Annotated in this window: 56 protein-coding genes and 1 riboswitch (2 of these 57 only partly in view); of the genes, 22 read left to right on the forward strand and 34 right to left on the reverse strand. The window is 56.4% G+C overall.

The features are described 5' to 3' along the window. From secA to Q0816_RS13300, 3 genes are all read left to right on the forward strand, one after another. On the forward strand, positions 1–1,258 hold the final stretch of the coding sequence (gene secA / locus Q0816_RS13290) for a preprotein translocase subunit SecA (protein ID WP_298851269.1). The gene continues 1,460 nt to the left of window position 1, outside the view; the window shows 1,258 of its 2,718 coding nt (coding positions 1,461–2,718); the start codon falls outside the window, past its left edge; it ends in the stop codon at positions 1,256–1,258. Between the two features lie 100 nt (positions 1,259–1,358). Continuing rightward, positions 1,359–2,276, forward strand: a complete 918-nt coding sequence (locus tag Q0816_RS13295; protein WP_298851271.1) for a hypothetical protein — start codon at positions 1,359–1,361, stop codon at positions 2,274–2,276. Between the two features lie 24 nt (positions 2,277–2,300). Further along, positions 2,301–3,857 (forward strand): phosphate ABC transporter substrate-binding/OmpA family protein, encoded by a 1,557-nt coding sequence (locus Q0816_RS13300; RefSeq protein WP_298851274.1) that lies wholly within the window; start codon positions 2,301–2,303, stop codon positions 3,855–3,857. 3 nt (positions 3,858–3,860) lie between these two features. Here Q0816_RS13300 and radC read toward each other — a convergent pair whose 3' ends face one another. The 13 genes from radC to dnaK all read right to left on the reverse strand — a co-directional run bounded on the left by radC (position 3,861) and on the right by dnaK (position 15,529). Then, positions 3,861–4,616 carry a DNA repair protein RadC gene (radC, locus tag Q0816_RS13305; RefSeq protein ID WP_298851276.1) on the reverse strand — a complete coding sequence of 252 codons (756 nt, stop codon included), beginning with the start codon at positions 4,614–4,616 and terminating at the stop codon, positions 3,861–3,863. Positions 4,617–4,651: 35 nt separating this feature from the next. Next, on the reverse strand, positions 4,652–5,386 hold the full coding sequence (locus Q0816_RS13310; RefSeq protein WP_298851277.1) for an ABC transporter permease: 735 nt from the start codon (positions 5,384–5,386) through the stop codon (positions 4,652–4,654). Continuing rightward, a complete protein-coding gene (locus tag Q0816_RS13315) occupies positions 5,383–6,111 on the reverse strand; it encodes an ABC transporter ATP-binding protein (protein WP_298851279.1) in 729 nt (242 codons plus the stop codon). Before Q0816_RS13315 ends, Q0816_RS13310 begins: the two co-directional genes overlap by 4 nt. Then, the gene (gene tenA, locus Q0816_RS13320) at positions 6,108–6,782 is read right to left on the reverse strand and encodes a thiaminase II (RefSeq protein ID WP_298851281.1); all 675 of its coding nucleotides are present in this window, start codon (positions 6,780–6,782) and stop codon (positions 6,108–6,110) included. Before tenA ends, Q0816_RS13315 begins: the two co-directional genes overlap by 4 nt. Continuing rightward, a complete protein-coding gene (locus tag Q0816_RS13325) occupies positions 6,779–7,714 on the reverse strand; it encodes an ABC transporter substrate-binding protein (RefSeq protein ID WP_298851283.1) in 936 nt (311 codons plus the stop codon). The genes tenA and Q0816_RS13325 overlap by 4 nt, the downstream gene beginning before the upstream one ends. Positions 7,715–7,733: 19 nt before the next feature. Further along, positions 7,734–8,699, reverse strand: a complete 966-nt coding sequence (locus Q0816_RS13330; protein WP_298851285.1) for a HesA/MoeB/ThiF family protein — start codon at positions 8,697–8,699, stop codon at positions 7,734–7,736. Beyond that, positions 8,696–9,292, reverse strand: a complete 597-nt coding sequence (locus Q0816_RS13335) for a thiamine phosphate synthase (protein WP_298851289.1) — start codon at positions 9,290–9,292, stop codon at positions 8,696–8,698. The genes Q0816_RS13330 and Q0816_RS13335 overlap by 4 nt, the downstream gene beginning before the upstream one ends. Continuing rightward, positions 9,289–10,053, reverse strand: a complete 765-nt coding sequence (locus Q0816_RS13340) for a thiazole synthase (RefSeq protein WP_298851290.1) — start codon at positions 10,051–10,053, stop codon at positions 9,289–9,291. The genes Q0816_RS13335 and Q0816_RS13340 overlap by 4 nt, the downstream gene beginning before the upstream one ends. Before the next feature lie 2 nt (positions 10,054–10,055). Continuing rightward, on the reverse strand, positions 10,056–10,250 hold the full coding sequence (thiS, locus tag Q0816_RS13345; RefSeq protein WP_298851292.1) for a sulfur carrier protein ThiS: 195 nt from the start codon (positions 10,248–10,250) through the stop codon (positions 10,056–10,058). Beyond that, the gene (locus Q0816_RS13350) at positions 10,234–11,211 is read right to left on the reverse strand and encodes an FAD-dependent oxidoreductase (RefSeq protein WP_298851294.1); all 978 of its coding nucleotides are present in this window, start codon (positions 11,209–11,211) and stop codon (positions 10,234–10,236) included. Before Q0816_RS13350 ends, thiS begins: the two co-directional genes overlap by 17 nt. Continuing rightward, positions 11,208–12,011 carry a bifunctional hydroxymethylpyrimidine kinase/phosphomethylpyrimidine kinase gene (thiD, locus tag Q0816_RS13355; RefSeq protein WP_298851296.1) on the reverse strand — a complete coding sequence of 268 codons (804 nt, stop codon included), beginning with the start codon at positions 12,009–12,011 and terminating at the stop codon, positions 11,208–11,210. The genes Q0816_RS13350 and thiD overlap by 4 nt, the downstream gene beginning before the upstream one ends. Before the next feature lie 44 nt (positions 12,012–12,055). Further along, positions 12,056–12,161, reverse strand: a riboswitch (TPP riboswitch). A 237-nt stretch (positions 12,162–12,398) separates the two neighbouring features. Next, entirely contained in the window at positions 12,399–13,547 is a 1,149-nt protein-coding gene (gene dnaJ / locus Q0816_RS13360; RefSeq protein ID WP_298851298.1) for a molecular chaperone DnaJ, read from the reverse strand. A 74-nt stretch (positions 13,548–13,621) separates the two neighbouring features. Further along, entirely contained in the window at positions 13,622–15,529 is a 1,908-nt protein-coding gene (dnaK, locus tag Q0816_RS13365) for a molecular chaperone DnaK (protein WP_298851300.1), read from the reverse strand. Positions 15,530–15,741: 212 nt separating this feature from the next. Between dnaK and Q0816_RS13370 the strand changes: the two genes are divergently transcribed. Further along, positions 15,742–16,344, forward strand: a complete 603-nt coding sequence (locus Q0816_RS13370; RefSeq protein WP_298851301.1) for an alpha-ketoglutarate-dependent dioxygenase AlkB — start codon at positions 15,742–15,744, stop codon at positions 16,342–16,344. On the opposite strand, the gene Q0816_RS13375 is transcribed toward Q0816_RS13370, so the two are convergent. After that, positions 16,341–17,165 (reverse strand): ABC transporter permease, encoded by an 825-nt coding sequence (locus tag Q0816_RS13375; RefSeq protein WP_298851302.1) that lies wholly within the window; start codon positions 17,163–17,165, stop codon positions 16,341–16,343. The genes Q0816_RS13370 and Q0816_RS13375 overlap by 4 nt on opposite strands. 122 nt (positions 17,166–17,287) lie before the next feature. Here Q0816_RS13375 and cysQ point away from each other — a divergent pair, with 122 nt between their 5' ends. From cysQ to Q0816_RS13410, 7 genes are all read left to right on the forward strand, one after another. Further along, positions 17,288–18,085, forward strand: coding sequence for a 3'(2'),5'-bisphosphate nucleotidase CysQ (gene cysQ / locus Q0816_RS13380; RefSeq protein ID WP_298851303.1), 798 nt, complete (start codon positions 17,288–17,290; stop codon positions 18,083–18,085). Then, entirely contained in the window at positions 18,085–18,885 is an 801-nt protein-coding gene (locus Q0816_RS13385) for a manno-octulosonate cytidylyltransferase (protein WP_298851305.1), read from the forward strand. The genes cysQ and Q0816_RS13385 overlap by 1 nt, the downstream gene beginning before the upstream one ends. Before the next feature lie 70 nt (positions 18,886–18,955). Continuing rightward, complete coding sequence (gene galE, locus Q0816_RS13390; RefSeq protein ID WP_298851306.1) at positions 18,956–19,939, forward strand: UDP-glucose 4-epimerase GalE; 984 nt, start codon at positions 18,956–18,958, stop codon at positions 19,937–19,939. A 7-nt stretch (positions 19,940–19,946) separates the two neighbouring features. Continuing rightward, positions 19,947–20,990 carry a glycosyltransferase family 2 protein gene (locus Q0816_RS13395; protein WP_298851307.1) on the forward strand — a complete coding sequence of 348 codons (1,044 nt, stop codon included), beginning with the start codon at positions 19,947–19,949 and terminating at the stop codon, positions 20,988–20,990. 185 nt (positions 20,991–21,175) lie between these two features. After that, entirely contained in the window at positions 21,176–22,162 is a 987-nt protein-coding gene (locus Q0816_RS13400) for a glycosyltransferase family 2 protein (protein ID WP_298851309.1), read from the forward strand. After that, positions 22,159–23,859, forward strand: a complete 1,701-nt coding sequence (locus Q0816_RS13405) for a beta-1,6-N-acetylglucosaminyltransferase (RefSeq protein ID WP_298851311.1) — start codon at positions 22,159–22,161, stop codon at positions 23,857–23,859. The genes Q0816_RS13400 and Q0816_RS13405 overlap by 4 nt, the downstream gene beginning before the upstream one ends. A gap of 6 nt (positions 23,860–23,865) precedes the next feature. Beyond that, complete coding sequence (locus tag Q0816_RS13410; protein WP_298851313.1) at positions 23,866–25,317, forward strand: nodulation protein NodH; 1,452 nt, start codon at positions 23,866–23,868, stop codon at positions 25,315–25,317. Here the strand turns inward: Q0816_RS13410 and Q0816_RS13415 are convergent. From Q0816_RS13415 to Q0816_RS13450, 8 genes are all read right to left on the reverse strand, one after another. Next, a complete protein-coding gene (locus tag Q0816_RS13415; protein ID WP_298851315.1) occupies positions 25,301–25,819 on the reverse strand; it encodes a L,D-transpeptidase family protein in 519 nt (172 codons plus the stop codon). The genes Q0816_RS13410 and Q0816_RS13415 overlap by 17 nt on opposite strands. Before the next feature lie 58 nt (positions 25,820–25,877). Beyond that, a complete protein-coding gene (locus tag Q0816_RS13420; RefSeq protein ID WP_298851318.1) occupies positions 25,878–26,663 on the reverse strand; it encodes an ion transporter in 786 nt (261 codons plus the stop codon). A 21-nt stretch (positions 26,664–26,684) separates the two neighbouring features. Then, a complete protein-coding gene (locus Q0816_RS13425; protein WP_298851320.1) occupies positions 26,685–27,914 on the reverse strand; it encodes a class I SAM-dependent RNA methyltransferase in 1,230 nt (409 codons plus the stop codon). Between the two features lie 39 nt (positions 27,915–27,953). Further along, a complete protein-coding gene (locus Q0816_RS13430; RefSeq protein WP_298851321.1) occupies positions 27,954–29,786 on the reverse strand; it encodes an ABC transporter ATP-binding protein in 1,833 nt (610 codons plus the stop codon). Next, positions 29,783–31,621 carry an ABC transporter ATP-binding protein gene (locus Q0816_RS13435; protein ID WP_298851323.1) on the reverse strand — a complete coding sequence of 613 codons (1,839 nt, stop codon included), beginning with the start codon at positions 31,619–31,621 and terminating at the stop codon, positions 29,783–29,785. Before Q0816_RS13435 ends, Q0816_RS13430 begins: the two co-directional genes overlap by 4 nt. Positions 31,622–31,811: 190 nt before the next feature. Further along, positions 31,812–32,966 carry a CCA tRNA nucleotidyltransferase gene (locus tag Q0816_RS13440; protein ID WP_298851325.1) on the reverse strand — a complete coding sequence of 385 codons (1,155 nt, stop codon included), beginning with the start codon at positions 32,964–32,966 and terminating at the stop codon, positions 31,812–31,814. Beyond that, the gene (locus Q0816_RS13445) at positions 32,963–33,577 is read right to left on the reverse strand and encodes a CoA pyrophosphatase (protein ID WP_298851328.1); all 615 of its coding nucleotides are present in this window, start codon (positions 33,575–33,577) and stop codon (positions 32,963–32,965) included. The genes Q0816_RS13440 and Q0816_RS13445 overlap by 4 nt, the downstream gene beginning before the upstream one ends. Continuing rightward, positions 33,552–34,538 (reverse strand): Hsp33 family molecular chaperone HslO, encoded by a 987-nt coding sequence (locus Q0816_RS13450; RefSeq protein ID WP_298851330.1) that lies wholly within the window; start codon positions 34,536–34,538, stop codon positions 33,552–33,554. The genes Q0816_RS13445 and Q0816_RS13450 overlap by 26 nt, the downstream gene beginning before the upstream one ends. Before the next feature lie 76 nt (positions 34,539–34,614). On the opposite strand from Q0816_RS13450, the gene Q0816_RS13455 reads away from it, so the two are divergent. Beyond that, entirely contained in the window at positions 34,615–35,061 is a 447-nt protein-coding gene (locus tag Q0816_RS13455; RefSeq protein ID WP_298851331.1) for an NUDIX hydrolase, read from the forward strand. On the opposite strand, the gene Q0816_RS13460 is transcribed toward Q0816_RS13455, so the two are convergent. After that, positions 35,058–36,329, reverse strand: coding sequence for a PP2C family protein-serine/threonine phosphatase (locus Q0816_RS13460; RefSeq protein WP_298851333.1), 1,272 nt, complete (start codon positions 36,327–36,329; stop codon positions 35,058–35,060). The genes Q0816_RS13455 and Q0816_RS13460 overlap by 4 nt on opposite strands. A gap of 165 nt (positions 36,330–36,494) precedes the next feature. On the opposite strand from Q0816_RS13460, the gene Q0816_RS13465 reads away from it, so the two are divergent. Continuing rightward, on the forward strand, positions 36,495–36,824 hold the full coding sequence (locus Q0816_RS13465) for an Hpt domain-containing protein (RefSeq protein ID WP_298851335.1): 330 nt from the start codon (positions 36,495–36,497) through the stop codon (positions 36,822–36,824). Here the strand turns inward: Q0816_RS13465 and ilvA are convergent. Together ilvA and Q0816_RS13475 are read right to left on the reverse strand one after the other, a co-directional pair. Further along, on the reverse strand, positions 36,821–38,047 hold the full coding sequence (gene ilvA, locus Q0816_RS13470) for a threonine ammonia-lyase IlvA (protein ID WP_298851337.1): 1,227 nt from the start codon (positions 38,045–38,047) through the stop codon (positions 36,821–36,823). The two genes, Q0816_RS13465 and ilvA, sit on opposite strands and share 4 nt — an antisense overlap. A gap of 57 nt (positions 38,048–38,104) precedes the next feature. After that, entirely contained in the window at positions 38,105–38,953 is an 849-nt protein-coding gene (locus Q0816_RS13475) for a hypothetical protein (RefSeq protein WP_298851339.1), read from the reverse strand. A gap of 60 nt (positions 38,954–39,013) precedes the next feature. Here Q0816_RS13475 and Q0816_RS13480 point away from each other — a divergent pair, with 60 nt between their 5' ends. From Q0816_RS13480 to msrA, 4 genes are all read left to right on the forward strand, one after another. Beyond that, positions 39,014–40,240 (forward strand): argininosuccinate synthase, encoded by a 1,227-nt coding sequence (locus tag Q0816_RS13480; RefSeq protein WP_298851341.1) that lies wholly within the window; start codon positions 39,014–39,016, stop codon positions 40,238–40,240. A gap of 32 nt (positions 40,241–40,272) precedes the next feature. Next, positions 40,273–40,677 carry a DUF1810 domain-containing protein gene (locus Q0816_RS13485; protein WP_298851489.1) on the forward strand — a complete coding sequence of 135 codons (405 nt, stop codon included), beginning with the start codon at positions 40,273–40,275 and terminating at the stop codon, positions 40,675–40,677. Between the two features lie 79 nt (positions 40,678–40,756). Continuing rightward, positions 40,757–41,038 carry an SCP2 sterol-binding domain-containing protein gene (locus Q0816_RS13490; RefSeq protein WP_298851343.1) on the forward strand — a complete coding sequence of 94 codons (282 nt, stop codon included), beginning with the start codon at positions 40,757–40,759 and terminating at the stop codon, positions 41,036–41,038. Positions 41,039–41,230: 192 nt separating this feature from the next. Beyond that, positions 41,231–41,902 carry a peptide-methionine (S)-S-oxide reductase MsrA gene (gene msrA, locus Q0816_RS13495; RefSeq protein WP_298851345.1) on the forward strand — a complete coding sequence of 224 codons (672 nt, stop codon included), beginning with the start codon at positions 41,231–41,233 and terminating at the stop codon, positions 41,900–41,902. Here msrA and Q0816_RS13500 read toward each other — a convergent pair. Both Q0816_RS13500 and Q0816_RS13505 read right to left on the reverse strand, forming a co-directional pair. Continuing rightward, entirely contained in the window at positions 41,899–42,771 is an 873-nt protein-coding gene (locus Q0816_RS13500) for a ribokinase (RefSeq protein ID WP_298851347.1), read from the reverse strand. The genes msrA and Q0816_RS13500 overlap by 4 nt on opposite strands. A gap of 3 nt (positions 42,772–42,774) precedes the next feature. Beyond that, positions 42,775–45,030 carry an NADP-dependent malic enzyme gene (locus tag Q0816_RS13505; RefSeq protein ID WP_298851349.1) on the reverse strand — a complete coding sequence of 752 codons (2,256 nt, stop codon included), beginning with the start codon at positions 45,028–45,030 and terminating at the stop codon, positions 42,775–42,777. Between the two features lie 163 nt (positions 45,031–45,193). Here Q0816_RS13505 and mutS point away from each other — a divergent pair, with 163 nt between their 5' ends. Further along, the gene (gene mutS, locus Q0816_RS13510; protein WP_298851491.1) at positions 45,194–47,809 is read left to right on the forward strand and encodes a DNA mismatch repair protein MutS; all 2,616 of its coding nucleotides are present in this window, start codon (positions 45,194–45,196) and stop codon (positions 47,807–47,809) included. 56 nt (positions 47,810–47,865) lie between these two features. On the opposite strand, the gene Q0816_RS13515 is transcribed toward mutS, so the two are convergent. Both Q0816_RS13515 and hrcA read right to left on the reverse strand, forming a co-directional pair. Beyond that, complete coding sequence (locus Q0816_RS13515) at positions 47,866–48,429, reverse strand: nucleotide exchange factor GrpE (RefSeq protein ID WP_298851352.1); 564 nt, start codon at positions 48,427–48,429, stop codon at positions 47,866–47,868. A 10-nt stretch (positions 48,430–48,439) separates the two neighbouring features. Further along, entirely contained in the window at positions 48,440–49,504 is a 1,065-nt protein-coding gene (gene hrcA / locus Q0816_RS13520; protein WP_298851354.1) for a heat-inducible transcriptional repressor HrcA, read from the reverse strand. A 112-nt stretch (positions 49,505–49,616) separates the two neighbouring features. Here hrcA and rph point away from each other — a divergent pair, with 112 nt between their 5' ends. From rph to Q0816_RS13540, 4 genes are read left to right on the forward strand one after another with little or no spacing between them, the layout of a single operon-like run. Continuing rightward, entirely contained in the window at positions 49,617–50,330 is a 714-nt protein-coding gene (rph, locus tag Q0816_RS13525) for a ribonuclease PH (protein ID WP_050604640.1), read from the forward strand. Beyond that, entirely contained in the window at positions 50,327–50,941 is a 615-nt protein-coding gene (rdgB, locus tag Q0816_RS13530; protein WP_298851358.1) for an RdgB/HAM1 family non-canonical purine NTP pyrophosphatase, read from the forward strand. Before rph ends, rdgB begins: the two co-directional genes overlap by 4 nt. Beyond that, positions 50,931–52,085 carry a radical SAM family heme chaperone HemW gene (gene hemW / locus Q0816_RS13535; RefSeq protein ID WP_298851361.1) on the forward strand — a complete coding sequence of 385 codons (1,155 nt, stop codon included), beginning with the start codon at positions 50,931–50,933 and terminating at the stop codon, positions 52,083–52,085. The genes rdgB and hemW overlap by 11 nt, the downstream gene beginning before the upstream one ends. Before the next feature lie 2 nt (positions 52,086–52,087). Further along, positions 52,088–52,441, forward strand: coding sequence for a YbaN family protein (locus Q0816_RS13540; RefSeq protein WP_298851363.1), 354 nt, complete (start codon positions 52,088–52,090; stop codon positions 52,439–52,441). Here the strand turns inward: Q0816_RS13540 and Q0816_RS13545 are convergent. The 5 genes in view from Q0816_RS13545 to mnmE are tightly spaced (at most 20 nt apart) and all read right to left on the reverse strand, a layout consistent with a single transcriptional unit that may run on beyond the window. Continuing rightward, positions 52,431–53,327, reverse strand: coding sequence for a ParB/RepB/Spo0J family partition protein (locus Q0816_RS13545; protein WP_298851365.1), 897 nt, complete (start codon positions 53,325–53,327; stop codon positions 52,431–52,433). The two genes, Q0816_RS13540 and Q0816_RS13545, sit on opposite strands and share 11 nt — an antisense overlap. 20 nt (positions 53,328–53,347) lie before the next feature. Then, complete coding sequence (locus Q0816_RS13550) at positions 53,348–54,151, reverse strand: AAA family ATPase (RefSeq protein WP_298851368.1); 804 nt, start codon at positions 54,149–54,151, stop codon at positions 53,348–53,350. Continuing rightward, positions 54,144–54,764, reverse strand: coding sequence for a 16S rRNA (guanine(527)-N(7))-methyltransferase RsmG (gene rsmG / locus Q0816_RS13555; RefSeq protein WP_298851371.1), 621 nt, complete (start codon positions 54,762–54,764; stop codon positions 54,144–54,146). Before rsmG ends, Q0816_RS13550 begins: the two co-directional genes overlap by 8 nt. Next, positions 54,761–56,629 carry a tRNA uridine-5-carboxymethylaminomethyl(34) synthesis enzyme MnmG gene (gene mnmG, locus Q0816_RS13560; RefSeq protein WP_298851373.1) on the reverse strand — a complete coding sequence of 623 codons (1,869 nt, stop codon included), beginning with the start codon at positions 56,627–56,629 and terminating at the stop codon, positions 54,761–54,763. Before mnmG ends, rsmG begins: the two co-directional genes overlap by 4 nt. A 12-nt stretch (positions 56,630–56,641) precedes the next feature. Then, positions 56,642–56,893: the final stretch of a tRNA uridine-5-carboxymethylaminomethyl(34) synthesis GTPase MnmE gene (gene mnmE / locus Q0816_RS13565; protein ID WP_298851375.1), read on the reverse strand. 1,035 nt of this gene lie beyond the right edge of the window; 252 of the gene's 1,287 nt are visible here — the last part of the coding sequence; its start codon lies off the right edge, out of view — the gene reads right to left on this strand; its stop codon occupies positions 56,642–56,644.

Here is a 56,893-nt window from a genome sequence, read left to right on the forward strand (position 1 = left end):
GGGCGCGGTGACCATTGCCACCAACATGGCAGGTCGCGGCACTGACATTCAGCTGGGCGGCAATGTCGATATGCAGGTACTGAAAGCGCTGGCTGAAAGCCCCGAGGCTGACCCGTCAGAGTTGCGGGCCGCCGAAGAAGCGCGCCATTCGGAAGAAAAAGAAAAGGTACTGAGTGCCGGTGGTTTGTACGTTATGGCGTCCGAGCGCCACGAAAGCCGCCGCATCGACAACCAGTTGCGCGGCCGTTCGGGCCGTCAGGGTGACCCGGGCCGTACCGTGTTCTACCTGAGCCTTGAAGACGACCTGATGCGCATCTTTGGCTCGGAACGTCTGGACAAGGTGCTGACCACGCTGGGCATGAAAGAAGGCGAGGCGATCGTCCACCCCTGGGTGAACAAGTCCCTGGAACGTGCGCAATCCAAAGTCGAAGGCCGCAACTTTGACATGCGCAAGAACGTTTTGAAATTTGACGACGTGATGAACGACCAGCGTAAGGTGATCTTCAACCAGCGTCGCGAAATCATGTCAGCCAATGACCTGTCCGAGATCGTCTCGGACATGCGCGAACAGGTGATCGACGACCTGATTGACGAATACATGCCACCGAAATCCTATGCCGATCAGTGGGATACCGACGGTCTGCACGAGGCGATCAAGGACAAGCTGACCATCGACGCCCCGGTTCAGGACTGGGCCGCCGAAGAAGGCGTGGATGACGAGCAGGTGCGCGAGCGTCTGGTCAAATCCGCTGATGAGATGATGGCACAGAAGGCAGTCGCCTTTGGCCCTGAAAACATGCGCAATATCGAAAAGCAGGTTCTGTTGCAGACCATCGACAGCAAGTGGCGCGAGCATCTGCTGACGCTGGAACATCTGCGCTCGGTCGTGGGTTTCCGTGGATACGCCCAGCGTGATCCGCTGAACGAATACAAGAACGAAAGCTTCCAGCTGTTCGAAAGTATGCTGGATTCCCTGCGCGAAACCGTGACACAGCAATTGTCGCGCGTGCGTCCGCTGACCGAAGAAGAACAGAAAGAAATGCTGGCGCAGATGGCCGCGCAACAGGCGCAGGCACAGCAGGTTGTAGAAAAAGCCACTGATCAGGCCGAAGCAAAGGCCGAAGCTGCGGCTTCTGGCGATGCGCTTCCGGGATTCGACGAAAACGATCCATCAACCTGGGGCAATCCTTCCCGTAACGATCCCTGCCCGTGCGGTTCAGGCAAGAAATTCAAACACTGCCATGGCCGCCTGACCTAACGTCACCACCCTAAATCCACAATGTGTTCGTCTCGCGGCCACAAATTGGCCGCGATTCGTGGCAAGAGTGCGATTTGCTCCTTCAACTGGGGAGGGTGTTTTGTTTGTAGTTCGAAACTACGTAACCATGTGCGGAACGGTCGCTTGTGCTTTGGGCATTGGCTATCTGATGCAAAACGGATCGCCTGCGCAGCCTGTCAGCGCGCAGGACGGTGTCGATGTCGCGTCGGCATCCAAACAGTCTTCGGTTCTGTCGGGACTGGATGGTATTGTACTGACTTCGGCTACGGCGTCCAACGCGGCTCCGGACGCTGCAGCGCCCGAAACCCGGGCGGTTCCGTCGACCCCCAAGGTTTCGGATTGCAGTATAAGCGCCCGTGCCGATGCGGTTCCTGGTGCGATGGCCCGCGTGTCGCTCAAAGCGCCGTGCCACAGGAACGAGCGGGTTGAAATCCACCATAGCGGTCTGACGCTTAGTCACAAAACCGACGACTCCGGTGCGTTGGGCATAACGATCCCTGCGCTATCGGAATATGCAATTTTCCTGATTTCGTTCGAAAATGAAACCGGCACTGTCGCCACCACTCACGTCACCGATATTGCCGAATTTGACCGCGTTGCCCTGCAGTGGCGCGGTGACACTGAATTGCAGATCCACGCGCTGGAGTTTGGTGCAAGCTATGGCTCAAAAGGCCATGTGTGGGATGATGCCTCGGCAAATGGCGCAGGACAGGTTTTGCGCCTGGGTCAGCCCGGGTTGGGTGAAGCGCAAAATATCGAAGTGTATTCATTTCCTGCGGGCACATCGGATCAGTCCGGCACAATCGACCTGACCGTCGAAGCCGAAGTGACCGAGGCAAATTGCGGGCACACATTGAATGTGCAGGCGCTGGAACTGCTGTCAGATCGCCGCTTGCGGTCGCGCGATATGTCACTGTCCCTGCCAGATTGTTCACAGACAGGTGAGTTTCTGGTGTTGAATAATCTGCTCTCAGACCTGACAATTGCGGCAAAGTAATCCGCAGGCAGGCTCGACTCTCGTATGACATTTTTCCGTGCGGCAATGACCGCGCTGTTTTCAGTTGCAGTTGCAACCGGCGCTGTGGCGCAGGATATCACGCTGACCTCGCATGACGGCAAGGTTGAAGTGACCGGCAACCTGCTGGGCTTTGACGGGGAATTCTACCGCGTCGATACACAGTTTGGTGAATTGACTGTCGATGGTTCGGGCGTCACCTGTGATGGTCCCGCCTGCCCCAACCTGACCGATTTCGTGGCCGAGTTGCGGTTTTCCGGGTCATCAGTAATGGCCGAAACGGTCTTACCTGCCCTGATCATCGGCTTTGCCCGGCAAGAAGGGCTGACTGCGACACCTGCCCGCGTGGATTCGGATACCTTTGTCTATGAGCTGCATCAGACAGGCCGTCACGCCCCTTTGGCGCGATTCTTCTTTGACGTCAGCACGACGGATCAAGGCTTTGCCAACCTGATCGACGATCAGGCGGATATCGTGATGGCTCTGCGCGAAGTGCGCGAGGCTGAACAGGCGGCAGCTGAAGCCGCCGGGTTGGGCGATCTCAAACGGACACGACGATCCAGAGTTGTTGCATTGGACGCCATGGTCCCGGTGGTGGCCCGGGACAGTGTGATACGTCAAATCTCGCTCGCCGATTTGGCGCGTGTTTTGTCCGGCGAAGTCGACAATTGGGTAGACTTCGGCGGACCGGATGCGCCGATTGCTTTGCATGTACCGGATGCAGGGTCCGGACTTGCGCAGGCGATCGAAGATCAGGTCTTGAATACTGCCGGTGTAGATGTGGCTGAAACCGCGATCCGCCATGTTCGCACGCGTGACCTGATCGAGGCAGTCGCCAAAGACCCGTTTTCCATCGGCATCGCCAGCAAGGCGTCGGCCGACATCACCCGAGCTTTGCCGTTGACCGGTGGGTGTGGACATCCGCTGGCCGCGACTCGCCAAACGATCAAGACCGAGGATTATCCGCTGAATCTGCCGATGTTCCTCTACTTGCCTGATCGTCGCCTGCCACGGATTGCTCGACAGTTTCTGGCCTACAGCCTTAGCCCTGAAGCCCAAATGACGATTCGTGACGCAGGCTATGTGGATCAATCGCCCGAAACCTTGCCCGTCAGCGTGCAGGGCGACCGACTTGCCAATGCCGTCACCACAGGCGGATCCGAAGTTGGGTTGGAGGAGCTTCAGCGCATGATCGGAACGCTTCGTCCCCTGTCGCGCCTGTCTCTATCGGTTCGGTTCGAGCCCGGTTCCTCGCGCCCGGATGCGCAGTCGCGATCCAACATTCAACAGCTGGCGCAGATGCTTGAGGCCGGAACCCTGAACGTTCGCAGGTTGGTGTTTGCAGGTTTTAGTGACGGGGACGGAGGGGCCGCTGCCAACGCGCGCATCGCGCTGCGGCGCGCGCAAACTGTGCGGAACGCGGTGCTGGCTGCGGCAGAAACATCGATCCCCGACAGCATCGAGCTGTCCACCGAAGGGTTCGGCGAAGCCATGCCCATGGCCTGCGACGACACCGAATGGGGTCGTAAGGTCAACCGCCGGGTCGAGATCTGGGTGCAGTAGTCGTCACAGAAAACCTTCGGACCGGAAGCTCAGCTCGGTCGATTTTCCGATGATCAGGTGGTCGTGCAGGGTTAGACCCAGGGCCGAACAGGCATCCTGAATACGGGTGGTCATGTCGATATCCGACTGCGAAGGCGTAGGATCGCCGGATGGGTGGTTATGCACCAGGATAAGGGCTGAAGCATTCAATTCCAGCGCCCGTTTAGCTACTTCGCGTGGGTAAACCGGTACATGATCGACGGTGCCTTTGGCCTGTTCCTCATCCGCGATCAGCACGTTCTTGCGATCCAGGTAGAAGACTCGAAATTGCTCGATCTCACGATGGGCCATTGTTGTATGACAGTAATCCAGCAGCGCGTCCCAGCCCGAGATCACATGTCGCTGCATCACCCGCGCGCGGGCCATCCGATGGGCACATGCCTCAAGAATCTTCAAGTCTGTGATTACAGTATCCCCCACGCCCTTGATCTGGCGCAGCCTTTCCTCTGGCGCTGTCAGAACACGGTTGAAATCACCAAAAGCATCCATCAGCACCCGTGCCAGTGGCTTCACGTCCTGCCGCGGGATGGAGCGGAACAGCGCCAGTTCCAGCAGCTCATAATCCGGCATCGCCGCCGACCCGCCCGCCATGAAGCGTTCGCGCAGCCGCTTGCGATGGTCTTTGATGTAGGAGGGTAACCGACCAGAGGGCAACGGCTGCGCTGGCGCTTCGTCCGTATCAAACAGCATGGGGGCTTCGGCAAAGGCGTCCTGAGTCATACGTTTAACCTGACCCAGAATGGGTTTCTGAATGGTTAACGCATCTCACCCGCCATACGCGCCGTAGCGCGGCGGATGATCATATGTAGAAGTATCGAGAAAACGCCCAGCGTCAGCATTGCTGCAAACATCAGGTCAGTCTTGGCGCGGCCATTGGCCAGCAGCATCAGATAGCCCAACCCTTGCGACGAGCCGACCCATTCACCGATCACCGCCCCAATCGGCGCATAGACAGCCGCCAGCCGCATCCCCGAGGCCAGCGAGGGCAGGGCAGCGGGAATACGGATATGCCACAGCACGGCCCGCTTGCTGGCCTGCATCGTACGGGCCAGATCCAGATAGCCCGGAGGCGTCCGCATCAAACCGTCAAAAAAGGACGAGGTGATCGGGAAATAGATAATCAGCACTGCCATCGCGACCTTGGACCAGAGCCCATAGCCCAGCCACAGGGTAAGCAGCGGGGCGAGCGCAAAAACCGGCAGCGCCTGCGTAAACACGAGCATCGGCTGTACCAACACGCGCGCGGCCCGGGAATTGGCCAGTTGCAAAGCGGTAACAACACCCAGCAACGTCCCGCACGCCAGACCTATCACCACTTCGATCGCGGTGATCCAGGTATGTTCCGCGATTAGCCAGCGGTTCTGCCACCAGGTCTCGGCCACCAATGCGGGCCCTGGCAGGATAAACTTTGGCAACCCGGTCAGGGTCACTATCCCTTGCCAGATGACCAGTGCAAACAACGTTGCGGCCAGTGCGGAAAAATACTTCATGCCGCATCTTCCCGCAGAAGCCGCAGCAAAGCACCCTGGGTTTCCAATGTCTCCAAATCATCCACGTTGCGTGGGGCCGGGGCGTGTGGTGGATCACACGGCGTCAATCCGTGTTCCGTCATGACGACAATGGATTGCCCCAAACGTGCCGCCTCCGCCGGGTCATGAGTCACAAGAAGGACGGTGCGGCCTTGCAAAGCTTCGGCGGCCAGTTCCTGCATGTCAGCGCGGGTGCGGGCATCCAGCGCTGAAAACGGCTCATCCAGCAAAACGATTGGGCGATCTTCCATCAGCGTCCGCGCCAATGCGACGCGCTGACGTTGCCCACCGGACAATTCGGGGGGTTTCTTGTTCATATGATCCTGCAAGCGCATTCGGTTGATCAGACGGTTGCGTCGATCCAGATCAACTTTTTCGCCCCGCAAACTCGCGCCAAGTGAGACATTTTGCGCAACATTCGCCCACGGCAACAGCAAGTCATCCTGAGCCATGTAGGCGACACGTTCAGGCACCGGCAGCCCATCGCTGGCAGTGATCCTGCCAGAGAAGGTGGCCCCGGTCGCCAGACCCGCAATCAGCCGTAAAACAGTGGTTTTGCCCACGCCCGAACCGCCAAGAAGACAGGTCCACTGCCCTGCCCCAAGGGTCAGGTTCAACGGCGCAAACAGAGTCGCGTCGTCGATTGTGGCCGAACCGCTGATCGTCAGATCGGGCGCAGGTGTCATGGGGTCAGGCCCATTTGCCAGAAATTGGCTTCCAGCTCAGTCGCCTTCCGGAAAGTCTCACACAGGCGACCCCAGCGGGGGGAAGCTTCGAAATCGGCGCCAATACGACGTGTTAGAGCCGAATCCAACAACACTCCAACCGCTTTGCAGGCCCCTTGATAATCGCCACCTGCATATGTGCTGATCCACTCGCGATAGGTCTCGGATGTTGCTTCGGACGTCAACCGTGCACCAATTTCGCCATAGCCCATGACGCAGGGTGCCAGAGCCGCCAGCAAGTCCAACAAATCACCGCTGTAACCCGCTTCCAGTACAAAACGCGTATAGGCCAGATTTTCAGCCCGTTCGGGCGTCGCGAAAAGCTCTTCCTGAGAAATCCCGGCCGTTTCACAGATACCGATATGCAGTTGCATTTCCTCGGCGACCAGAGCGTTCACCGTGCCCACAGCTGTAAGCATCTCGGAATGCGTTTCCGATTTTACCACTGCCAGCGCCCACGCGCGGCTGAAGTGGATCAGGAACACATAATCCTGACGCAGATAATGCAAGAACGCCTTATGCGGGAGGGTCCCGTCCTTCATGCCTTCGACAAAAGCGTGGCGGGTATAGTCCCGCCACGGCCCTTGCGCCGCGTCACGCATAAGCGTGAATGCTTTGCCGTAATCGCTCATTGCGCCGTAACATCGATGGTGATGTCGCTGACTGGATTGACACTGTCGATCATGCCGCTGTCAAACAGGAACTGCTCGAACCGTGAATACCGGCCTGCATCAAAACCCGCGGGACGCAGGGCAAAGCGGGTCAAAGTGTCAGTCCAGGCGCGCGCGTTCAGCTCATCCTGCAGTTCAGGCGAGGTACCCGAGAAGATTTCCCAGCTTTTTTCCGGGTTGTTGACGATATACTGTGTCGCTTTTTCAGTTGCGGCCAGGAAACGGGCAATCTTGTCTGCATCCGCGGTATCGGGGTTTGCGACATATATCAGCTCATCATAAGACGGCACGCCTTCTTCCTCGATATAGAAACACTTGCCCGGACGGCCTTCGATGTCCATCTGGTTCAGTTCGAAATTGCGATAGGCCCCGATGACCGCGTCCACCTGTCCCGACATGACTGACGGGCCAAGCGAGAAGTTGACGTTGATCAGTTCGACATCGCTCAGCGAAACGTCATATTTTCCGAGAACAGCGCCAAGAACGGCTTCTTCAACACCTGCGACCGAAAACCCTATCTTTTTCCCTTTGAGGTCTGCGGGTGTCTTGATCGGGCCGTCTTTCATGACCAGAAGACAATTCAGCGGGGTGGCGACCAGCGTGCCAACGCGCTTCAGCGGCAGGCCCTCATGGATCTGCAGGTGCAGTTGCGGCTGGTAGGACACCGCCAGATCGGCTTGACCAGCAGCCACCAGACGCGGTGGCGCGGACGGGTCGGCGGGTGGGACGATCTCAACCTCAAGCCCCTGCTCGGCGAAATAGCCGTTTTCCTTTGCTACGATGATGGGCCCATGGTCGGGGTTGATAAACCAGTCTAGCAGAACGGTCATCTTGTCCTCGGCCCAGGCTGGCGCGGCGGCCAGTAGGGCGATGGCTGTCATCAGCTTTTTCATCTCTCGCGTTTCCTTCTTCTTAAGAGGTTGAGGCCGCAACAAGGACAATCTCGCCTGGCCAATCTGGTTGAATCTGTTCCGCAGCACGCCATGCGCGCAGACCGGTCGCACAACACAGCGCCAGTCTTTTTCTCTTGTTAGGGTCTATTTGGTGCAAGTTTTCCTGCGATATGCGGGTCGCGTTCGGATGGGCCGGAGTAGGCGCCTCGTCCGGGCTGCGCAGCTCGACGATTTGATCCGTGTCTTTTAGTTGGCTTGCGGACAGAAAGCGGAAACAACTGGCAGGCTCGGGCGCGTCATCAAAGCGAAACCCGGTACTGCGTAGCGTTCGTGCGTCATATTGCACCATCTGCCCCAACGGGGACGGGTTTAGCCCAAGGAGCAGATTGAGCGCCATCTGCGCCTGCATGGCCCCGATCACGCCAACCACGGGGCCCAGAACGCCCGCCGTGGCACAGCTTGCGCCACTATCCGGTGCATCTGGGAATATAGCGCGCAGCGAAGGGCCCCCGCCACAAAAGCCGCCCACATAGCCGGACAGCCCAAGCACCGATGCGCTGATCAGCGGTTTAATCTGCGCAAGGCAGGTATCCGACAGGATATAGCTTGCCGCATAGCTATCCGCACAATCCAGAATGATGTCTGCTTGTGACACCAGGCCAGGTGCATTTTCGCTTGTGAGTGGCTGTTTGAGCGACACAACATCCACCTCGGCATTCAATGCGCGGCACCGATCGGCGGCGCGCTCTGCCTTTGGGTGACCGCAATCCGCCTCGGAAAACAATGTCTGGCGGTGCAGGTTCGACAAATCGACATTATCCCCATCCACCAGCGTGATCCGCCCCACCCCGGCCCCCGCCAATAACGGAAGGACCGGCGCGGCCAGACCGCCAACACCCACGACCAGAACGCGGGCAGAAGACAGACGCCCCTGCCCTATTGCCCCCACGTCGGGCAGCAATGTTTGGCGGGCGTACCGGCTCATCTTGTGACCTCAATCCATGTGCGCACCCGTGCTTCGGGGTCTGCGTTCAGAGTGATGTCCGTAACGGCCGAGACAATGTCGGCCCCTGCATTAAGCACACCCTGCGCGCGCTCGACGCTCATGCCACCAATGCCCACCAGAGGAATGTCGCCAACCCGCGCCTTCCATTCGGTCACCCTTGGCAGGCCTTGCTGATGCCATTTCATCTTTTTCAGGATGGTCGGATAGACCGGCCCAAGCGCCACGTAATCGGGATCCATGGCCAGTACACGCTCAAGCTCATCGTCGTCATGAGTGGAAACCCCCAGTTTTAGACCCGCCTTTCGGATGGCTTTCAGGTCTGCTTCGTTCAGATCCTCTTGCCCCAGATGAATCCAGTCACAGCCCAGATCGATGGCGTGTTTCCAGAAATCATTGATCACAATAACGGCCCCATGGTCGCGGCACAGATCGCGTGAAACCGCAATCTGATCGCGCACAGCCGCGTCAGGTTGATCTTTGACGCGCAATTGCACCAGCTTGATGCCCAAGGGCAACATCCGCCGCAGCCAGTCTGAGTGATCAAAGATCGGGTAAAAACGATCCAGCGTCATGACAGGAAGGCCTTTCCAACAACGGGCGTAGAGGGTTCGGCCATGTCACGCGCCTCGATCGGGTCGGCCTGGTGGGCCAGTTGCCCGGCAAGGGTCGCCTGTGCCATCGCCTTGGACATCAGAACCGGATCTCCGGCACGGGCCACAGCAGTGTTCAGCAGTACAGCGTCATAGCCTAGCTCCATCGCGTGGGCGGCATGGCTGGGCAGGCCGATACCGGCATCCACTACCAGCGGAATGTCAGAAAATTCAGCCCGCATCGCCCTAAGGGCGTACTCGTTGTTCAGACCGCGCCCAGACCCGATCGGCGCTCCCCAGGGCATCAGCACCTCGCACCCTGCTTCAAGTAGGCGTTCGCCCACGATCAGGTCATCAGTGGTATAGGGAAACACCTGAAACCCATCCTCGGTCAGGATGCGCGCGGCTTCGACCAACTGGAAGACATCCGGCTGCAGACTGTCGGTGTGGCCAATAAGTTCCAGCTTGATCCATCGGGTTTCAAAAACCTCACGTGCCATATGCGCAGTGGTTACGGCCTCTTTCACCGTGTGGCAGCCAGCGGTGTTGGGCAGAATCAGAACACCCAACTCTCGGATCATATTCCAAAAAGTCTGCCCTGCGCCGGATTCCCGCCGCAAGGATACAGTGGCGACCCCTGCGCCACTTTCGCGGAATGCCTGTTCCAGAATGGCAGGGCTTGGATATTGCGCAGTGCCCAGCATCAACGGGTTTGACAATGCGGTGCCGTAGAACGTTTTCATCTTCAACCCCCCTGCATCGGTGCGACAACCTCGACCCGGTCGCCTTCGGCCAGTTTGTGTGCAATGCGCAGGCTTGAAGGTACGAAATTTTCATTTACAGCCGTAGCGACGCGACCCGAGAAACCGCATTCTTCCAACAGCTCTGAAAGGGTTTCGGCGCGCACGTCGCACGTTTCGCCGTTAATCACGATCTTCATCGACCATCTCCGAATGTGTGTTGTCCAGCGCCAGGTCCGCCACGCCCCGCGCCAAGGCAGGTGCCAGCAGATAGCCATGACGATAGAGCCCGTTGGCATAGATTGTTCGACCCAGCCGCCGGATACGCGGCAGGTTATCCGGGAAGGTGGGGCGCAGGTCGACGCCAATCTCCAGCACCTCAGCCTCGCCAAAAGCCGGGTTCACGGCATAGGCCGCGCTGAGCAATTCCAGCATCGAACGGGCGGTGATGCGGCTGCTGTCTTCAGATTCGATCATGGTCGCGCCCAACATGTAGACTCCGTCGCCGCGCGGCACGATATATAGCGGCATCCTTGGGTGCAGCAATCGCACCGGGCGCGTCAGTTCTACATCAGGGCATCGAATAACCAGCATCTCACCCTTCACGCCCCGCAAATCATGAAGGTATTCGCGTGCGTGAAGGCCACGGCAGTCTATGGCATTTTTCAACTGAGCAGGCGCCAGCTTTCGGTGGAATTCCACGCCCTGGTTTTGCAATTGACGATACAGATCGCGCAACGCTTGGCGAGGATCAACATGGGCTTCGCGTTCGAAATACAGGCCTTTGCCGAAACCGGTCAGATCAGGCTCTAACTTGATAATTTTTTCGCGATCAACTTCGGCAAACTCTTCAGTTCGGCGTGCAAATCGGCGCAGGTCCGGCAGATCACGGGCACTAGCAACGACAACTGTTCCACACCGACGCACGTCGGTACGTTGAGCCCACCATTCGATCGCTTCCTGACCCAATCGCAAAACCGGTTCTTCTGCATTTTCATATTCACACCACGGGGCGAGCATTCCGCCGGCCCACCATGAACATCCGTGCGGTCCGGGGGGGCCACCCGGATCAAAAACCTGCACCCTGGCACCCCGCGAAACGAGTTCGCTGGCAACGGCCAGACCGGCCACCCCGGCCCCAATGACGGACCAAAGCGTCACGAGAGCCAGACCCGATGAAAATGATGCACAGGGCCGTGCCCCGCGCCGATATTCAACTCATCCGCCCGCGCGATGGCCCCTTGCAGATAGTCATGCGCCTGCGTGACCGCATCCTTCAAGGTCAGGCCTTTTGCCAAACCTGCGGTGATCGACGACGACAAGGTGCAACCTGTCCCATGGGTGTTTTTCGTGTCCTGACGCGGAGCTTGAAATTCGGCCACGATGCCCGAAGAATCAATCAGCAAATCGTGGCAGATTTCACCGGATCCGTGACCACCTTTCATCAAGACCGCGCCTGCGCCCAATGCGCACAATTCTTTGCCCTGTTCAGCCATCTCTTCCCGCGATTCCACGGCTTGTGTATTCAGCAAGCAGGCAGCCTCGGGCAGGTTCGGTGTCAGCACCGTCGCCATGGGTAACAACACATCGCGCAGAGTCTGGACCGCCTCTTGCGCCAGCAGAGCGTCACCGGATTTCGCGATCATCACCGGGTCCAGAACCACAGGACCTTCAAACGCTGCCAATCCTTGGGCGACAGTGTGAATGATCTCCGGTGTCGCGAGCATGCCAATTTTCACGGCTCTGACATCCAGATCACTCAGCACCGCATCCATTTGCGCAGCAATGATGCCCAGCGGAATGCCGTGCACCGCTGTGACGGCCCGTGTGTTCTGCGCGGTAACAGCGGTGATAACGCTTGCGCCGAAAACGCCCAGCGCGGACATGGCCTTGAGGTCAGCCTGAATCCCTGCGCCGCCGCCGCTGTCAGATCCCGCTATAGTCAGGGCAATTGCCGCCATGTCGTTGCTCCATCTTCTTTGGGCAACGGGGTAGGGAAACTGTCTGTTCTCATAAGACCGTTCCCTACGCCGGAATTGCCCGGATCAGGTTCGATGGGTTAACGCAGCCGCGCCTCTCAGCCCCTATGAAGGGCACCCCAACGGTTGGAGCGGACAATCTCAGGGTCACCGCTCGGAATCAAGAGTCAATTTACCAGACGTATTGCCACTTCGGGCCATCCGATAAGGCCAAACCACCTATCTCGGTATACCGTCCCGGCTTCAGCAACACGCATCGATAGGCTATGGGCTGGATGAAGAACCGATCCCCTGCTTCATCTGGCAAAAAATACCTCGAGGGAGTCGCCCGCAGGGCGGCGGGGGCAGAGCCCCCGGTCGCGTGCGTTTTCAGCCTTTCATACCATCCCAAAAGGATTTGACAGATGAGAAAAAGCTTTTTGATTCCGGATGGTTATCTTCGCCCAAATCGTCGAACTCACGCAGCAGTTCTTTCTGGCGACTGGTCAGGTTGACCGGAGTTTCCACAGCCAGTTCGATAAACATGTCACCGACACCGCTACCGCGTAATGCAGGCATGCCTTTGCCGCGCAGGCGCATTTGCCGACCCGACTGGCTTCCAGCGGGGATCTGAACGCGACCGCGACCGCCATCAATTGTCGGAACCTCGATCGATCCGCCCAATGCCGCCTTGGCCATGCTGACCGGAACGCGGCAGTACAGGTTCACGCTGTCGCGCTCGAACAATCTGTGCTCGGATACTTCCACGAAAATGTAAAGATCACCCGGAGGGCCACCGCGCATTCCCGCTTCGCCCTCACCGGCAAGTCGGATACGTGTTCCGGTTTCGACACCAGCAGGAATATTAACTGACAAGGCGCGGTCTTTTTCGACCCGCCCCGCACCCTGACAGGATTTGCAAGGGTTTTTGATGATCTGACCCAGACCTGAGCATGTCGGGCATGTTCGTTCAACGGTGAAAAAGCCCTGTTGCGCCCGAACCTTGCCCATACCCGAGCAGGTGGGGCATGTTGTGGGTTCGACGCCGCCTTCGGCGCCGGTTCCTTCGCAAGACGAACACGCCACAGCAGTCGGTACATTGATGGTTTTCTGCAGGCCACCGTAGGCTTCTTCCAACGAAACACGCAGATTATACCGCAGATCCGACCCACGCGCCGCGCGGCGTCCGCCACCGCCGCGTTGGCCGCCCATGAAATCGCCGAACAAATCGTCGAATACATCCGAAAACGCGCTGGAGAAGTCACCCTGGCCGCCAAAGCCGCCGCCGGGTCGGCCACCGCCACCCATACCATTTTCGAACGCAGCATGGCCAAAGCGGTCATAAGCCGCTTTCTTGTCACCGTCGCGCAGGACATCATAGGCCTCGTTCGCCTCTTTGAACTGCGCTTCAGCGTCGGGGTTGTCCTTATTGCGATCCGGATGCAATTCCTTGGCTTTCGTGCGAAAGCCTTTCTTGATCTCATCCGCCGAAGCGCCCTTGGACACGCCGAGCACTTCGTAATAGTCGCGTTTGGACATCAGTATTTCCTTCTGCCTCAACGTAATTGGGCCGGCCCGGCAACCGGACCGGCCCAAATTGGCCCGGTTACCCGTTAGTTACGCTTGTCGTCGTCCAGATCTTCGAACTCGGCATCGACAATGTCGTCTTCACCCGGCGCTTCATCAGCCGCCGCCGGTGCATCTTCGCCCTCATCGGCTTGCGCCTTATAGATGGCTTCGCCCAACTTCATGGCGGCTTCGGTAACATTCTGGATGCCCGACTTGATCTTGTCGGCATTTTCAGTTTCCAGTTCGTCCTTCAGCGCGGCAATAGCCAGTTCGATGGCTTCGATGGTGGTCGGGTCGACCTTGTCGGCATGCTCTTCCATCGACTTCTCGGTCGAGTGGATGAGGCTTTCGGCCTGGTTTTTGGCGTCGACCAGTTCGCGGCGTTCCTTGTCGGCTTCCGCGTTCTCTTCGGCGTCCTTGACCATCTTGTCGATATCTTCGTCCGACAGACCGCCAGATGCCTGGATCGTGATCTTCTGCTCTTTGCCAGTGCCTTTGTCTTTGGCCGAAACCGAGACAATACCGTTGGCATCGATATCAAAAGTCACCTCGATCTGAGGCATGCCGCGTGGCGCGGGAGGGATGTCTTCAAGGTTGAACTGACCCAGGATTTTGTTGTCCGCAGCCATTTCGCGTTCCCCCTGGAAACAGCGGATGGTCACGGCGTTCTGGTTGTCCTCGGCGGTTGAGAAGACCTGAGACTTTTTCGTCGGGATCGTGGTGTTGCGATCGATCAGACGGGTGAACACGCCACCAAGCGTCTCGATCCCCAGCGACAGCGGGGTTACGTCCAGCAAAACCACGTCTTTGACGTCGCCCTGCAGAACACCGGCCTGAATGGCAGCACCCATGGCAACCACTTCGTCCGGATTCACACCTTTGTGCGGCTCTTTGCCAAAGAACTTAGTGACCTCTTCGATGACTTTCGGCATCCGGGTCATACCACCGACCAGAACAACCTCGTCAATGTCACCCGCCGACAGACCGGCGTCTTTCAGTGCGGCCTGGCAGGGCTTCATCGACTTCTTGATCAGGTCGCCAACCAGCGATTCCAGCTTGGCACGGGTCAGTTTCATGACCATGTGCAGCGGCTGACCGTTCGAACCCATCGAGATGAACGGCTGGTTGATTTCGGTCTGCGAGGTCGAGGACAGCTCGATCTTGGCTTTTTCAGCGGCCTCTTTCAGACGCTGCAGGGCCATCTTGTCGGCAGACAGGTCGACACCGTGTTCCTTTTTGAACTCGTCCGCCAAGTAGTTAACGATGCGCATGTCAAAGTCTTCACCACCCAGGAAGGTGTCACCGTTGGTCGATTTGACCTCGAACAGGCCATCGTCGATTTCCAGAATGGTCACGTCGAAGGTACCACCACCAAGGTCATAGACCGCGATGGTTTGGGTTTCTTCCTTGTCCAGACCATAGGCCAGCGCGGCCGCAGTAGGCTCGTTGATGATCCGCAGCACTTCCAGACCGGCGATTTTGCCGGCGTCTTTGGTGGCCTGACGCTGTGCGTCGTTGAAATAGGCTGGTACAGTGATGACCGCTTGCGTGACTTCCTCACCCAAATAGCTCTCGGCTGTTTCCTTCATCTTTCCCAGAGTGAAGGCCGAGATTTGGCTTGGGGAGTATTTTTCACCGCGGGCTTCAACCCACGCGTCACCGTTGCCGCCATCCACGATGGCGTACGGAACCATTTTCTTGTCCTTCTGGACTTCGGCATCATCCACACGACGACCGATCAGACGTTTGACGCCAAAGATCGTGTTGTCGGGGTTGGTGACCGCCTGACGTTTCGCAGGCTGACCGACCAGACGCTCATCTTCGGTGAAGGCGACGATCGAGGGCGTGGTCCGCGCCCCTTCGGCGTTTTCGATGACCTTCGGCTGCGAGCCGTCCATGATGGCCACACAAGAGTTTGTGGTTCCAAGGTCAATCCCGATTACTTTTCCCATTTTTGCAATCCCTTTCTCTTCAAGGCGATGTCCCGAGGACCGGACCCGTTACGGCATCCCACCCCCGATCTGATGTGCGCGACAGCACTACCATCGCGCGTCCCGGCGTATATAAGGGCGAGACCAGAGGCCTGCAAGCACTGTAAAACGCAGGTTTTCGGGAATCTGAGGCCTTTTTTGGCAAGGAATTGGAAAGGATTGGGGTTTCCGGAATGGCGCGGCTGATTTTGCGGGGGTTCGAAATCAGAAAAGGCTATCTCGATCCTGCTGCTCAGACGCAGGTGATCGCAGATTTACGACCGATTCTGAAAGCCGCGCCCCTGTTTCGGCCCGTCACACCTTCGGGCAAGGAGATGTCGGTGCGGATGACCTCGGCCGGAGATCTGGGTTGGGTGACTGATAAAGCGGGCTACCGGTATCAGGATCAGCATCCCAAAGGCGAGGTCTGGCCTGACATCCCACCTGTCATACTTGATATCTGGCGGGATCTGGTCAGCACCGAGCGGTCGCCAGATTGCTGTTTGATCAACTACTATGCGGAAGGTGCCAAGATGGGCCTGCATCAGGACAAGGACGAGGCAGATTTTTCCTGGCCGGTTCTGTCGGTTTCTTTGGGCGATGACGCCTTGTTCCGGATCGGCAACACGACACGCGGCGGCAAGTCCGAGTCGATCTGGCTTGGCTCGGGCGATGTAGTGATCATGGGTGGCCCGGCGCGGTTGGCGTTTCACGGGGTCGACCGGATCAGATACGGATCATCCCGGCTGCTGCCAAAAGGCGGGCGGATCAACCTGACGCTGCGAGTCGCACGTTAGCGGCGCGCATTCCAGCTTTGCGAGACATGCTGGCGGGTGAAAAACTCGCCTAACAGACCAATCATCAGCAGCGCGATCCCAACCCAAAATGCGTATTCCCAACTTGTGTTTCGCGGAAAATAATTGCGGAAAATGAAGCCGCGGCACTGGTCGATAATATGAAATAACGGGTTCCAGGCGAACATCATCAGAATTCCGCCACCCAGCGTATTGGCAACGAACATCTTGCCGGAAAACACCATGTTCAACCGACGATAGACATTGGTGAGCATTCCGACCGTTGTTGGAAACCAGGGCTTAAGCGCCATGAATACCAAACCCACGGCACAGCCGGTGAACCAGGCCAGCATCAGCATCGCGAACGCACCGCCGGGATCCTGAATCTCGATCGGGGCGACCGCGACGCTATAAACAAACAGAATGACGAACATGGCCAGCAATTGCTTGTAAAGAGTGCTCAGCGCCGTGGAAAGAATCGTGACCATAACATTCATCGGAGAATGCAACATCATCGGATTGTTGGCGGCCCCCACCCCGGATATCGCGCCTATCGACTGGATATGCAGCATGAATGGGAACACGCCCGACAGGACATATAGCAGAAATTCTCCCCTGATCTTGGGAATACCGCCCCGGCCCATCAAAGTCATGAGCAGATAGAATGTGGTTCCCATCACGACCAACTGCAGAACATTGATCAGGATGGCGACCACCGCATTCGGATGTTGCGACCGTACTTTTCGTACGGCGGCATGAAACACCAGCTCTGCCGTCGTAAAGGCACCGCCCAGCAGTGTTTGATTGCGCTTGAAGTAAAACATTCAAAGGGTCTTTTCTGCGTCGTCGCCTCTAAACTGGCATCATTATCTTGCCGTTCCGTAACCGCCGCATCATAAGTCGATCACGAGTTTGGTTCAACAAACCACAGGAACGGAGCATTTTTGTGACCTACGACGCGCTTATTCCCGTCATCCGGCGGCTGGCCCTGCAGGCAGGCGACAAGATCATGAGCATCTATGGGGCGGATGATTTCGACATCAAAGTCAAATCCGATGCCAGCCCGGTGACCGAGGCGGATGAAGCTGCCGATGCATTGATTTCGGCAGGATTGCGGGACGCATTCCCGGATATCCTTCTGGTCACCGAAGAGCAGGCCGCATCGCATTCTGAAAAGGGCGATACTTTGCTGATTGTGGATCCGTTGGACGGAACCAAGGAATTCATCAACCGTCGCGGTGACTTCACTGTCAATATCGCGCTGGTCGAGAACGGAGTGCCGACCCGAGGCGTGGTCTATGCACCGGCACGGGGGCGCATGTTCTATACGCAGGCAGATGGCAGAGCGGTCGAGGAAACAGGCGCTTTTGACAAGGAAACACCCGGTCCCTTGACGGAAATATCAGTCTCTGAACCAGATAATTCCGCGCTTATGGTCGTGGCTTCGAAATCCCACCGGGATCAGGCCACCGAGGACTACATCAACAAGTATCAGGTAAAAGACAGTAAAAGCGCAGGTTCGTCGCTCAAGTTCTGTCTGATTGCCACGGGTGAGGCAGATCTCTATCCGCGCGTCGGGCGGACGATGGAGTGGGATACTGCAGCAGGCCATGCGGTACTGGCCGGGGCCGGTGGCCGGGTAGTGCGTTTTGATGACCATACCCCGTTAACTTATGGCAAAGACGGCTATGCAAACCCGTTTTTTATTGCCTACGCTCCGGGTGTTGAATTGAAGGAAGCCTGATGTCTGTTCTGATTGCCATCCCTGCTCGCTATGCCTCGACCCGGTACCCGGGCAAACCGCTTGTTCCGCTGACTGGTGCAACGGGTGTCTCGATGACGTTGATCGAGCGATCCTGGCGGGCCGCCAAGTCGGTCTCGGGTGTCGATCGCGTTGTTGTTGCAACGGATGACGACCGTATCCGCGACTTGGCCGAAGGCTTTGGCGCCGAGGTCGTGATGACCTCTGAAACCTGTCAGAACGGTACCGAACGCTGTGCCGAAGCGCATGAAGTCCTGGGGGGTGGGCATGAGATCGTGGTCAACTTACAGGGTGATGCACCCCTGACCCCGCATTGGTTTGTCGAAGATCTGATCTCGGGGCTGCGCGCAGCCCCGGAAGCTGGCGTAGCAACCCCGGTCTTGCGCTGCGATGGCAACGCGCTGAACGGTTTGCTGAACGACCGCAAGCATGACCGTGTAGGCGGCACGACTGCCGTATTCGGGCAAGATCACAGTGCGATGTATTTCTCGAAAGAGGTTGTGCCCTTTACGTCTCAGACATATGCGGGCGACGACCCGACGCCGGTGTTTCACCATGTAGGTGTTTATGCTTATCGACCCGATGCGTTGGCGGCGTATCCGGGTTGGCCGGCCGGCCCGCTGGAACAGCTGGAGGGCCTTGAACAACTTCGGTTCATGGAAAACGGCCGCAAGGTTCTGTGCGTCGAGGTCGAAGCAAGAGGTCGCCAGTTCTGGGAATTGAACAATCCGCAGGACGTGCCCAAGATCGAAGAGATGATGGCAGCTATGGGGCTGGAGTGACCTCTTTTCCCCATGACTTTGACAGCGCCACTTGCGTAGCTGCGTCTCAACCAGTTCCTATGGATAGGTCATGAAAACAATTCTTGTCACCGGTGGTGCCGGATATATCGGGTCGCATGCCTGCAAGGCGCTAGCGCAAGCAGGTTATGTTCCCGTGACCTACGACAATCTGGTCACCGGCTGGCAGGATGCGGTGAAATATGGCCCGTTTGAGCAGGGCGACCTGCTGGATCGGGACCGGCTGGACGAGGTTTTTGCAAAGCACAATCCAGCGGCTGTGATGCATTTCGCAGCGCTCAGCCAGGTGGGCGACGCAATGCGCCAACCCGGGCTCTACTGGTCAAACAATGTCTCAGGCTCGCTGACACTGATCGAGGCTGCGGTTGCCGCTGGATGTCTGGATTTCGTGTTCTCATCAACATGCGCCACATATGGCGAGCATGACAATGTGGTTCTGGATGAGATGACTGCGCAACATCCGCTGAATGCCTATGGTGCATCGAAACGCGCGATCGAGGACATCCTGAAGGATTTCGAGGCGGCCCATGGGCTGCGCCATGTCATATTCCGGTATTTCAACGTCGCTGGGGCTGATCCCGAGGGAGAAGTGGGCGAGTTTCACCGGCCTGAAACCCATCTGATCCCGCTGATGCTGGACGCGATTGACGGAAAACGGGATGGTTTGACCGTCTTTGGCACCGATTATGACACGCCGGACGGAACATGCATCCGCGATTATGTACATGTCTGCGATTTGGTGGACGCGCATGTTCTGGGGCTGGATTGGTTGGAACAGGGCAAAGCCAGCCGTGTCTTCAATCTGGGTACCGGGACCGGGTTTTCCGTGCTGGAGGTGATTGAACAGTCCAAATCCGTCACCAACCATCCTGTACCATATTCAGTGGGACAGCGTCGGGCAGGAGATTGCACCAAGTTAGTTTCCGGCTCTGTACGGGCTGAAAACGAACTGGGATGGAAGCCAAAAAGGTCAACGTTAGAGACAATGATCGCGGACGCCTGGCGCTGGCACCAGAACGGCCACTACGAGAAATGAGACCCCGGTGACGTCCAGCGCAGCGTTGATACTTCCCCATATCGGATGGGCACAGAAGTACCGGTTGCGCTGGAAACGTCGGCGGCTGCTTTGGAGATCGCTGCGCAGCCGACAGCAGTTGACTTGCGTGAAGGATCAGACAAGCAAGATCCAACGCGGTGACGTGTTGGCCTTTACCATCTTACGCAATGAAATCACCCGCCTGCCGTGGTTTTTTCGTCATTATCGCGGTCTGGGAATCGACCAATTTCTGATCGTCGACAATGGCAGTGACGACGGATCATCAGAGTATCTGCTGGATCAACCGGATGTCTCTGTGTGGAAAACCCATTCCAGTTATCGCGGATCGCGCTTTGGCCTGGACTGGCTGACCTGGTTGCAGATGCGCTATGGCCATCGCCACTGGTGCCTGATGGCCGATGCGGATGAACTGTTGGTCTATGCCCATTGCGAAACCCGATCCCTGCATGACCTGACTTCATGGCTGGATCGGCAAGGACAGGTCGGGTTCGGGGCACTGATGCTGGATTTGTATCCCAAAGGTCCTTTGGGTGATGAGGGTTATGACCCGGATACCGACCCAACCGATCGGTTGGGCTGGTTTGACGGTGGGCCATACCGCGCGCAACGGCAAAGCCCGATGGGAAATCTGTGGGTTCAGGGTGGTGCGAGGGAAAGGATGTTTTTCACGCAGACACGGCAAAGGTCACCGACGCTGAACAAGATCCCGCTGATGCGCTGGTCGCGGCGCTATGCTTATGTGAACTCATGCCATTCCGTCCTGCCGCGCCATCTGAACGAAGCCTATGATGGGCCGGGCGGTGATACCCCGTCCGGAGTGTTGCTGCACACGAAGTTTCTGCCTGACGTTGTTGAAAAGTCCAAAACCGAAAAACAGCGGCGCCAGCATTTTCATGATCCGGACCAATTCGGGCCATACTACGATGGTATAATTAGCCAACCGGACATGTGGACCCCTCAATCGGTGCGCTACACCGGTTGGGCGCAGTTGCAGCGGATGAATCTGATAACCAGCGGAGCCTGGGATTGAAAATGAATACAATAGGATCAACGGCCCGTTTACCACTTCCGGGTTTTAAAGTCGTTGCTTCAGAAGATGCAAGAGTGGCATAAACCGATAATGCCTAGTCGCGCCAACGGTCGCGGCGTGGTCGGGGAAAGCTCGCGTCATAACAAAGGTTGGGCAGTCACGTGAGCCTGTTTGAGTCCTACAAAATGAGATTGCGGCGCAAGCGCCGTATTTTGCGTTGCCTCAAACACCGCCGTGAACTCAAGCCTGCCAGCATCAATACATCGGCAATCCGCCGCGACGATATTCTGTTGATGAGTGTGGTGCGAAACGAGAAAATTCGCCTGCCCTTCTTTCTGGAATACTATCGCCGACTAGGCATCAACCACTTCCTGTTCATCGACAATGACAGCGATGACGGCAGTTTCGAGTTCCTGAAAGAACAAGCAGACGTATCAGTCTGGCGCACGACAACCAGTTACAAACATGCAAGCTTTGGTTTGGATTGGTCAAATTACATCCTGCGCAAATATGCGCACGGACATTGGGTCCTGACCGTCGATCCAGACGAGTTCTTCATTTATCCGTTTTGCGACACACGTCCGATCCGCGCTTTGACGGACTGGCTGGATGGCAGTGCCGTGCGCAGCTTCGGCACCATGCTGATCGACATGTACCCTGAGGGGTCGGTAGACGCCGAACCTTATCGCGAAGGGCAGGATCCGTTTGAAATCGCACGCTGGTTCGATCCCGGCAATTACATGATCACCAAAAACCCCGAGTACAGGAACCTGTGGATTCAGGGCGGGCCACGGGCTCGTGTGTTCTTTGAAGACAACCCATCCAAAGCCCCGGCGCTGAACAAGATTCCGCTGGTGAAATGGGATCGGCGCTATGTCTATGTCAGCTCGACCCATTCGCTTTTGCCGCGCGGGCTCAATCAGGTTTATGACGAATGGGGAGGGGAAAAAGCCAGCGGATCATTGCTTCATGCCAAGCTGATCAACACGATCGGCGACAAAGCACGCGAAGAATTGCAACGTGGCCAGCACTATCGTGGATCAGGTGAATACAAAGCCTATGCCACTCAGCTTGAGGACAAGCCGATTTTCTGGTGCGAGTGGTCCGAGGCATATATCAACTGGCGACAGCTAGAGATTCTGGGCCTCATGTCGAAAGGAAACTGGGCATGAGCGGTCTGGGTATTGTCATGCTGGTTCATACATCGCTGGACCGCGCCGAACAGGTCGCGCGTCATTGGACAGCGGCGGGGTGCCCGGTGGTCATCCACGTGGACAGCAAAGTGTCCGACGACACGTACACCCGATTTGTGGCTTCTTGTTCGAACAATCCCCGGATCGTGTTTTCTGATCGACATCGGTGCGATTGGGGCGGTTGGGGTATTGTTGCCGCGTCACAGAGCGCATCCGAGCTGATGCTGGAGCAATTCCCGGAGGTGAGGCATGTGTTTCTGTCCTCGGGGGCCTGCGTGCCTTTGCGCCCGGTTCAGGACCTGATCGATTATCTGTCAGACCGGCCTCGTGTCGATTTCATCGAAAGCGCAACAACATCGGATGTCAGCTGGACGATCGGTGGGCTGGACCATGAACGCTTTACCCTGCGGTTTCCGTTTTCTTGGCGCAAACAACGTAAGTTGTTTGACACCTATGTGAAGCTTCAACGCGCAGCGGGTTTTCGTCGGCAAATTCCCGAAGGGCTGGTTCCGCATATGGGCAGCCAGTGGTGGTGCCTGACCCGTCAAACGCTGTCCGCTATCCTTCAGGATCCCAAGCGCAAAATTTACGACAAATATTTCCGCCACGTGTGGATTCCGGACGAGAGCTATTTCCAGACATTGGCGCGCCTGTATTCCACGCATATCGAAAGCCGGTCACTGACCCTGTCGAAATTCGACTATCAGGGCCGTCCACACATTTTCTATGACGATCATCTGCAATTGCTGCGCCGGTCGGATTGTTTCGTCGCCCGCAAGATCTGGCCTCGGGCGGAACGGTTGTATCAGGCATTCCTGACAGATCAGACAAGTGCAATGAAACCGGCAGAGCCCAACCCGGGCAAGATAGATCGCGTATTCTCGAAAGCGGTCGAACGGCGGACACGCGGGCGCGACGGGCTGTACATGCAAAGCCGGTTTCCCCGGCATGGCAGTGAAAACGGCCTTACATCATCGCCTTATTCCGTATTTCAGGGCTTTACCGAGCTGTTTGAGGGTTTCGAGCCATGGCTGGCCACGACCACCGGTACCAAAGTACACGGTCATTTGTTCGCGCCCGAGCGGGCCGAGTTTGCTCAGGGTGAAACGATAACGAACGGGGCGCTCAGTGATTGTGCCGCACTACGGGACTATAACCCAACGGCTTTTCTGTCGAACCTGATCTGGAATAAACGTGGCGAACGTCAGTGTTTTCAGTTCAGCCCCCGGGACACTCAGGATATCAACTGGTTTCTGGCGCGGGACAAGAACGCTCAGATTTCCGTCATCACGGGTGCCTGGGCGATTCCGCTGTTCAGATCGAACACGAACTTCACGGAAATCCGGTGTGAGGCGGCGCGTCTGCAACGGATTGAAACCAAGCAGCTTGAAGTTCTGACGTCTGTCTGGACCAAGGCGAGAATGCGAAGTTGGACACTGGCTGATTTCATAGAATCTCCAATGGGCGCACTGCAGTCAGTCCTTGATGAGATCGGCGTGCAACAGGCCAGCCATCTGACCGAGGTGCCGACAATGGTCGATTTGTCCGGGTTCGGAAAATTCCTGCAGAATCTCAAGAATCAAGGAATGCATCCCTATCTGATGGGCGATTTCCCGACGGATGACATATTTGGTCATCAGACCAGACCTTACCGAAAACCCTATCTGGTGCAGTGATTGCCCATGTCAGCCAAATTTGACTACTTCGTAATTCTGGCGGCTATGCGCACGGGATCCAACTTGCTAGAGGCCAATCTGAACGCGTTGGACGGGGTCACCTGCCACGGAGAGGCCTTCAACCCGCATTTCGCCGGTAATCTGAAATCCGATAATCTGCTGGGGCTCACGCTCGAAGATCGGGACGCCGACCCGATGCGGCTACTCAAGGCCATTCGGTCAGCACCCGGAGACATAAACGGATTCCGGTATTTCGAAGGCCATGATCCGCGCGTCCTGAAGCCCATGCTGAACGATCCACGCTGTGCCAAGATCATACTAACCCGTAACCCGCTGGACAGCTATCTGTCCCTGAAAATCGCGCAGGCCACGCAGCAATGGCTGCTGAAGAACGTAAAACGCCGCGTTGACGCGCAGGTCGCCTTCGATGGGAAAGAGTTTTCCGATTATTTGGATAGAACACAAAACCATCAGCAGACGGTGCACAGACATCTGCAAATAACCGGCCAAACAGGGTTTTTCATTACCTATGACGACCTGACCGAGCTGGATGTTCTAAACGGGTTGGCCGCATGGCTGGGCATTGAAGCACGATTGACCCGTCTTGACGACACACTGAAGCCGCAAAACCCGGCGCCGGCTGTGTCGAAGGTCACCAATCCGGATGAGATGAAGCAATCCCTGTCTGATCAGGATCGGTTTGGATTGCATCGGTCAATCAGCTTTGAACCTCAGCGCGGGGCAGCTGTACCACTTTACGTTGCTGCAGCACGATCCGCATTGATGTATTTGCCTATTCGCTGCGGAATAGGGCCTGTTATCAATCAGTGGCTGGCTGACCTTGATGGATGCCGGACAGATGATCTGATCACTGATCGGAACCGCAAACAGGTCCGGTCCTGGATGCAGGACCATCCCGGTCAGCGCCGATTCACGGTTCTGCGTCATCCTGTGGCCCGAGCGCATACAGCATTTTGCGAGCGCGTTCTGTATGCAGGGCCGGGAAGCTACAAGATGGTGCGAAACTACCTGCGCAACCGGCTCAAACTGCCAATCCCCGGGCAGGTACGGGACAATAACTATTCGGTTGAACAACACTACGAAGCGTTTTCGGCTTTTCTGGACTTTCTGCGCCTTAACCTCAACGGTCAGACGCCAATCCGCGTGGACGGTACGTGGTGCAGCCAGTTCAAGGCATTGGAGGGGATCGCATCTTTCACCATGCCCGATCTGGTCATACGGGAAGAGGATCTGACGACCGCCCTACCGGATTTGGCACGCAAAATGGGGCATTCAAACCCGCCTCAACCCGGTCTGCGCGCTCCGGATGAACCGTTTGCTCTGGCTCAGATATACGACGCGCAACTGGAATCGCTGGCGGCCGAAACCTACCAGCGCGACTATGAAGCGTTCGGGTTCGGTGACTGGGTTCCGATACGGCCTAAGGGCGCAACGTGATCAACGTGCCCCGATTGACCATCGAATAGATCTCTTCGATTTCGTCATTCTTGACCGCGATACATCCCGCTGTCCAATCCGGCGTCTTTTTGGCGCGTTTCAGTTCAGTGCGCAGATTCGGTTGACCGTGGATAAAGATATCCCCGCCCGGATCAACGCCCGCAGCCTTGGCTTGGGCGACGTCCTGCGAGTTTGGATACGAAATGCCCAGAGACAGATGATATCGGCTTTTGGGATTGTGCCGGTCGATCAGGTAACTTCCTTCGGGCGTTCGGCCATCACCACGCTGGGTCTTTGTTCCACTTGGTGCAAAACCCAGATCCACATCATATTCCTTGAGGATCTTTTCGTTGTGCAACAAGTAAAGCTTGCGCGCGCCCTTGTTGATCACCAACGAGGTCACCTCAGGCCCGTTATAAGCCAGAAATCTTGGGCTGGCTGAGGCACAAGCCGAAAGGCTCAGCGTTGCCATCGCCCCCAATCCAAATGCTCGACGATCCATTTTTCACTGCCTGCTCTATTTTTTCCGATCATTATGCCAAAAATCGTAAAAACTGAAATCACTTTTTGATGTTCGATTGCTCGGCCAGGCGATTTTCTATGCTTTCCAACCGCTCCAGAACTTCATCACGATAGGCGTCGGTTTTAACCTCATCCTCGGCATGATGGGCATCCTGCATCGAATTCACGATCAAACCCACCAGAAGGTTCACTACTGCAAATGTCGTGACCATGATGAAAGGCACAAAGAACACCCAGGCATAGGGGTAAACCTCCATCACCGGGCGAACGATACCCATCGACCAGCTTTCCAATGTCATAATTTGGAACAGTGTGTATGCGGACAAGCCCAAATCCCCGAACCAAATCGGGAACGAAGCTGAAAACAGCTTGGTCGATATCACGGCCCCGATGTAGAAAAGGATTGCCATCAACAGGAACACACTGGCCATACCCGGCAGCGCCGATATGAACCCTTCGACCACGCGACGCAGTCGCGGTGCCACGGAAATCACGCGCAGTACCCGAAGAATCCGCAGAGCGCGCAGCACGGAGAGACCTCCGGCGCTGGGAACGAGGGCAATGCCTACGATCAGGAAGTCGAAAATATTCCAGCCGTTTGTGAAGAACCTGCGCCCGGTGGCGATCAGTTTCATGGATATCTCAGCCACGAAGATCGCAAGGCACAGCTTATCCAGCGCCACGATCAACGGTCCTGCCATATCCATCAGGGTTGGCGATGTCTCCATCCCCAAAAGCACTGCGTTGAAGATGATGACAACTGTAATAAACCGGCCGAAAGCGGGCGCTTCGATAAGGTTCAGCAAACGCCATTTAAACGCCATGTGTCTCGTTCTCCTGTCTGATCAAGATGCGGCGTTCAGTACGAACCGCGCAGCAAGTTCCGAATGTGACGACCACCGAAATTGGTCAACGACCTGTACCCATTCAAGGGTGTAGCCTGCGTTAACCAGCGTTTTTGCATCGCGTGCGAAGGTCACAGGGTTGCATGAGACATAGGCTATGATCGGGCGTCGGGCCTTTGCCAGCTCTTCTACCTGTGCTACGGCCCCTGCGCGAGGTGGGTCCAGCACGATCGCGCCGAACGCTTTCAGCTCATCCGGCATGAGCGGGCGGCGGAACAGGTCGCGGGCTTCGGTGGTCACGCGTTTCAGGCCCTGTGCCCTGCGCCAACCCTGATCCAGTGCCTCGACCATGGCCGCCTCGCCCTCAACAGCATGGATTTCAGCCTCTTCCGATAATGGCAAAGAGAATGTTCCGCTGCCTGCAAACAAATCAACGATACGCTTCGCGCCCTGTGTTGCCTCTAAAACAGCCTTTAACAGAGCCTGTTCTCCGTCCTTTGTTGCCTGAAGAAATGCGCCTGGAGGTGGCGTGACGTCAGCTGTTCCAAAACGCTGAACCGGCGCGTGTCGCATGGCAATCACCTCCCCATCCCAACTCAGCCGGGCCACCCCGTGTTTCTCGGTCGCTTGCGCCAATGCCAGTTCCAGTTGGCCATCCAACGGTTTGCCGCCTTTGACAGCCACATCCAGCCCACCTTCGGACAGCGTGAGCGTGACAGCCAAAATCCCTTTGCGGCTTCCTCCCAAAACAGCCAGCGCTTCGGCGACGGGAATGGCAGAGATCAAGGCAGGGTCGAGCAATCGGCAGTCAGGGATTTCCGTGATCGTGTCCGAGGCCCGTCCGTGGAACCCGGCCAACGTTCCTTTCTTAGTACGCCTAACGGCCACCGTAGCGCGCCGGCGCGACTGTTCAGGCGACGTGTGTATCGGGCGCATAGGCGCCTCAAGCCCCTGTGCCTTCAGCGCGTTGTGGACGATTTCCAGCTTCCACCCTGCCACAAACGCATCAGATGCATGCTGCAACTGACAACCGCCACACGCTTTGTAATGACGGCACGGGGCTTTGACCCGGTCTTCGGACGGTGCTTCGACCTTGATATCCGTCAGTAGCTGGCCCACAAGGCTGCCGCTGACGACCTCACCAGGAAGGGTGCGCTGGGCGTAAACAGGGCCTTCGGCAATACCATCGCCCTGATGTCCAAGCCGTGTGATTGTGAATTGCTGCGTCATGGAAGGCCTGATAGCCGGGCTTTGACGGCAACAAAACCCTTATTCCGCAGCTTCCGCCTGAATGAAACCACCCGATTGACGGTGCCAGAACCGCGCATACAGCCCGCCGTGGTCCAGCAAAGCCTCATGGGTTCCGGTTTCCACGATGCGCCCATGGTCCAGAACAACGATCCGGTCCATTTCACTGAGTGTGGATAGCCGGTGCGCAATGGCCAGAACGGTTTTGCCCTGCATCACCCGATGAAGCGCTGTTTGAATCGACGCCTCAACCTCGGAATCCAGCGCTGATGTCGCTTCGTCCAGAACCAGAATCGGCGCATCTTTCAGAATGGCACGCGCCAGAGCGATCCTTTGCCTCTGCCCGCCACTAAGCTTTACACCGCGCTCCCCCAGATGAGCATCATAGCCTTTGCGACCGTGAGCGTCTTCAAGGCTCAGGATGAAGTCATGCGCTTCGGCCTTTCTCGCAGCCTCGATCATTTCATCCTCTGACGCATCCGGGCGACCGTACAAGATATTCTCGCGGGCCGAACGGTTGAACATCGCCGTTTCCTGCGTGACCATGCCAATCTGGCGGCGCAGGCTGTCTTGCGTCACCTGTGCCACATCCTGCCCGTCAATTCGAATTGTGCCACTTTCCCTGTCATAGAGCCTGAGCAGCAGAGAAACGAGGGTGGATTTTCCGGCCCCTGAGGCCCCGACGATTCCCAGCTTTTCGCCTGGCTTAATAGCCAGAGTCAGGTCCACGACCCCGCCGACATCCCGGCCATACGCGAAACTGACGCCTTCGAAGGAGATCAACCCTTCGTTCACATTCAGGTCTTGTGCACCGCTCGTGTCTTCAACCCTGTCCCGCTTGGCCAGCGTATTCATTCCGTTTTCGATCTCTCCCACATTGGCATATAGGCCCATCAGCGTGAAACTGACCCAACCCGTCATCTGAGCAATGCGGATCGAAACCGCACCGGCCGCAACAATATCACCGGCAGTCGCCATGCCGAGTTGCCACAACCAAAGCGTCGCGCCCAACAGCAGAACGGGCAGCACACCGGCCAGCGTCATCAGAATAAATCGAAAACTGGCCGACAGCTTGCCGAAATCCAGCGATCGTTCGCGCAATTCTACCATCGAGTCGCGCGCGGCCTGATCTTCAAAAGTGGAATGGGCAAACAGCTTGACGGTCTTGATGTTGGTGATTGTGTCAACCACCTGCCCCGACACCATCGCCCGCGCCCCGGCCCGTGCGGCGGAACGCACGCGGATGCGCGGAAGGTACCAGCGTACAAGCAGAAAATAGACCACCAGCCACGCGGCAAATGGCAACATCACCAGTGGATGAATAGACCCTAATAAAAGCAAAGACCCCACCAGTGACGCCAAGGCAAACACAATCGCGCTGATCGTTTCCGACACGACCGATGCCATGGCATTGGAAGTCTGCATCTGTTTCTGCGCGATCCGACCAGCAAAATCGTCGTCGAAATAGGTCACCGACTGCCCGAGCGTCCAACGGTTCAACTTGGCCAGCACCAAAGGGGTGATGTTGGGCATGACGATGTAATTATTCGACAGAGACGACAGGCCAAACAGGATCGGACGGATTAGCATAAAGAAGGCGACCGTGCCCAAGATCATCCACGTATTTGCTGCGGTCAGAAAACTCTCGGGCCCGCCGGAGGTTGCCACATCTATCACGCGACCCAGAATCCACGCTGTCCCTGCCTCCATCGCGCCTGCTGTAGCCGAGAAGAAAGCCGCGACAAACAGCATGGGCCATGCCCCGGACAGGCTCCAGCGAATGAACGCCCCCAATTTCTGCGGTGGGGGCGTTTCAATATTCTTGAATGGGTAGATGAGGTCGGCAATCCTCATTCAGCGGCCTCCGGGTTCATGAAGCCGCCAGATTGCCGCGCCCAGAACTGCGCGTAAAGGCCACCCTGTGCCAGAAGGTCTGAATGTGCGCCTTCTTCCACGATGCGGCCAGCATCCATCACCAGAATGCGGTCCATCTGCGCGATAGTGCTGAGCCTGTGCGCAATTGCGATCACGGTTTTTCCTTGCATCATGCCGTAGAGCGTTTCCTGAATTGACGCTTCAACCTCGGAATCTAGCGCAGATGTCGCCTCGTCCAACAACAAGATCGGAGCATCCTTAAGGATCACTCGCGCCAGGGTCACCCTCTGACGCTGACCCCCGGACAGCTTCACGCCGCGTTCCCCCACATGTGCATCATACCCGGTCCGACCCTGCGGGTCTTGCAGATCAAGGATAAACTCATGCGCTTCGGCCTGTTTGGCGGCGGCGATCATCTGGGCCTCGGACGCATCCGGCCGACCATACAGGATGTTGTCGCGCACAGACCGGTGCAGCAAAGCGCTGTCTTGCTGGACCATGCCGATATGACTGCGCAGGCTGTCTTGCGTGACCTGCGCAATGTTCTGATCATCGATCAAAATCGCACCGCGCTCGACGTCGTAAAACCGCAAAAGAAGCTTAACCAGAGTCGATTTGCCAGCACCGGAACGCCCAATCAAACCGATCTTTTCACCAGGCTGGATGGTCAGGTTGATATGGTCCAAGCCTCCGGTCTCACGACCGTAGTGATGCGAAAGATCGCGGATCTGAATCTCGCCCTTGCTGAGATGCAGGGGCTTCGCAGTCGGTGCATCCAGCAGATCGATGGGCTGCGCAATGGTCTCCATCCCCTCGGCCACGATACCCAACTGGCGGAAAAAGCTGGTCAGAGCCCACATGATCCATCCGGTCATGGCATTCAAGCGCAGGGTCAACGCCGTGGCCGCTGCGACGACACCAACCGAAGCGCTGCCTTGCATCCACAAGGCAATCGCCCAGCCTACAACGCCCACGATCAGCATTCCGTTCAGGGTGACAAGAACTGCATCCATAACGGTGAAAATCCGCATCTCGACCTGGAATGTCCGGCGCGTTTCCTCGATCGCTTCGCGGGCATAGTCCAACTCTTGCGCCCCGTGGGCAAACATCTTGACTGAGTGAATGTTGGAATAGCTGTCCACCACCCGACCTGTCACGGTCGAACGCGCGTCCGAGGCCGCCTGGGACGCCGGACCGACACGCCGCACTGTCCAGCGCACAAGCACAGCATAGAACGCGAACCAGATCAGCAGCGGGATCAGCAAGCGCGCATCCGCAACATACAACAGGATTGCCGCGCCGATCAGATAAGCCAGCGAGAAGGAAATCGCGTCAAAGACCTGAAATACCACTTCGCCAGCAGCAGGTGGCGTTTGCATGATCCGGTTAGCGATGCGCCCGGCAAAATCGTTTTCAAACCAGCCAACTGACTGGCGCAGCACGTGTTTATGCGCGCGCCAGCGGATCAGAGTGCCAAAGTTTGGCAGAATCGTATTGTTGAGCAACAGCACATCGAACAGATGCAGCAAAGGTCGCAGAAACAGGACAAACGCCGCCATCAGCAGCAATTCGGTCCCGTGGGTCTCCCAGACCTCTGCCGGTGATCCGCCCAACAGATCCACAACGCGACCCATATAGTAGATCAGCCCGATTTCTACCCCCGCGACGAAGATGGAAATCAACGCGGCCCAGACAAAGACCCGAAAGAAGGGCCGCGAATAATCCAACATGAATGGCCACAGCTGCGTCGGTGGCTTGTCAGATTCCGTATAGGCGACAAAAGGGTCAACGAGGTTTTCGAAATAGCGAAACATGGAGAGTGCTCCGATTGAGCAGATAAATGACGTGCGAAGAAAGATGGCGCCTGAACACCACCCGTTACGGGGCAAGTGTCCTGGCTTTAGCCGAACCAGATCCCGTAATACATTCGCATTCCTCCATCCATGTGTCAGGCGCACCTAAGCACAAAGGAAAAAAGTTGTCATCCCCTTTTGAGACTTCGCGCTAAGTTGCAAGCAACTCCTCGCGCGAGAGCGCAAAGCCGGACGCGATCCAGCGGATTTCAAGCTCAGCCAGCTTTTTGCCCAGCGCCGGCCCGCTGAAGCTGGGAATCAGGTCTTTGGCCTGTATAGGGAAGCGGGCTGTTGCGCCAGCATGCAAATCACGCCTTAGGTCTTCGGACCATGGTCGTTCCAGAAAGGCGCAGCGCAAGAGGGTCTCGTGCAAGCCGCCTTCGTCGCCATAGCGGTATCCCAATTCGGCCACACTGGTTGTGGCCTGCGCCTCCTCGCGCATCCGGGTCAGGCGTTGCAGCTGCGCACGGCTTAACCGCAATGTCGCGGCATCCTCGGGCGTGGTGATGGCTGCCAGACGCCGCACCGGATCGGGATCGGCACCCGCCGCCTGTTCCAGCGAAATCAATGGTGCCAACGACCGATCGTCCGCACCTGGCAACAACCTGGTCAAAACGCCCGTGCTGCGCATCGTTGCAAAGGCGGGGGCTGGATCAGGCGCACCCAGAAGCTTCAGCAGTTCTGCCCCGACCCGTTCGCGCGACAGCGATTCCAGCCCATCAAGGTTGGCACCGATGGCCGCCAGCGCATCGGGATCAAAACCGGCATCAGGATCACCATACCAGGCGTGAAAGCGGAAATAGCGAAGCGAGCGAAGATAGTCTTCGCGGATCCGATTCTCGGCCGTTCCGATAAACCGCACCGCCCGAGCCTCAAGGTCGGGAAGGCCGCCAAGCGGGTCTAACACTGACCCATCGGGCAGTGCGTAAAGCGCGTTCATGGTAAAATCGCGCCGCGCAGCGTCTTCTTCAACGTGTTCGGAAAAGGCGACGACTGCACGCCGACCATCGGTTTCTACATCACGTCGGAAGGTCGTGATCTCGTGCGGTATACCTGCGCTGACCACTGTGATCGTACCATGGTCGATACCTGTCGGAATGGCCTTGAGCCCAGCAGCCTCTGCGATCTGAACAACCTGTTTGGGTCGTGCGTCGGTAGCGATATCGATATCAGATACCGGTGCTCCAAGCAGTGCGTTGCGCACACACCCGCCTACGAAAAGTGCCTGAGCCCCGGATTTAGTCAGCGCCGAACAAACCTTTTGGGTTGCCGGTTCACTGACCCAGGGCTCGTTAATCTGCATCATTCATTCACCCGTGCTGCTAGCCCGCGCAATATGCGGGCCGTCGCGCCCCAAATGTAATAAGGGCCGAACGGAACTGCGTAATATCTGCGTTTCTGGCCGCGCCAGCGGCGCGATTCAACCAGATAATTCTCGGGATTCAAGAGATGGGCAAGAGGGGTTGAAAAAACCTCGTCCACTTCACCGGGCTCAGGAACCGGTTGGTACGTGTCGCGCAGGACTGCGACCACCGGCGTGACGATGAAAGACGTCACTGTTTCATGCGTCGGCAGAAAACCCAGGACCTCCGGCAGCTCCGGGGGCAGCCCGATCTCTTCCTGCGCTTCCCGCAGGGCCGCAGCCGTCACATCGGTATCGGTTTCGTCCTGTTTACCGCCGGGAAAAGCGATCTGCCCCGGATGGTGCTTGAGCGCCGATGAACGTTTGGTCAGGATCACGCGCGGCGTGTCGTCCAACAGCGAAATGGCCACAAGAACACCGGCAGGTCGCAATCGTCGCCCCGGTGGCAGAACGGTATCCGGGTTCAGGTCAAAATCGCTGGACCCGTGACCGGGACGGCGCAACGCCGCCCGGATCTGTTCCACTGGGTCAAGCACCTTTGGTGTCTTCGGCATCAAACCCGACCGTTGCAGGATCCAACACGTAATGCGCTCCGCAGAACTGGCAATCTGCGGTGACCTGACCTTCGGGTGTGGTCATCTTTTCGATATCCCTGGCCGAATAGATCGACAAGCTCTGTCGCACACGGTCTTCGGAACAGGTGCATCCAAACTGCACCGACTGTGCATCATAGACACGTGGCTGTTCCTCGTGAAACAGACGGACCAAAAGGTCGGTCGGCGCAATTGAGGGTCCGATCATCTCAAGATCCTCAACCGTATCCAGCAGGATATTGACCCTTCCCCAGTTTTCACCTTCTTCACCGTCCACTAGATCATTGGCCGTCAGGATTTCGCCGCTACCCTCTCCCGATGCGGCAAAAGGTGAGGCTTTGGGCATGTGCTGCAACATGATGCCACCAGCGCGCCAATGTTCGCCGACACCGGGTTCGGTCGATTTGCCAAAGCTCAGCGAGAAACGGGTCGGCAGCTGCTCGGACTGGGCAAAATACGCCTCGGCACAGGCGCTGAGCGATCCTCCTGCAAGCGGAGTGATGCCCTGGTACGGCTGCGTGCCCTCGCCCTGATCGATCATGATCGCGAAATACCCGTCGCCCACCTGATCGAAAGGGGCGGCATCGGTCAGCCGATCGCGGTCAAAACTGGCATAAGCGCGAATCTGCGCGGACTCGCCCTCTTTCTGCGGCGCGTAATAATCGGTCGCGATCATGCGGACCGCCCCTTTGGACTGCACTTGCAACGACAGCTTCCAGCGCAGCGCAACCGTCTGGCCGATCAACGCGGTCAGCAAGGCCATTTCAGCCACCAGCGCTTCGACTTGCTGCGGATAATCGTGCTGCTTCAGGATACCGTCCAGCACGCCGTCCAGACGGGCCACGCGGCCGCGCATGTCGGATGCATCAAGTTGAAAGGGCAGGACGGTGTCGTCCCACGCGATTTTTGTTCCAAGAGACATGGGGTTTCCTTACACGCCACGGGTTGGCATACCGGCACCATATAGGTCGTACAGATTGGGTTTTAAGGGGCCATACATGATCAGACGGTTTGGCGAAACCCCCGAGAAGGGGCGGAAATACACGCAAAGACCCGGAGCTTACGTATTGTTACCGCGTGGGCGCTCTTTGCTGGTGACCTGGTATGATGACGGTCTTAACCCAGAACTGCAATTGCCGGGTGGTGGCATTGATCCGGGGGAATCGCCGGTTACCGCTCTGCACCGAGAAGTTTTCGAGGAAACCGGCTGGTTGATCACAGCCCCCCGTCGGGTTGGAGCGTTTCGACGGTTCACCTATATGCCTGAATACGATTTGTGGGCTGAAAAGATATGCCTGATTTACCGCGCTCGCCCTGTACGCCGCATGGGACCACCGACCGAGGCGTTCCACGAAGCGTTGTGGATGGAAACTGCCGACGCAGCCGCATTGCTGGGCAATGATGGCGATCGGCACTTTGCCGAAATGCACCTTGGTTCGCTTTAGGGCCCATTATATTCAAAAAATACGGCAGACACGTCATCCCTTATCCCGTCTTTAGGCGAAATCATTTGCGTCAAATGCCAGAACATATCATCCAGAAACTCAGACCCGCCCCTTTCCGAAATGCACCGTTGTGCCATTTCTCGTAAACCGTCTTCTTCCAACAGGCCGCCATCTGCCAGGTGGCATTCTGTAAACCCGTCAGAATGCAACAACAGCTTGTCGCCAGGTTGCATCTGCGTCTCGATTTGCTGAAAGCTCGCATCTTCGATCAGTCCGATAGGCAACCCGCCGTCCCCCAGAAAGTCAGTACTACCGTCCTGCCGCAACACAAGGGGATGCGGGTGCCCGGCTTGCACCATTTTCAGATGCCCGTTGCGGAGATCAACGATGGCATAGACCATCGTGAAATACTCTTCGATCCCTTCATCGGCCATCAAGCGGGAATTGAGCGTTGTCGCTACTTCTTCCGGAGGTAGCAGCGCATAGAACTTGTTAAACCTCTGTTCCATAGCGACATTTTGATCGAAATGCTTGCTGGACAGATAACCTCCCAACCGAGCCGTCATCATCGCCGACGTGATGCCATGTCCGGACACATCGATGCTGTAAAAACCCAGCCGATTAACCCCAGGTGAGAACATGCCAACAAGGTCTCCGCCAATGTGGCCACAGGGTTTCAGCAACAAGCTAACCCGTGAGTTTCCAAAATCCCGCGTCAGTTCCGGCACCAAGGATTCTTGAATCTTACGGGCCTGCATAAGGTCTTTGTCGATCGCATCATGCGCCAGCCTGAGTTCTTCGAGCGCGGATTCAATCAGGCGGTTTTTCTGCGACAACTCACGCTGCATGTCCAGAATGCGTGCCCCGGCCGAAATACGTGCGCGCAGTTCGTCTGCCTCAAGAGGTTTGATCAGAAAGTCGTCCGCCCCGGCATCCAGACCGCGTGCAACCTCCTGTTTTTCGCTTTTAGAGGTCAGGAGGATGAAATAACTGTATTGGTCAGTGTCCAAAGCGCGAAACGCATAGCAAAACTCAAGGCCGCTCATCCCCGGCATGACCCAATCGCTGAGAACAAGATCGGGCGGATCATCCAGACAATGCGCCAGGGCAGCATCACCTGTATCGGCCTCGACGACCTCAAAGCCCCATTTTCTGAGCGAGGCGACCAGAATGCGCCGCTGCAAACGGCTGTCATCCACCACCAGCACCTTGCGGATCGCGCCGAAATCCAGATCTGATCTGGTTTCCTCAAGACTCGCCCCTGGCACTGTTTACCCTCTGCTCTGATGAGTTTGCTCGCACAGTACGACCCTAGCGCCCACATATTTAACATCCGGTGAAGACGGAGGATCGCTGACGGATAACCTCGTTAACCTGGCCTTTACCGGACGCGTTTATCCAGAAACATACACGTTCATTAGCTGGTGTTGAATATGATCCACTGGACCAGAGTCAGGCAATTGCGGAACGAAGTTGGTCCGAGTGAATTTGAAGAGGTGGTTCAGATTTTTCTGGAAGAGGTGCAGGAGGTGATCACCCGCCTGCACCAAGATACGCGCCGGGTTGAGTTGGAGCAGAACCTGCATTTCCTGAAAGGCAGCGCACTCAGCCTAGGATTTGATCAGTTCTCAAGACTCTGTCAGGACGGCGAACGGCAGGCGGCCGCAGGTCAGGGCGCTGACGTCGACTTGCCAGCCATTCTGGCAGTGTTTGAAAGTTCAAAAACAGTGTTTGAAGCTGAGCTGAAACAGAACTTGCGCTAGATTACGAACTGCGCCAGCGTTTCGTCTTCGGTGATGTCAGTATATGTGAACCCGGCCTCGTCCAGATGCGCAAACAGGCGCATGAAATTTTCTGGCTTGCGGGTTTCGATCCCGATCAGGACGGAACCGAAATTGCGGGCGGATTTCTTCATATACTCAAAACGGGCAATGTCATCCTCGGGGCCCAGGATGCCCAGAAACTCTTTCAAAGCACCCGGTCGCTGCGGTAGCCGCAGGATGAAGTACTTCTTCACGCCCGAATAACGCTGCGCGCGTTCCTTGACCTCGGGCAGGCGTTCGAAATCGAAATTGCCGCCTGACGTCACGCAGACCACGGTCTTGCCGCGCACAAAGCTCTGGATATCGCCAACAGCCTCGACTGCCAATGCACCTGCGGGTTCAAGAACGATGCCTTCGACATTCAGCATCTCGATCATGGTCGTGCAAATGCGGTCTTCGGACAGAACCAGTACATCCGAGAGGTGGCGTGATTTCAGCAATTCAAAAGGTTTTTCACCGATCCGCCCAACTGCTGCGCCGTCTACGAAGGTATCCACATGATCCAGCGAGACAGGATGCCCGGCAGCCAAAGCGGCGCGCAAACAGGCTCCACCCGCAGGTTCGACAAACAGACAGTGGCTGCGATCCCCGAACCATGTTGCCACGCCCGAGGACATGCCGCCGCCACCAACCGGCAGGACAATATGGTCCGGCACGCCGCCCAGTTGCGCTTCAATTTCGACCGCCAGCGAAGCCTGCCCTTCGATTACATCCCCGTCGTCAAACGGTGACAGAAAATACCCGCCCTGCTGCGCGCACCAAGCTTGCGCAGCGGCTAGAGTGTCGTCGAAATAGTCGCCGGTCAGGTGGATTTCGATATTCTCGCCGCCGAAGATACGGGTTTTCTGGATCTTCTGTTGCGGGGTCGTCACCGGCATGAAGATCACGCCTTTCACACCCAGATGCTTGCACATGAAGGCCACGCCCTGCGCATGGTTGCCCGCGCTAGCGCAAACGAACAGGTCCTGTCCCTGCTGCTTGCGCATCGCGTTGTAGGCGCCGCGGATTTTATACGATCGCACCGGACTCAGGTCCTCGCGCTTGAGCCAGATATCGGCCCCATAGCGCTCAGACAGATGGGCATTCCGCTGCAACGGCGTCGCCGGAAAGACAGAGCGCATCGCCTGTTCGGCGGCGCGAGCGCGGGTCATGAAATCAGTCATGGCCGTTTCACTGCCGTATCAGCGCGGTAAGGGCAAGGAATACATATGTGTACGGCTTCAGGACAACTCGCGCTTTTCGATGAAGACGCCGTACATAGTGGTAAAGATACTGACGTTGATCATTGGAAGAATGAGCGTGCCGAAGAACACTGTCAGCAAAACGCCCAACACTGGTATTATTGCCAAAACCGTGAAAGCCAGCTGCACCATAACTTGGAACAGGAATGCGACGAGTAGCAGCAACAAGATTGCGCCGCCGACTCCAGTTGTGTTGTTCCATGCATCGCTAAGCGAGATGGGTTCACCAATCGCGGCCGCCGGCAGGATAATTGACAGGCGATAGAAGCATACGACGAGAAAAACAGTATAAACAATCACCAGTATGATCGAAAGCACCGCAAGACTTTCGCCTAGTACCGCAACGACCAAACCCACGGGGATATACGCGATCATCATCAAAATCCCCAACATCAGAACGCGACCGAAATAGGCAAGAATTCTGTCGAAACGGAATATCGGAAGTATCCCCGTGGGATACTCCTCTAACAGGATGAAGCGGTGCCATGACACGGCAATCCAGAACACGGTGACGAAAATTACCGCCAGCAAAACGAAAATAAAGACAAAAATTGAACCTGCAGTTACACTTGGCGGCAACTCGCCTGCATTTTCGTCAAGCGCTTCAAGCGGAATGCCAAGTGCCAAAAACACACCCACTATGATGATTGTCGCAATCAAAGCAGGGCCAACTGTTATCTGCAGAACCTGCTTCAGGTTCCCAAACACCATCCGCACCGAATGCACAAATATTTGCCATCCCAACATTTTAAACTGCCCCTTCAACCAATGCTTGTTATTCTCTGCACTCGTTTCACCCCAATTCCCGCCCTGCGTCAATCCACACAACTTGCCCCCGCGTCCAAAACCGGCTAGGGGCCAATCGTTCTACGCATAAAGGGAAGTCAGATGTCCTCGCCCAAGAAAGTTGTTCTGGCCTATTCCGGTGGCCTTGATACCTCGATCATTCTGAAATGGTTGCAGACCGAGTATGGGTGTGAAGTCGTGACCTTCACCGCCGATCTGGGTCAGGGCGAGGAGTTGGAGCCCGCGCGCCAGAAGGCCGAGATGTTGGGGATCAAACCCGAAAACATCTTTATCGAGGATGTCCGCGAGGAATTCGTCCGCGATTTCGTCTTCCCGATGTTCCGCGCCAATGCTCAATATGAGGGGCTGTACCTGCTGGGTACATCAATCGCGCGGCCGTTGATCTCGAAACGTCTGGTCGAGATAGCCGAGGCCACCGGGGCCGATGCTGTTGCGCACGGCGCGACCGGCAAGGGCAACGATCAGGTGCGGTTCGAACTGGCCGCTTACGCGCTGAACCCCGAGATCAAGGTGATCGCGCCCTGGCGCGAATGGGACCTGTCCAGCCGCACCAAGCTGCTGGAGTTCGCGGAACAGAACCAAATCCCGATTGCCAAGGACAAACGCGGCGAGGCGCCCTTCTCGGTTGACGCGAACCTTCTGCACACCTCGTCCGAGGGCAAGGTTCTGGAAGATCCCGCTGATATGGCACCCGATTATGTCTATCAGCGCACCGTCCACCCCGAGGATGCTCCGAACGAGCCGGAATTCATCGAAATCGGTTTCGAAAAAGGCGACGCGGTCAGCATCAATGGCGAGGCGATGAGCCCGGCCACCATCCTGACCAAGCTGAACGAATATGGCGGTAAGCACGGCATTGGTCGCCTGGATCTGGTCGAAGGCCGTTTCGTGGGTATGAAATCGCGCGGCATCTATGAAACACCCGGCGGCACCGTCCTGCTTGAGGCGCATCGTGGTATCGAATCCATCACCATGGATCGTGGTGCGATGCATCTGAAGGACCAGCTGATGCCGCAATATGCGGAACTGATCTACAACGGCTTCTGGTATTCGCCCGAGCGAGAGATGCTGCAAGCCGCGATCGACAAATCGCAAGAGCATGTCACCGGCACCGTCCGTGTGAAACTGTACAAAGGTCTGGCCTCGACCGTTGGCCGCTGGTCGGATCACTCGCTGTACTCCGAGGCGCATGTGACCTTTGAAGAGGACGCTGGTGCTTACGATCAGAAAGACGCGGCAGGTTTCATCCAGCTGAACGCACTGCGCCTGAAGCTTCTGGCCGCGCGCGACAAGCGTTTGTCCAAGTGATCGACGAAGACGACAACGACGACGAACTCGATATGTTCGTCGAGGCGCAGGACACGGTTTGGGCCGATGTCCTGCGTGAGTTGGAACAGGGGCAAAAAACCAGCCACTGGATGTGGTTCGTGTTTCCGCAACTGGCCGAGCTGGGCCAGTCTCATATGGCGCAGCTTTACGGCATCGAAGATCTGGACGAGGCGACACGTTATCTGAGCCACCCGGAACTACGCCGCCGCCTGACGGAGGCGGCCTCGCTTATGTTGCTGCACGAAGGGCGCAACGCCAGCGATATTCTGGGCGGGATTGATGCTAAGAAACTTCGTTCTTCGATGACGCTGTTTTCATCCGTGGCGGATGCTCCGGTCGAGTTTCAGGCTGTACTAGACGCCTTTTATTGCGGTGAGCCCTGCGATCGAACAGTTCAAAGCCTCGGCGCGTTTTGATCAGAAGTTCCAGTTGGGTCAACCTTGCCTGATCAATACCTGACGTTTTACGCATTCGGAAACTGCGAAAGGAATCCGGATGCTTCAGGATATCGCCGATGGAATTCAAAACGGCCTGAATGGCAAAACCTTTGACGGTTCATTGAAATTCGATTGCGGCGAGGACGGTGTGATTGTTCTGGCCGACAATCAGGCATCGACACAGGATCAGGAAACAGACTGCACGATCCGTATCTCGCAGGACAACCTGACCAAGCTGCTGACCGGAAAACTGAACCCGATGACAGGTGTCGCATTGGGCAAGCTCAAGATCTCGGGCAACATGGGTGTTGCAATGAAACTGGGGCAGCTGTTGGGCTGAACTCAGCGCAAATCCGCAATGGGTTTCTGCATCGCCTGCGCTATCACATACTGCTGCCAAAACAGCTCGGCGTGAGGTCTTTCTCTGCCGTCGGTCGTCGATAAACTCGTCTCACCAGCGCGTGACATGAGATGTCAGGCAATTGCATGTCGGTCGGACTCGGGTCACCTTGGTCCCAAAAGGAGACCCGACATGACACGGACTGCTTATCTTGACGCCTTCAAACCCGTTTTTCTGTTCACATTGATCTCATTGGTTGCAATACTGCGGGCCCTGCCTGCCCCGGCAGCAGGAGCCGAAACGCTGACGGTGGCCGGAGGATGCTTCTGGTGTGTGGAATCCGATTTTGAATCGGTGCCGGGCGTCATCGGGGCAGTATCGGGCTATACTGGCGGCAAGTCTGCGAACCCTACTTACGATCAGGTCTCAAAAGGTGGTACCGGTCATTATGAGGCGGTTCAGATCACTTTCGATCCGGCTCGTGTCTCACGTGAAACACTTCTGAACATGTTCTTTCGTTCGGTTGATCCCACAGACGCAGGTGGTCAGTTCTGTGATCGCGGGAACAGCTATCGTACTGCAATTTTCGTCTCTAACACGGGCGAAAAAGCGTTGGCCAAACAAGCAAAGACCGATGCACAACAAGCGTTGGGTCAAACAGTTGTCACCCCGATACTGAACGCGGGCACCTTTTATCCAGCCGAGGCGTATCATCAGGATTACTACAAAGGGAACAAACTGATCTTCACCCGGTTTGGGCCCAAACGTCAGCACAGTGCCTATAAAGCTTATCGCAAAGCCTGTGGCCGTGACGCACGCGTCAAGCAGCTTTGGGGTCGGGATGCGCCATTTGCCGGGTCTTAATCGAAGGACGCGTCACGCACTTCTCTCAGATCAGGAATAACATCAGCCGTTCCGTGTCGCGTGACCATCAGGGCCGCGGCGCGGTTCGCTTGTAAAATGGCCTGTTCCATCGGCATTCCGCGATCCATTCCTGCCAGTACATAGCCAGTGAACGTGTCGCCGGCCCCCGTTGTATCAACGGCCTGCACTTTATGCGCTGCAAATTCGACCGGGTCGCTTCCTTGCTGCAAGTACCGCGCGCCTTTGGAGCCCAAAGTTACAATGACATGCCGCACCGGCAGATCAGCGGCGCTCAGCCCGGTTTCCTGGCGTAGCTGCTCGGCTTCGATTTCGTTCAGGATCAGGAAATCCAGATACGGAAGAACCGCCTTTACCGTCTGTGCCTGAAATGGGGCTGCGGCATAGCAAACAGTCAACCCAAGTTGATGCCCCAACTGCGCAGCTTCGACCTGTGCGTTGGTTTCATTTTGCAGAATAAGCAAATCACCCGTGTTGGCCGAAGCCAAAGCCTGCCCCAGATGGCTGACATCCACCGCGTGGTTGGCGCCCGGATAGAGGATGATCAGGTTCTCGCCCTCGGTGTCCACGGCAATGATCGCATGTCCGGTGGGTACTTCTGCGTCGGCAATATAGCGCGTATCCACACCATATTCCGTCAATCTGTCCTTCGCCCAGCGTCCATCTGGGCCGACGGCACCGATATGGCTGACCCGTGATCCGGCCCGCGCCGCGGCCACCGACATATTGGCCCCTTTGCCCCCCAGGAAACGATCCAGCCCATGGGCGGCCAGAGTTTCCCCCGGTGCAGGCAAATGCGGCAGGTCATAAACCATATCCGCATTGATCGAGCCCAGGTTCCAGATCGTCATAACTCACCCAATATCGCAGGAGGCCAGGATGGCCATGTTTAGGATGTCGTTGGCTGTCGCACCTGTCGAACAAATCTGGATTGGCTTGTCGACGCCCGACAGGATCGGGCCAATAACAGTGGCCCCTCCCATTTCCTGCATCAGCTTGGTCGAAATGGACGCCGAGTGCCGCGCAGGGACGATCAGGATATTTGCGGGACCGGTCAGACGCTGGAACGGATAGCCTGCTTGCTGATCCACGTTCAGGGCCACATCCACAGTCATTTCGCCTTCGTATTCAAAGTCGACGCCGCGCTGGTCCAGAACCGCAGGTGCGCGATGCATTTTTTCGGCGCGTTCAGACACCGGATAGCCAAAGGTCGAGAAACTGACAAAAGCCACACGGGGCTCAAGCCCCATATGCCGCGCCACAGCGGCCGAGCGTTCGGCGATGTTGGCCAGATCATTCTCGTCCGGCCATTCATGCACCAGCGTGTCGCCAATCAGAACGATCCGGCCTTTGTGCAGCAGGGCAGTCACACCAGCAGCGCCATGCGCAGCATCGGCATCAAACACGTGGTTGATCCGGTCGAGCACATGCGCTGATTTGCGCGTTGCTCCGGTGACCAAACCATCGCCATGTCCATGCGCCAACATCAGCGACGAAAATACGTGCCGATCCCGCGCCGCCAGGCGGTGAATATCCTTGCGATCAAAGCCTTTACGCTGCAGGCGTTCATAGAGGAAATTCGAATAGGTCTCGAGATGCGCCGTGTTGGCGGCATTCACCACTTCCAACTCGCGCACGGCATCGCCCAATCCCGCTTCCTCCAACTTCAGTTTGACATCGTCGGCCCGGCCAACCACCAGCGCCTTGCCAAAACCCGAGCGCTGATACATGACCGCTGCGCGCAACACGCGGGGATCATCGCCCTCGGCGAAAATCATGCGGCTTTGCGCCTGTCGCGCACGGGCGTTCAGGCCACGCAGGATGCTGGCGGTCGGATCCATCCGGGATTTCAGGCTCAGCTCATAGGCGTCCATATCGATGATCGGACGGCGGGCTGCACCGGTGTCCATCCCGGCTTTGGCAACAGCCGGAGGGATACGATGGATCAAACGCGGATCGAATGGCGTCGGGATGATGTAGTCACGGCCAAAGGTCAGCGATTTGCCATAGGCCATCGCGACCTCATCCGGCACATCCTCGCGTGCCAGATTGGCCAGCGCATGGGCACAGGCAATTTTCATCTCATCATTGATAGCGCGGGCGTGGATGTCCAAGGCGCCTCGGAACAGGTAGGGGAAGCCCAGCACGTTGTTGACCTGGTTCGGGTAATCGCTACGCCCGGTCGCCACGATAGCGTCCACGCGGACTTCGTGCGCTTCTTCTGGTGTGATCTCGGGGTCCGGGTTCGCCATCGCGAAAATCACCGGGTTGTCGGCCATGCTGGCGACCATCTCTTGCGTGACTGCACCTTTGACCGACACGCCCAGAAACACATCCGCGTCCTTCATGGCATCTTCAAGCGTGCGCAAATCGGTCGTGATCGCATGGGCCGACTTCCACTGGTTCATGCCCTCGGTCCGACCCTGATAGATCACACCTTTGGTATCACACACGATACAGTTCTTGTGCCGCGCACCCATGGACTTGAGCAGCTCGATACAGGCGATCCCCGCGGCACCCGCACCGTTCAGGACGATTTTCACATCTTCGATCTTCTTGCCCGAGATATGCAGGGCGTTCAGCAGGCCCGCCGCACAAATCACCGCAGTACCGTGCTGGTCATCGTGGAAGACTGGGATGTCCATCTCTTCCTTCAGGCGCTGTTCGATGATGAAACACTCGGGCGCTTTGATGTCCTCAAGGTTGATGCCGCCGAATGTCGGTCCCATCAGGCGGACCGCGCGGCAGAACTCGTCCGGGTCTTCGGTGTCCAGTTCGATGTCGATCGAGTTCACATCGGCGAACCGTTTGAACAGGACCGATTTACCCTCCATCACCGGCTTCGAGCCCAGTGCGCCAAGGTTGCCAAGACCCAGAACCGCGGTTCCGTTTGAAATCACGGCCACCAAGTTACCCTTGTTGGTGTAGTCATAAGCCGTTTCGGGATTTGCCGCGATTGCTTCACATGGAACAGCCACACCGGGGCTGTAGGCTAGCGACAGATCGCGTTGCGTGGTCATGGGAACGGTGGCCTGCACCTCCCACTTGCCGGGGGTGGGGTCCAGGTGAAAGGCCAGCGCCTCTTCTTTGGTGATCTTCGCTTTGGGCATCGGAAATGTCGTTTCTTTACATCTGTTGGGCCTTTGCCTCATAGCGCAGGCAGGGGCGCGTCTCAACGACAATACGTTTTCACCTTTCGTCGCAGGGACCGGGTTTGTAAGGTCGCGCCCGGAATACGCCAGAAGGGGGCCGCTTTTGTCCACAGTCACGCCGATGATGGCGCAATACCTCGAAATCAAAGAGGCCCACGCTGATGCCCTGCTGTTTTATCGCATGGGTGATTTCTATGAGATGTTCTTCGAGGATGCCGTAAACGCTGCCGAGGCGCTGGATATCGCACTGACCAAACGCGGCAAGCACAATGGCGTAGACATTCCGATGTGCGGTGTGCCCGTTCACTCGGCAGAAGGGTACTTGCTGACACTGATACGCAAAGGCTTTCGCGTGGCGGTATGCGAACAGATGGAAAGCCCGGCTGAAGCAAAGAAAAGAGGCTCTAAATCGGTCGTAAGGCGCGGTGTTGTGCGTCTGGTAACACCCGGAACACTGACCGAGGATGCCCTGCTGGAGGCCCGCCGCCACAACTTTCTGGCTGCTTATGCCGAAGTCCGGGATGAGGCCGCGCTGGCCTGGGCCGACATCTCAACCGGCGCGTTTCACGTGATGCCTTTGACCCCTGTACGACTCAGCCCAGAACTTGCCCGACTAGCGCCATCAGAACTGATCGTGGCCGACGGGACACAGGAAAAACTGAACGAAACTGTGCTTGATCTGGGTGTCTCGCTGACCCCGGTTGGGCGCGCCAGTTTTGACAGCACGGCGGCGGAAAAGCGGATCTGTCGCCTGTTTCACGTGGGTGCTTTGGACGCGTTCGGAAATTTTGGCCGCGCCGAAGTGTCGGCGATGGGCGCACTGATCGATTATCTGGAGATCACGCAAAAGGGCAAACTGCCCTTGCTGCAAACACCACTGAAAGAGTCTGAAGATCGCGTCGTGCAGATTGACGCCGCTACGCGCCGAAACCTGGAACTGACCCGATCCTTGTCTGGCGGACGTGCCGGCTCACTTCTGTCGGTGGTTGATCGCACCGTAACCCCCGGTGGCGCGCGATTGCTGGAGCAGCGGCTTTCAAGCCCTTCACGCAATCTGGATGTGATCCATGCCCGGCTGGATGCGGTCAGTATTGCAACCGAGGAACACCTGATGGCCTCGGACCTGCGCGAAGCCCTGCGAAAAACACCGGATCTGGACCGCGCCTTGTCCCGTCTGTCTCTGGACCGTGGTGGCCCTCGCGACCTCGCTGCGATCCGAAATGGCCTGACACAGGCCGCCGAAATAGCCGGGATTTGCGATGGTCGGGATCTTCCGGTTTTACTGACAACCGCACTTCAGAATCTCGTTGATTTTGACGACCTTCTAAATCTGCTAGACGAAGCTCTTGTTGCAGAACCACCTCTGATGGCCCGCGATGGAGGTTTCATAGCACCTGGTTTTGACGCTAAACTGGACGAGGCGCGAACGCTTCGCGACGAAGGCCGCTCAGTCATTGCCGGATATCAGCAGAAATACGCAGAGCACACGGGCATCACCTCGTTGAAGATCAAACACAACAACGTACTGGGCTATTTCATCGAAACCACGGCAACGCATGCCGAAAAAATGCTGAGCCCGCCCTTCAGCGAGACCTACATCCACCGCCAGACAACAGCTAATCAGGTGCGGTTTACAACCGTTGAACTCTCCGAGATCGAAACCCGCATCCTGAACGCGGGAAATCTGGCATTGGAGATCGAAAAACGGCTCTATCAAAGGCTTTCTAGCGCGATTCTGGACCTCGCCGCCCGGCTGAACCAGGCCGCCCGCGGGCTGGCCGAGCTGGATTTGACCACCGCTCTGGCTGATCTGGCACTCGGTGAAAATTGGTGCCGCCCTCTGGTCGACGCTTCTCGTACATTCAAAGTGCAAGGCGGCCGCCATCCGGTTGTGGAACACGCTCTACGACATCAAAGCGGGGATGCCTTCGTCGCCAATGATTGCGACCTCAGTGCCGAAGACACAGCCGCAATCTGGCTTCTGACCGGTCCAAACATGGCAGGTAAGTCGACCTTCCTGCGTCAGAACGCCCTGATTGCACTTCTGGCCCAAATGGGCAGCTACGTCCCGGCCGAACAAGCCCACATCGGCGTGGTCAGCCAACTATTCAGCCGCGTCGGAGCGTCAGATGATCTGGCCCGGGGTCGGTCGACCTTTATGGTCGAAATGGTCGAAACCGCAGCCATCTTGAATCAGGCCGACGATCGGGCACTGGTCATACTTGATGAAATCGGGCGTGGAACGGCCACCTATGACGGCCTGTCCATTGCCTGGGCCACATTGGAACATCTGCACGCGGCCAATCAATGCCGTGCCCTGTTTGCCACGCATTATCACGAACTCACCGCGCTAGCCGGAAATCTGGAAGGAGTGGACAACGCCACCGTCGCCGTCAAAGAGTGGGAGGGCGAGGTCATATTCCTGCACGAGGTTCACAAAGGCGCCGCCGACCGCTCTTATGGAGTACAGGTTGCGCAACTTGCCGGCCTGCCCGCCTCGGTTGTCGAGCGCGCCCGTATCGTACTGGATCAACTCGAGAAAACTGAACGTGAGGGCGGCAAGCAGAAGGCATTGGTTGATGATCTTCCGCTGTTTTCCGTCACACCCGCGTCCCTCCCGCCCGCGCCAAGGACATCACCAGTTAACGATATGCTGGACAGTGTTCTGCCCGACGAGCTGACACCGCGTGAGGCTCTTGACCTGATCTACAAACTGAAAGAAGCGGCCAGATCCTGACCGCCTCTTCGTCTTCAAAGGTTCTTTCACCGAAGGCGTGGCTTCTTTGAAGCCAATCAGCTTGCAGGCATCGAAGACACTCCCACCTGCGCCGGACGCAGCAGGCGGTCGTGAAGCATGAAGCCTTCAGCGGAAACCTGAATGATATCCCCTGCCTTTGTTCCCGGCACCGGAGCCTCGAACATGGCTTCGTGTACATTCGGATCAAACCGGTCGCCGACTTCAGGTGTGATCACCACCATCCCGTGCTTCTGGAACACGTCCTTCAACGCCCGCATGGTCAGTTCGACACCTTCCAGCAGACCAGCAGCCACTTCTTTCTGCTCATCTGTCGCTGCTTCAAGCGCGCGTTTCATGTTGTCATAAACGGGCAGCATATCACGGGCCAGTTTGGACCCACCATACTGTTCCGCATCGCGGCGCGCCTTGTCACCGCGCTTGCGTGCGTTTTCGGCATCTGCCAGCGCGCGCATGAACTTGTCTTTGTAATCGTCGCGTTCGGCGCGCAGCGCATCTATCTCAAGCGCTTCTTCGCTGAAATCCATCAACTCCTCGGCCAGTTCTTCCGCCTCGGCGGTTGCGATATCGTCCAGAAAATCTTCGTTCTTGGGCTCTGCCATCTCTTACCCTCTAGCTCCGGTCGGATATCAGCTTGCCGACCAGTTGCGCCGTATAGTCCACGATCGGCACGATCCGTCCATAATTCAGACGCGTGGGCCCGATGACCCCGACCGCACCGATTATCTTACGATCAGCGTTCATATATGGAGACACCACCAAAGAGGAACCCGAAAGTGAGAAAAGTTTGTTCTCAGACCCGATAAAAATGCGCACACCTTCGCCATCTTCAGTCAATTCAAGGAATTCTGCGATGTCTCGCTTGCGTTCCAGGTCATCAAACAGGGTGCGGATGCGGTCAAGTTCCTCGGTCTGACCGGGTTCGTTCAGCAGATTCGCCCGCCCGCGCACGATTAAACGGGCCGAGTCGCTGCCATCTCCGTCCCAGGCAGCCATGCCGCTTTCAACCATCTCGCGCGCCAGAATATCGATTTCCTGCTTACGTGCATCAATCTGGCTTTGCATTTGCCGGCGCACATCGCCGAGTGTCCGTCCCTCGATCAGTGCATTCAGGAAATTCGCAGCCTCTCGCATGGAACTTGGCGTCTGTCCGGGTGGTGGGGCGAACAGCCGGTTTTCGACATGCCCATCAGAAAAGACCAGAACAACCAAAGCACGGTCATGACCCAGCGAGACGAACTCGATATGTTTGATTTCGGCTTCATGTTTGGGCGTCAAGACCAGTGACGCCCCTTGTGTCACGTGTGACAATGCCGAACCCACGCGGTCCAGCATTCCGCCAACATCGCCTGTGTTAGAGCCTAAAGTCTGTTCCAGCTTGTTCCGATCGTCGGCTCCCAGATCGCCGACCTCAAGCAGTCCGTCTACAAACATCCGCAGGCCTTGCTGGGTTGGAATTCGACCCGCACTGACATGAGGGCTGTCCAGAAGCCCCAGGAATTCCAGATCCTGCATCACATTGCGAACGGTCGCGGCACTGACTTTTTCGGACAGGGTGCGCGTCAAGGTGCGGCTTCCAACGGGCTCACCGCTTTCCAGATAGCTCTCGACAATCAAGCGAAATACTTCGCGCGACCGGTCGTTCATCTCGTCCAGGATCTTGCTCGCTTCGCTCATGCGTCTTCCCTTGTTCGTTCGCCATTAAATAGCAGGCAAATGAAAGGTCAATCGGGGTTGCATCGTAATGCTGCGGGGCGTTATCCCCAACCCAGCAAATAAAGGATTATCCATGCGACCCTCTGGACGAGATTTAAGCGAAATGCGCGCCGTTTCAATCGAAACGGGGTTCACCAAACATGCCGAAGGTTCCTGCCTGATCAAGATGGGCGACACCCATGTGCTATGTACTGCCACGATCGAAGATCGCGTACCACCGTTTATCAAGGGCTCGGGTCTTGGCTGGGTCACGGCCGAATACGGCATGCTGCCCCGGGCCACCAACACGCGGATGCGGCGAGAGGCTGCGTCGGGCAAACAAGGCGGGCGCACAGTTGAAATCCAACGCCTGATTGGGCGCGCCCTGCGCGCCGGTGTTGACCGGGTTGCATTGGGTGAGCGTCAAATAACCGTCGACTGCGACGTAATTCAGGCCGATGGCGGCACACGCTGTGCATCGATCACAGGTGGCTGGGTTGCACTGCGCCTGGCCGTAAACAAGCTGATGAAAACGGGCGATGTGATCTCCGACCCGCTGGTCGATCCCGTCGCCGCAGTGTCCTGTGGTATCTATGCCGGTCAACCCGTGCTGGACCTGGATTACCCCGAAGACAGCGAAGCCGGTGTGGATGGCAACTTCATCATGACCGGATCGGGGAAACTGATCGAAGTGCAGATGAGCGCCGAAGGCTCTGTCTTCAGTCGTGCCCAAATGGATCAGCTGATGGATCTGGCCGAAAAAGGTGTCGGCGAATTGGCCGCAGCCCAAAAGGCCGCCACCGCATGACCCGCAAGTTCGACAGCGACAGGTTGCTGTTCGCAACCCACAACAAAGGCAAGCTTGAGGAGATGGCACATCTTCTTGAACCTTTTGGTGTGACGGTTGTTGGCGCGGCAGAAATGAACTTGCCCGAACCGGAAGAGACCGAGGATACGTTTGTCGGCAATGCCCGGATCAAAGCTCATGCCGCAGCCAAAACAACCGGCCTTCCTGCGCTGTCGGACGATTCAGGGATCACCATTGATGCGCTGAACGGCGCGCCTGGTGTTTACACCGCCGATTGGGCAGAAACCGGCAATGGGCGTGATTTCCTGATGGCCATGACTCGTGCTCATAACGAACTGGAGGCAAAAAACGCCGCCTACCCCCGTACAGCCCAGTTCCGCAGCACATTGGTTCTGGCTTGGCCGGATGAACATGACGAAGTATTTGAAGGCATCGCACCTGGTCATTTGGTTTGGCCGATCCGTGGCGAGGGTGGGTTTGGATATGACCCGATGTTTGTCCCGGACGGATACGACATTACCTTTGCTGAAATGGATCGCTGGGAAAAGAACAAGATCAGCCATCGCGGCCGTGCGGTGCAGATGTTCGTGAAGGGCTGCTTTGGCGGATGATTGGCGCAATGGGGGCTTTGGCCTGTATGTGCATTGGCCCTTTTGCGAGGCCAAATGCCCTTATTGCGATTTCAATAGCCATGTTTCGAGTAATATCGATCAAAAACAATGGCTTGAATCTTATCTGAGTGAACTTCGCCGTTCTGCCTCCGAAACCTCCAACCGGGTCTTGAACACCATCTTTTTCGGTGGCGGCACACCATCCTTGATGAACCCAGAAACCGTTGCTGCCGTGATTGATGAGGCGCGGGCGCTTTGGCACCCGGCCAATGACATGGAAATCACCCTCGAAGCCAATCCTGGCTCGGTTGAGGCCGGACGGTTTGCGGCTTACCGCGATGCTGGCGTCAATCGAATCTCGATGGGTATTCAGGCCCTGAACGACGATGATCTACGCCGCCTCGGTCGGATCCACACTGTAGCCGAGGCCCGAGCGGCCTTTGATACCGCTCGCAATTGCTTTGATCGCGTCAGTTTCGACCTGATCTATGCGCGCCAACATCAGACACTGGAGGCCTGGCGTTCGGAACTGACTGAAGCGCTATCGATGGCCATAGACCACCTTTCACTATACCAGCTGACTATCGAAGACGGGACGGCCTTTGGGGATCGATATGCGGTGGGTAAACTACGCGGCCTACCCGAAGATGACAAAGCCGCCGATATGTATCTGGCAACACAGGAAATCTGTGAAGCGCATGGCCTGCCCGCCTATGAAGTTTCGAACCACGCTCGCCCCGGTGCTGAATCACAGCACAATCTGATTTACTGGCGGTACGGCGACTATGTTGGCATTGGACCCGGCGCCCATGGGCGGATCACTGAAAATGGCCAGAAATACGCGACCGAGACCTATTTGAACCCACAGCGCTGGCTTGGTGCCGCCAAACAAGGTGTTGGGGAAAAGAGCCGCAGTGTATTACCACTTGAAGATCAGGCGAATGAATACCTTATGATGGGTATGCGAATTGCTGAGGGTCTAGATATGGACAGGTGGCACGCTTTATCCGGCCGTTCTCTTCCCCCGGAGGTTATCGACCACCTGACCGATATCAACATGGTCCAGCGGAGGAACGGACGACTCGCAGCCACATCCGACGGGCGCGCCGTTCTTAACGCCGTCATCCGGGAGCTTTTGAACTGAATATGCAGTATCTTTGGGCCGGACTGGGATTGCTGTGTGTTGCGTTGGCCACCGTTGGGGTTGTCCTGCCCCTTCTTCCAACTGTTCCGTTTCTTCTTTTGGCAGCTTTCTTCTTTGCCCGGTCTTCGTCGCGTTTGCACAATTGGCTTCTGAGCCATCAACTTTTTGGGCCACTGATTCTTGATTGGCAAAGCTCGGGCGCCATTCGACCTGTCGCAAAAAAGGCGGCAACCGTTTCAGTCGCCGCCGTTTTTGGTATCTCGATATTGATGTCCGCGCCAATTTTTGTACTGGGCATTCAGGCCGTCGTGCTGGGCGGCGTCATGATCTTTATCTGGACGCGACCTAGCGGCTAAGCTTGGCGCAAAGATCGTCCAGCTGATCCAAATTCTCGTAGGTCAGAACGACCTGTCCCGTTTCCGTTCCCGCCTTGTGATTGATCGACACCTTCATCGCCAAAATTGCAGACAGGTCCTTCTCCAAAGCGCGTGTGTCGGCATCTTTTCCCGCATCCAGGTTTTTGGAGCGAGGTGCAGAGCGTTCAACATCACCTTGCTGCTGTTTTTTGACCAATGCCTCGGTTGCACGTACTGACAAACCACTTTTGACGATCTGTTGTGCAAGTTCCGAAGGGTTTTCGGCCGTAATCAGCGCCCTGGCATGTCCAGCCGATAATTTCCCTTCAATTACAAGGGTTTGCACATCAATCGGCAAGGAAAGTAAACGCATGAGGTTCGCAATGTGGCTGCGACTCTTGCCTAGAGCCTCGGCAAGTTTTTCCTGAGTGTGACCAAAGCGATCCATCAATTGCTTGTAGCCCGCGGCCTCTTCCACTGCATTCAGATCGGCGCGCTGGATGTTTTCGATAATCGCAACTTCCAGGACTTCGGTATCGTCGAAATCACGCACAATGATCGGGATTTCATGCAACTGAACCATCTGTGCTGCGCGCCAACGACGTTCACCGGCGACAATTTCATATTCATCGGAGCCCGTCGCCCTCACAATCAAAGGCTGAATGATCCCTTTTTCCTTGATCGATGCCGCCAATTCATCCAACTGCTCGGGCAAAAATGTCCTGCGTGGCTGATTTGGGTTTGCTTTCAGCTTTTCAATTGGGACTTTCAGGTCAGGCCTGCGTGCGTCAGCGGATGCCCGGCCTTCCGTTTCGGAATTCACGTCCGCCATAAGGGCGGACAGCCCGCGCCCCAACCCTCTGGATTTTGCTTTCCTGGCGCTCATGTCGCCCTCCTCATTACCGCTCACGCAGCGGTCTTATTGTTTTTGTGCATGATCTCACGAGCAAGATGACGATAAGCCATAGCCCCAAGCGAACCCGAGTCATATTGCAAAACTGGTAACGCATAGGACGGTGCTTCGCTGACCCGCACGTTTCTGGGTATTTTCGTCTTAAAAACCATCTCACCCAGATTGTCACGTGCGTCCTTTTCGACCTGTCGGGACAAGTTGTTGCGGTTGTCATACATAGTCAACACAACACCTTCGATTCTCAACTCTGGATTCGCCGTTTGTCGAACCTCTCGAATCGTCAGCATCAGTTGCGAAAGCCCCTCAAGCGCAAAGAACTCGCTTTGCAGTGGCACAAGTATCGAGTGTGCGGCAACCATCGCATTGACAGTCAGTAAATTAAGCGACGGAGGACAGTCGATAAGGATGAAATCCAGATTAAACACATCCACTGCCGTCTGACGCAGTGCATCGTGCAATAGATAGCTGCGTTTTTCATTGGAAATCAGTTCAATATCAGCGGAACTCAGATCAACAGTCGCCGGAACCACAAAAAGACCTTCGATTTCGGTCTCCTGCACGACTGCTTCCAGTGGTGCATCGTCGAGGATCAGGTCATAGGTCGTCCAATCCCGATCTTCGACGCCCAATCCGGTTGACGCATTCCCCTGTGGATCGAGGTCAACCACCAGAACTCTACACCCGGATTCCGCCAATCCTGCTGCCAGATTGATAGCTGTGGTTGTTTTCCCTACTCCACCCTTCTGATTGGCGACAGCAATTATCCGAGGCCCTGAAGGTCGAGACAAATCAACCACGTGATACTCCTTTGATCTTAAGGATAACGGCTTGAGGTTCAGTTAAACTTGTAATCGGCTCAGCCTCGAAATTCCATTCCTCACATGCGTCTGCCAGCTCTTTTTTCCAATTTGCGCCTTTGGGCAACAATGCCATCCCGCATTCAGCTAAATGCCTGTCACAAAAAGACAATAAAGTGTTCAAATCGGCTAACGCCCGGGCGGACACGATATTTGCAGCCATAGGATCAACAGTTTCGATTCTCTTCGAAATCACCGAACACTTTATTCCACACTCCCGTGCCACGCTGCGCAGGAACGCTGATTTACGTTGGTCACTTTCAACCATAGTAAATGAAGAAGTTGAGTTTTCCTCGGCTGCTATTATTGCGCACACCATACCTGGAAACCCGCCTCCACTTCCGAAGTCTGCCCAAGTTTCAAAACTACCAGCGCAACGATAAACCTGAACGGAATCAAGTATATGCCGGTTCCATATGTGTTCCAGACTTTTTCGTGATACAAGGTTGATTTTCGGATTCCATCGCTTCACCAACTCTACATAAGTCGAAAGGCGTTCGAATGTTTCACGTGAAACATTCATTTCATCGAACAATGAATAATCGACTGTCATGCCCGACGAGCTCTTTGGTCCCGCCGAAGTTTTGCCAGAACGAGAGTCAACGCCGCTGGCGTGACTCCTTCGACCCGACTTGCCTGGGCTATATTTGACGGTTTGGCCTGCGACAGCTTTTGTTTTATCTCCGAAGACAGGCCGTCCAAGGCAAAATAGTCAAATTCTCGCGGGATGACATGGGATTCATCCCGCTTCATCGCCTCCACATCACGCTTTTGTCGGGCAATGTAATTCGCGTATAGAGCATCCCGCTCTATCTGAAGCTTAATCTTGGGATCAACGTCGCTCAATTCCGGAACCAGAGGTAGCAAATCTTCAAATGACGTATCAGGAAAAGCCAGAATCGCCATTCCATCCCTTCGATTGCCATCCTGGTTAACATTTATTCCAGCATTGAGTACCTCTTTGGGGGTGAAGGTGCGGCCCGACAGTTTTGACTTTACAAATTCGAGTTGATGTATTTTGTCCTCAAACTGAGATTTGCGTGTTTCTCCTACACACCCCAACCCCAACCCAAGCGGCGTCAGGCGCTGGTCAGCATTGTCAGCGCGCAAAGACAATCGGAATTCGGCCCGTGAAGTGAACATTCTGTAGGGTTCAGCAACTCCGCGAGTTGTCAAATCGTCGATCATTACGCCAATATAACTGTCTGATCTCGAAAAATGAATCGGTTCCCGCGATTGAACTTCGAGCGCTGCATTAAGACCAGCCACCATCCCTTGGGCCGCGGCTTCCTCATATCCTGTAGTTCCGTTGATCTGCCCAGCTAGATATAGACCCGGTACATCCGGAAGCGATAAAGACGCGCTCAAGACTCGCGGATCAACGTAATCATATTCGATCGCATATCCTGGTTGCAGGATTTCCGCTTTCTCCAACCCTTTAATCGATTGGACGTATTCCAGTTGTACTTCTTGAGGTAGAGAGGTGGAAATACCGTTCGGATAGATCGTGTGATCTTTGATACCCTCGGGCTCAAGGAAAATTTGATGCGATTCCTTATCCGCGAAACGTACGATTTTGTCTTCGATGGATGGGCAATACCGAGGACCTACGCCATCGATGTGGCCACCATACATTGCAGATTTCGACAGGTTCGCTTCAATAATCTCATGCGTTTGCGCGTTTGTATGCGTTATTCCACACGAAATCTGAGGTGCGATGACATTCTTCGACAGAAATGAAAACAGCGTGGGATCGTCGTCGCCATCCTGTTTTTCCAAATCTGACCAATCGATTGTTCTCCCGTCCAGCCTGGGCGGTGTACCCGTCTTCAATCTACCCATTGGAAGATTGTAACTATCTAACCTTTCGGCCAGTTTGACAGAGGGTCGATCTCCCATCCGCCCACCTGGGCGAGACACATCTCCTATGTGAATGACGCCGCGAAGGAAAGTACCGGAGGTCAGAATGACCGCTTGCGCATGAAGTTCTGACCCATCTGCAAATACAACGCCTGTGATTCGCGAACGACTCATCAGAAAATCGACAACTTCTCCGACTACGACGAATAGGTTAGCCTGGTCTTTCGTTTCATTTTGCATCGCAGCCCGATAAAGGGCACGGTCCGCCTGTGTTCTTGGACCCTGAACTGCGGGTCCTTTTCGACGGTTCAGCAATCGAAATTGAATACCTGCCCGATCCGCTACACGGCCCATGACACCATCAAGGGCATCAATCTCTCGAACTAGGTGGCCTTTCCCCAATCCGCCAATCGCGGGGTTGCAGGACATCACGCCTATGTCCGACGCGGACAATGTCACCAACGCAGTCGTTGCGTCCATCCTTGCAGACGCGTGCGCGGCCTCTGTTCCCGCGTGACCTGCGCCAATGACAATGACATCAAACTTCGAATGTTTCACGTGAAACACTCCTTACTTTCCCAAACAGAAGCTGGAGAAGATTTCATCCAATAGAGTTTCGACATCTATTCTACCCACCAAAGATTCAAGGGCCCTTATTGCCGTTCTCAACTCTTCTGCTGCGATATCATACAGATCTGAACCCGATTCCAGAACCCGGATCGCAGCATTCAACGCTTCTGCCGCTTTGTTGATCGCCGCCCGGTGTCGTTCGCGTGTCGCAATACCATAGCTAGTAGTACGTTGGCTAAGTACACACGATAT

The organism is uncultured Ruegeria sp. (assembly GCF_947497005.1).
Classification (GTDB): domain Bacteria; phylum Pseudomonadota; class Alphaproteobacteria; order Rhodobacterales; family Rhodobacteraceae; genus Ruegeria.

Excerpts from the sequence above, each read along its gene's own strand:
- Q0816_RS13370 (WP_298851301.1), top strand. The coding sequence starts at position 15,742 with ATGGCGCGGCTGATTTTGCGGGGGTTCGAAATCAGAAAAGGCTATCTC.
- Q0816_RS13435 (WP_298851323.1), bottom strand. The coding sequence starts at position 31,621 with ATGTTTCGCTATTTCGAAAACCTCGTTGACCCTTTTGTCGCCTATACG.
- Q0816_RS13515 (WP_298851352.1), bottom strand. The coding sequence starts at position 48,429 with ATGGCAGAGCCCAAGAACGAAGATTTTCTGGACGATATCGCAACCGCC.
- Q0816_RS13420 (WP_298851318.1), bottom strand. The coding sequence starts at position 26,663 with ATGGCGTTTAAATGGCGTTTGCTGAACCTTATCGAAGCGCCCGCTTTC.
- Q0816_RS13315 (WP_298851279.1), bottom strand. The coding sequence starts at position 6,111 with ATGACACCTGCGCCCGATCTGACGATCAGCGGTTCGGCCACAATCGAC.
- Q0816_RS13505 (WP_298851349.1), bottom strand. The coding sequence starts at position 45,030 with ATGCCCAAAGCGAAGATCACCAAAGAAGAGGCGCTGGCCTTTCACCTG.
- Q0816_RS13410 (WP_298851313.1), top strand. The coding sequence starts at position 23,866 with ATGTCAGCCAAATTTGACTACTTCGTAATTCTGGCGGCTATGCGCACG.
- dnaK (WP_298851300.1), bottom strand. The coding sequence starts at position 15,529 with ATGGGAAAAGTAATCGGGATTGACCTTGGAACCACAAACTCTTGTGTG.
- rsmG (WP_298851371.1), bottom strand. The coding sequence starts at position 54,764 with ATGACAGTCGATTATTCATTGTTCGATGAAATGAATGTTTCACGTGAA.
- Q0816_RS13465 (WP_298851335.1), top strand. The coding sequence starts at position 36,495 with ATGATCCACTGGACCAGAGTCAGGCAATTGCGGAACGAAGTTGGTCCG.
- Q0816_RS13425 (WP_298851320.1), bottom strand. The coding sequence starts at position 27,914 with ATGACGCAGCAATTCACAATCACACGGCTTGGACATCAGGGCGATGGT.
- Q0816_RS13490 (WP_298851343.1), top strand. The coding sequence starts at position 40,757 with ATGCTTCAGGATATCGCCGATGGAATTCAAAACGGCCTGAATGGCAAA.
- Q0816_RS13415 (WP_298851315.1), bottom strand. The coding sequence starts at position 25,819 with ATGGATCGTCGAGCATTTGGATTGGGGGCGATGGCAACGCTGAGCCTT.
- Q0816_RS13310 (WP_298851277.1), bottom strand. The coding sequence starts at position 5,386 with ATGAAGTATTTTTCCGCACTGGCCGCAACGTTGTTTGCACTGGTCATC.
- Q0816_RS13385 (WP_298851305.1), top strand. The coding sequence starts at position 18,085 with ATGTCTGTTCTGATTGCCATCCCTGCTCGCTATGCCTCGACCCGGTAC.
- Q0816_RS13375 (WP_298851302.1), bottom strand. The coding sequence starts at position 17,165 with ATGTTTTACTTCAAGCGCAATCAAACACTGCTGGGCGGTGCCTTTACG.
- hrcA (WP_298851354.1), bottom strand. The coding sequence starts at position 49,504 with ATGAGCGAAGCGAGCAAGATCCTGGACGAGATGAACGACCGGTCGCGC.
- Q0816_RS13455 (WP_298851331.1), top strand. The coding sequence starts at position 34,615 with ATGATCAGACGGTTTGGCGAAACCCCCGAGAAGGGGCGGAAATACACG.
- Q0816_RS13545 (WP_298851365.1), bottom strand. The coding sequence starts at position 53,327 with ATGAGCGCCAGGAAAGCAAAATCCAGAGGGTTGGGGCGCGGGCTGTCC.
- rph (WP_050604640.1), top strand. The coding sequence starts at position 49,617 with ATGCGACCCTCTGGACGAGATTTAAGCGAAATGCGCGCCGTTTCAATC.
- Q0816_RS13500 (WP_298851347.1), bottom strand. The coding sequence starts at position 42,771 with ATGACGATCTGGAACCTGGGCTCGATCAATGCGGATATGGTTTATGAC.
- Q0816_RS13400 (WP_298851309.1), top strand. The coding sequence starts at position 21,176 with ATGAGATTGCGGCGCAAGCGCCGTATTTTGCGTTGCCTCAAACACCGC.
- mutS (WP_298851491.1), top strand. The coding sequence starts at position 45,194 with ATGATGGCGCAATACCTCGAAATCAAAGAGGCCCACGCTGATGCCCTG.
- tenA (WP_298851281.1), bottom strand. The coding sequence starts at position 6,782 with ATGAGCGATTACGGCAAAGCATTCACGCTTATGCGTGACGCGGCGCAA.
- dnaJ (WP_298851298.1), bottom strand. The coding sequence starts at position 13,547 with ATGTCCAAACGCGACTATTACGAAGTGCTCGGCGTGTCCAAGGGCGCT.
- Q0816_RS13445 (WP_298851328.1), bottom strand. The coding sequence starts at position 33,577 with ATGCCGAAGACACCAAAGGTGCTTGACCCAGTGGAACAGATCCGGGCG.
- radC (WP_298851276.1), bottom strand. The coding sequence starts at position 4,616 with ATGACTCAGGACGCCTTTGCCGAAGCCCCCATGCTGTTTGATACGGAC.
- Q0816_RS13300 (WP_298851274.1), top strand. The coding sequence starts at position 2,301 with ATGACATTTTTCCGTGCGGCAATGACCGCGCTGTTTTCAGTTGCAGTT.
- Q0816_RS13430 (WP_298851321.1), bottom strand. The coding sequence starts at position 29,786 with ATGAGGATTGCCGACCTCATCTACCCATTCAAGAATATTGAAACGCCC.
- Q0816_RS13325 (WP_298851283.1), bottom strand. The coding sequence starts at position 7,714 with ATGAAAAAGCTGATGACAGCCATCGCCCTACTGGCCGCCGCGCCAGCC.
- thiD (WP_298851296.1), bottom strand. The coding sequence starts at position 12,011 with ATGGCGGCAATTGCCCTGACTATAGCGGGATCTGACAGCGGCGGCGGC.
- Q0816_RS13440 (WP_298851325.1), bottom strand. The coding sequence starts at position 32,966 with ATGATGCAGATTAACGAGCCCTGGGTCAGTGAACCGGCAACCCAAAAG.
- galE (WP_298851306.1), top strand. The coding sequence starts at position 18,956 with ATGAAAACAATTCTTGTCACCGGTGGTGCCGGATATATCGGGTCGCAT.
- Q0816_RS13340 (WP_298851290.1), bottom strand. The coding sequence starts at position 10,053 with ATGAAAACGTTCTACGGCACCGCATTGTCAAACCCGTTGATGCTGGGC.
- Q0816_RS13540 (WP_298851363.1), top strand. The coding sequence starts at position 52,088 with ATGCAGTATCTTTGGGCCGGACTGGGATTGCTGTGTGTTGCGTTGGCC.
- thiS (WP_298851292.1), bottom strand. The coding sequence starts at position 10,250 with ATGAAGATCGTGATTAACGGCGAAACGTGCGACGTGCGCGCCGAAACC.
- Q0816_RS13450 (WP_298851330.1), bottom strand. The coding sequence starts at position 34,538 with ATGTCTCTTGGAACAAAAATCGCGTGGGACGACACCGTCCTGCCCTTT.
- Q0816_RS13330 (WP_298851285.1), bottom strand. The coding sequence starts at position 8,699 with ATGAGCCGGTACGCCCGCCAAACATTGCTGCCCGACGTGGGGGCAATA.
- rdgB (WP_298851358.1), top strand. The coding sequence starts at position 50,327 with ATGACCCGCAAGTTCGACAGCGACAGGTTGCTGTTCGCAACCCACAAC.
- Q0816_RS13405 (WP_298851311.1), top strand. The coding sequence starts at position 22,159 with ATGAGCGGTCTGGGTATTGTCATGCTGGTTCATACATCGCTGGACCGC.
- Q0816_RS13335 (WP_298851289.1), bottom strand. The coding sequence starts at position 9,292 with ATGACGCTGGATCGTTTTTACCCGATCTTTGATCACTCAGACTGGCTG.
- Q0816_RS13480 (WP_298851341.1), top strand. The coding sequence starts at position 39,014 with ATGTCCTCGCCCAAGAAAGTTGTTCTGGCCTATTCCGGTGGCCTTGAT.
- Q0816_RS13485 (WP_298851489.1), top strand. The coding sequence starts at position 40,273 with ATGTTCGTCGAGGCGCAGGACACGGTTTGGGCCGATGTCCTGCGTGAG.
- ilvA (WP_298851337.1), bottom strand. The coding sequence starts at position 38,047 with ATGACTGATTTCATGACCCGCGCTCGCGCCGCCGAACAGGCGATGCGC.
- msrA (WP_298851345.1), top strand. The coding sequence starts at position 41,231 with ATGACACGGACTGCTTATCTTGACGCCTTCAAACCCGTTTTTCTGTTC.